Genomic DNA, 57,671 nt, shown 5'->3' on the forward strand with positions numbered 1-57,671 from the left:
GGCGTGACTACCGAAGTGACAGATTTAGCTTTTACATGGGAAGAGGGTAATCTAGTGATCTCACAATTACTAATTATGTCTGATGAAAACCAATGGCAGTTAGGTCAGGGCGAGTTGTATCTTGAGTTGTTCTCAATAGCGCATTTGGATGGGTTAGCATCTTATCAGTTGTTGCCCGCACCAACATCGGTCGATCCGTATGATTATTCTGACCAATTCAAGTTACTCTATAAGCCAACAAGGATAGATGTAGACACTACCATGATCACCGTGTATAACAATAGTGCGGATGCGCCAGTGTATCAGTTTGTAGCGATCGGGAACGGGCGTGCATCAGCAGCTCAAATTTCGGTCAGTGTGACAGAGCTTGCGCAAGTTCTGGTCGTCAACGATAGTATCGATCAGACTTTTAGGGTGTCTAATACGGGGTCTGATTCTCTATCTCTCTCGTTTCAGTCCGCTAGTGTTTCTTTTGAGTCCAATCTGAATCCGATTCGCCTCAATAGCATAAACGAAATAGCCAGTGAAGGTGAATCAAAGGATAACCCATGGATAGCACCTTATAGAGAGCCTACAAGTAGTGATCAAGTGTCAAGTAGAATGATGGATGAATCATCAATCGGTACGACTTTTTATGGCTCGATTGTTACCTACACTGACTTCAACCTTCTAGGGTACAGTACAACTAGCCATCCTGAGGGTTTTAACGAAATTATTTCTGCTGGCTATAATACTACTTTGGCAGCTGAGTTTGTATATGGATCGAGCACTCAGATGTACGTATTGGATTATGTGGGTAGGCTTAGTTTGGTGGATGTCATCGAAGAAACCAGTTATACTATTTTCCAATTTCCATCGGTTGGTAGCTGGACGGGGCTGACTAAAGACCCAGTGACAGGTAGCTTGTATGCGAGTACGGAGACAGGATTGTACTTAGTAGACCCTGTTACTTTTTCGACAGAGCACGTTGGTTATTTTGGGACAAGTAATATGATAGGGATCGCGATGGGTGAATCGGGTCAGATGTATGGTTATACTTTAGAAGATAACCTATATGAGATTGATGTACGTACAGGTGCTGCTTCTCTGGTTGGTTACATCGGGTTTGACGCTGTGTTTGGTCAAGATTTGGCGTATGATTTTAAAACTAAGGCTTTTTACATGGCCGCCTATTCCAATGCCAACGGTGCAGAACTTAGAATGGTTGATACTAACACTGGGATGACCCAAAGTTTGGGAGCCTTGGCGACTAGTTATGCTGGAACTCAGATGACTGCTTTGGCATTTGAGTCAGGGGTTTCAAGTGGTGTGTTTTCTATCACGCAGCAGGATACTGTGTTAGCGCCAGGTCAAAATATCGAAGTAAGTATTGAGTTCAATTCTTCTAATCTTAACAATGGAGTCTACACCTCAGATTTATGGGTCAATAGTTCGGATCAGTCAAACCCATCGGTCCAGATACCACTGGCACTTACCGTCACGGGTAACAATGCGCAAGTGGGGGACTATATAGATAAGCTAAACTTCGGGTTGAGTACAATCTATGATACTACTTATGTCGAGCTACAGGTTCAAAACATAGGTAAGGATGTATTGATTCTGGATTTGGATGAGCGTGTGTCAGGATTTATGTTGGTAGATGATGCAAACGATTCGGTTCGCATCGGTATCGAGGAAACGAAGATTATTTCCATCCAGTTCGTCCCAACTGAGCCTACTACTTATACAGGTGAAATGACTTGGTCTACCAATGATCCTGATATGCCAGTGTTGACAGTCGGTCTATCAGGAGCTGGTCAGCGGTCTTCTGTCGAGCTGAACATGGATGTTTTTAGTTTTGCTTTTGAATCCCACCGAGGAGAGGAACTATCGGCTACCTATCAACTCTCTAGTGTCGGTAATGATACGGTCATGTATCAACTGATCCCTGAAGATGGCGTGACATGGATGCGTATGGTGAAAGATAGTTCATATTTACAGGCAGATTCTACGGCTAGTTATGACTTGGCTATCTCTACGATGGATATGGAAATAGGAGAGTATTCGTCCTATTTCACACTGTTGTCCAATGATCCCTACTACGATAGCTTGGTCGTGCCAGTAGCGTTGGTCGTGTATAACCAAGAGCCAGTACACGAAGAGGCTTTGGAGGCTAGATTGATCGCTATTGGAGAGGATACAGTGAGCGTAGACCTAGGGACTTATTTTAGCGATGCAGATGAGGATGTGTTGAGTTATGAAGTCGCTACTGTGGGCTATCTAAACAGAACACTAGAAGATGGTCTATTGACACTCTGGGGGACGCAGTTTGGTCAAGGACAGCTACAGATCACAGTGACCGATGGTCAAGGGGGGAAAGTACAAACGGCTATTGATCTAGTAGCGAATACTAGACCTATCATTACCAAAACCATTGGAGAAATTTATGTGAGCATGGATGGTGAGTTCAAAGAGTCTCTATCACTCGGTGATTATTTTACAGATGCCGATGGTCATGACCTGATGATGACAGTCGACTCATCAGCTGTAGCACAGTTTGTCCTCACGGATGACAATGATCTGCTTATCAAAGGAACTGCCGAAGGAGTGGATACTGTGGCGCTAGTGGCTCAGGATGGTTGGCATGAGGTCAGTCAGTCGTTTAGGTTGGTAGTCGAAAAGGAAGACATGAGACTGTACCCAAATCCTACGAAGGAGTTTTTTCAAGTCAACTTTCCTATCGAACTCAAAGATGAGTTAGCGCTGCGTTTGATTGACCTCAGTGGAAATATCGTTAAGGAGTGGACTGTCATGCCTGATGGAGACAATGTCTTCGAGCTAGATATAGCTGAGGTCAGAGCGGGAGTTTACCTTTTGGAGATGTACGACGGGGACAACCGAGTAAGCCATGAGCGTATTGTAAAAATCTAAACCTTAGATTTATTAAATAATACCACTACTGATAAATCTAACTTTCATGAACACTGATTGGTCAATTTTTTAAACGATCAGTGTTCATGAAGTTAGTAAGTAGCCTGATTAGATTATCTTTCTCAACAAATGGGTAGTAGGTATATTTGGGCTTGATGATTGATACGAAGTTTTTTTTGTTTGCTGTTACAGGTGCTTTGCATCGAATGCGAAGACATATTATTGCAGGATTAATAGCTGTACTTTTTTTAGTACAACCGTGTGTGTGCCAAGAAACACTAGTTTTAGAAGGGGAAGGGAGTTGGGATATTAATGCTGTTTCGAGTATCAGCCAAAAGGCTAGGTATACGACGATTGGCGATTTCGCTGCGGATAGTTTAGGGTTCGTTCCAGTCAAAAATTCCAAAATGAATTTCGGTCTTTCCACAGATCAGTTCTGTTTTCGATTTATGCTACAGCAGAAACAGAAAGACCCTATCAGGTATTCGTTACAGGTTAATTTTCCAGTACTAGACTCAATAAGTTTGTATGAAGAGGTAGATGGGGAATTGGTTTTGCTAGGAGTTGTCGGCGATCAAACGAGAGATGAAAATCAGGAAAAGGCCTATTATCATACACTGCCTGTTTTACTAACTGATTCGCTTCCGCATTCATACTTTCTAAATATACAACCCGTGTACAATGCAACTTTTCCAGTTCGCTTATATACACAAGATGCTAGGGACCGATATGTGCTACAGGATGTAGTTAAGTTCGGTTTCTTCTTAGGATTCATGTTAGTCATTACGCTCTTTACTTTGATCCTCTATGTCCGGCTCAAAGAAAGAATATATCTGTACTATGCAGTGTTCACTTGGTGTAGTTTTTTGTTTGCCTTTTTTCGTAATCGTCTAGACCTTGTTTTCTACCCTGAAGGAGAGTTGCTGCATGCCGTACCACATATTTCCATGTTGTTTTTGACACAGGTCTTTTTTGCCTTGTCTTCATTGGGTTTTTTGGAGGTGAAATCCTTTGCTCCTAGATTGATAACACCGATTAGGTTAATCATAGGCTTTTTAATCTCATTGTTTGCCATGTCATTATTGGTTAGAGAAGTTTGGGTGGTTCAACTGAGTGTCTTGGTATCTATATTTGACAATGGTCTGATGCTTTTGATGGGAATATACATCTGGAGACGAGGTAATCATATAGCCAGAAACTATCTCATAGGATTGTCTGCGCTGTGTGGCTCTATCATTTTGTATTCACTGAGTACATCTGGTTTGATCGGAAATGAATTTTTAGATTTCAATTACCTCAGAGCAGGAGTGATGTTGGAGATGCTATTTTTGACCTACATTATAGTAGAGCGATACAGTCACACGATAGCTACACTCCAGATTGAAAAAAATGAAAGAACACGACAGCAAGCCAGAGCTCAAAAGTTAGGAGACGAGTTGGAGCAGACTGGCAAGGAGTTGTTTTCCACGGCGATGGAGGTAGCCCAAAAAAGAGAAGTAATCGAGCAGATCAAAGCAGGGCTAGAATCTACTGATGGCTTAGCAGGTAGTGAAGAGCTGCTACGTAAGGTTCTCAGGAGTGACAACCAAAAGGAAAGAGATTGGAATCAGTTTAGAGAATACTTCGAAAAGGTACATACTGGTTTTTTATCCCTTTTGCTCAATAGATACCCTGCACTCACGACGCATGATTTGCGCATATGTGCTTATATCAAAATCAATTTATCCACCAAAGAAATAGCCAGTTTGCTCAATGTGAAGCCTACCAGCGTACAAGTGATGCGTCATCGTTTAAAAAAGAAACTACAGCTCGACAAGGATACGGATCTCATACGGTTTATCCAGAATTATTCTTAGCAAAGTAGTCCTTGTATAAGCTTTGTATAAGGTTATTTCTAATGAATGGGATACGATTTAGATAGTTTTATGCGTTATTTGAAATGTAAGTCTTGACCAGTCTTTGGTAGATACTTACATGGATTGGAAAACATAAAATCAAATAGAACCTATGACCAAATATTTACTTTCCCTTACTTTTTTTAGCCTCATGATTTCATGGTCTACCACGCGGGCGGATAGCTATCTATTCCCAGCTGCCGCCCCCTCACTTGTAGTGACTTCTACGGGAGATAATGGAGGTATAAACCCTGCTGTAGGAGCAGGGACTGGAACCTTGAGACAAGCTATTGTTAACGCAAATGCCAATAGCTCTGCTACCGTAGCTGTTCCACATATCATATCATTTGATTTGGACGCGACAGAGCAGATTACATTAGAGGCTACTCTTCCTGCCCTCAATCAGCCCATCATCATAGATGGGACGACAGCTACGGACTGGACTTCTACGAATTTAATAACAATCATAGCGACTGGATCAGCTAAAGTGAGTAATGGTAGTGGGTTTAACTTAGCAGCAAATGGTTGCCAGATTTATGGGTTAGAGATCACTGGATTTAACGCGTCTAATCAATCGGCTATTTTGATTACAGGGACACAAGCGCAAATCGGAGATGTCAATAAAGGCAATGTCATTAGTGGTAATGCGACGGCTATTCGAGTCAATGCCAATAACAATACAATCAAAGGCAACAAGATCGGGACGAATGCAGCAGGTACTGCCGCTAATGCCAATACGGGAACACTTATCGTATTTTCGAGTGGCACATCAGGCAATGTATTAGGAGGTACTACTACTGGGGAAGGAAACTTGATCTCTGGTAATTTGTCCAGTATGTTATTAGACGGCAATGCTACATTGCTCGGCAACTATATAGGGACAGATATTACAGGTATGTCATCCATCCCTAATCAAGGGACATCTGTGTTTGTGAGGAATGGAAATGGCTCAACCATCGGTGATGGTACTTTGGCGGGGCGCAACGTGATCTCGGGAAATACGAGCAGCGCTATTTTGGTAGATGCTAATAATGTGACTATTGATGGCAACTACATAGGAGTCAATGCTGATGCGACGGCCAAATTGGCTAATACTGGCGGAATCTATTTGCGAGGAGGTACTGGAGCTAGTATAGGTACTGAAGAGTCTGAAATAGGTAATGTCATATCCGGTAATAATTCGTATGGATTGCTCATACGAACATCTGGTGTGACTATCGTCGGCAATGCCATAGGGACTAACCCTAATGGAACACTGAATCTGGGAAACAACGGCAATGGTATTAGTGTGGAAGGGAGTAATGTCCACATTGGAGGAAGTGAAGTAGGAGCAGGTAATGTTATCGCTTATAACCCTACAGGTATATATATAATATCGGGTAGTGGTAATGCCGTGCGGTCCAATAGCATATTCTGTAATACCACTGGCCTAAGAATAGATACAGGTGCGAATGGAAATAAGGTTGTTCCGGTTTTTGCCAATATCACGGAAGGGGCAGGTACAGGTTCGATTAGTGGTACTTCTGAATCAGGAGATGTCGTGGAGGTCTATGTAGCAGATGATGATTGTAACAGTGATCAAGCCAATACTTTGCTGGGTAGCGCAATAGCTGATACTAACGGAGATTGGGTTCTCAGTGGACTAAATATCTCCGCTGGTGCTAAGATTAGTGCAACTGCTACTTCTACCAGTAACAATACCTCTCGTATTACTTTTGCTAAAACAGAGATCGATGTGTACGAAGGCACGGACAATACTGGCACAGCTATCGCAGATGCACAGTCTGCTACGGTAGATTTAGGATCTCAGGCACTGGGGACTGACTTGGTTACTACTTTTGCGATACACAACTCAGGAGCAATACAGCTGTCTGTTAGTAGTGTGACTGTATCTGGTACTGACTACAGCGTCAGTATTACTACTAATATCAATACTGGCAATACAGATATAGCAGGAGGAGGAACAGAAACTTTTACCCTGACGCTCAGTGGTGCGACCAGTGGTACTTTCGAAGAGATAGTGACCATTGTTAGCAATGATGCCAATGAGGGAACCTATACTTTTCCTGTTTCAGGTGTCATCACAGATCCAGAGATAGACATATTGTTTGATGAAGAGACACTAGAGGATGCGCAAACCAACCATGTGGATTTGGGAAGTGCTATAGTCGGCTCGGACTTGGTTTCAACTTTTACCATCGAGAATACAGGGAATATCGCGTTGAATGTTTCTTCGATTACCGTAGATAACAATTCCTACACTGTAGGTTCAGCCATTGCTGCAATAGCATCAGATGATGACGATACTTTTACTTTGACACTCTCGGGCGCTACTGTAGGGATTTATACGGCTACAGTGACAGTCGTGAGTGATGATGTGGATGAGTCCACATTCACCTTCCCGATCACGGGAGCCATTACCACTCCTGAGATTAGTGTATATGCAGGAGATGATGATACAGGTACAGCACTTAGTTTCGATCAAACAGAAGTACTCGATATGGGCACTGCTGTAGAGGGGACTGATTTGATACAGACGATTGCGATCGTAAACACTGGGTCAAGCGTATTGTCTATCAGTGATATCACAGTGACAGGTAGCGATTTCGGTATAGAGAATGCACCAGACGAAGTAGGAGCAGGAGAGACGGAGACTTTTGAGATCAATCTATCTGGTGTGATCGAGGGAAGTTATAGTGCAAGTGTAACGATCAACAGCGATGATGCAGACGAGGCTACTTTTATCTTTCCTGTATCGGCTGTGATTACTAAGCCAGAGATAGCAGTGTTCGAAGGAGATGATAGTTCTGGGACTGAAATATCGGATGGAAATACTAGTTATGCTTTAGATTTTGGGACGGTGATAGAGGGAACAGATCTATCCGAAAACATCACCATAGCCAACATAGGTTCTAGTGTGTTGAATGTGAGTAGTATTTCGGTGACAGGCGATTTTTCGGTGACTAGCATGATCAGCAGTGTAGCAGTAGATGGTTCAGCTACTTTTACAATTAGTTTAGCTGGAGCGGCTGCTGGGACTTACGAAGAGACGGTGACCATTAGCAGTGATGATGCGGACGAAGGGACTTTTACATTTCCAATCACCGCTGAGATAACAGCACCAGAGATCAATGTCTATGCAGGAGCTAGTACTAGTGGAACAGCATTGTTAGATGCTCAGAGCGCTGCTTTCGATGTGGGAACGGTTGTAGAAGGTAGTGATTTGACACAGACGTTTGCGATAGAAAATACAGGTACAAGTGCATTGACTGTTTCTAGTGTCAGTGTGTCGGGTAGTGACTATGTGGTGACGAGTGCTGTGTCGACAGTAGCAGTAGACGAAGTAGTCACCTTTACCGTGTCTTTGACTGGAGCGGCTGTTGGGACATATGAGGAGACGGTGACCATTAGCAGTGATGATACAGACGAAGGGACTTTTACATTTCCAATCACCGCTGAGATAACAGCACCAGAGATCAATGTCTATGCAGGAGCTAGTACTAGTGGAACAGCATTGTTAGATGCTCAGAGCTCCGCTTTCGATGTGGGAACGGTTGTAGAAGGTAGTGATTTGACACAGACGTTTGCGATAGAAAATACAGGCACAAGTGCATTGACTGTTTCTAGTGTCAGTGTGTCGGGTAGTGACTATGTGGTTACGAGTACTGTTTCGACAGTAGCAGTAGACGAAGTAGTCACCTTTACCGTGTCTTTGACTGGAGCGGCTGCTGGGACTTATGAGGAGACGGTGACCATTAGCAGTGATGATGCAGACGAAGGGACTTTTTCTTTCACGATCATAGCAGTAGTAGAAGAACTAGAATTGCCGAATTTAACTTTGGCTTTGACAGACAAAGTATACGGAGACCCTGTTTTCGAACTGGGAGCGAACAGTGATAGTGAGGGAGTCATCAACTATACGTCTTCTAATAGTGATATCCTATCGGTCATCGGAACTACTGCTACGATCAAAGCTTCGGGCTCTGTGACGATAACAGCAATGCAGGAGGCATTCCCTCCTTATACTGGAGCACAGGTTACAGCGGATTTGGTGATTGACAAAGCACCCTTGACGATCAGAGCAAATATTGTTGTAGTCAAAGTCAATTCAGAGATTCCTGAACTGACTATGTCATTGGAGGGATTGGTATATGATGACACAGCCTCGGATATAGAGTTGCCAACTATTAGTTCCACAGCGGTGGTCAGTGCCTCATCTGCAGTGTACCCGATTGTTTTGTCGGGAGGATCAGCGGACAATTATGAAATCACTCTGGTCAATAGTAGTGTGGTGATCAAATCAAATCTAGATGGTACAAATGTGTTGGGAGCAGAAGATTCGTTAAACGAGGAATTGGTGTTTTATCCTAATCCGACACATGATCAAATCAGTTTGCAGACAGAAAAGCCATTTACAGGTACAATACAGGTTATAGATATGTCAGGTAGATTATATGCCACCCATAGATGGGTTGAGACTACTGACGTCAACATATCCTTGCCCCACTCATCTAATCTCTATCTGCTTAAGGTAGAAGAGGATAACAATAGTGTGCGATTTTATAAGGTATTAAAGCAATAGTTTAAATGGTATCGATAAGGGCATGTTCTCTAGTTGTAAACACAACTAGAGAACATGCCCTTTTTGTTTAGATTAACGTGATTTATTGCTTTTCCCATCTAAGTTTCTACCCCAATCCAACGATTACTGCTATCAGTGAATCCATGACTTGTTTCTTATCTAGTGTCAGACTGTTGCCCATGATCGAATAACCTTCTACATAGGGCAGTAGCAATGCCGCTACTACTGCTGGTTGAGCGGAGTAGTTTGCTAAGGTACTGACCACCTGTTTGCAATACGCATTATAGTATTGATTGACAGCCGTATCTATTGCAGTACTGCGAGAGGAAAGAGCCCATATTTCTCTAAACATAATGCAACGGTCTGTCTTTCCACCTACCACCAAATGATCCGTTAGGATGTTGCGAAGGAAAGTTTCAAAACGAGCATCTTGGCTGTTGGAGATGTTGTCTTGCACTTCCTGCGCGCACCATTCAAAGTAGTTAGCCACTACCGCAATCAGCAAGGCTTCTATGTCCTTGAAGTAGTACTGAAGGTTGCTCAAACTCACTGAAGATTCGTTGGCCACACGGCGCATAGATAGCTTTCCCAGTCCTTCGTTTGCCAATAATTTCATGGTCGTTTGTAGTATCGTATCGATGGTTTGTTCTCGCTTTCCCATTTATTTCTTATCGCTTTGTTGCTAAAATAGGTCGAATGACCTACAATTGCTATAGGTCATTCGACCTAAAACGTAAAAACGAATAGATAACATATAGATTATGATTAATAAAGTTTTGATTATCAATGGGAATACTGATGTGAATGGATTGAGTACTGCACTAGTAAATGCTTACGAAAACGGAGTGCAAAACGCAGAAGTAAGAACCATCCATCTACATGAGTTGGCTTTTGATGTGCAGCTAAGACAGGGATATAAAAAGGTGCAGGAGCTAGAGCCTGATCTCGAGGACGCAATAACGCAAATCAAATGGTGCGATCACATGGTTTGGATCCACCCGATATGGTGGTATGGATTCCCTGCGTTGATGAAGGGCTTCATTGATAGAACTTTCTTACCTGGTGTGACTTTTAAGTTTGAAGAAGGGAAAGTGTTTCCCAATCAATTGCTAAAAGGAAAAACAGCTCGAATTATCACAACAGGAGACTCTCCGGAATGGTACTATCGTTGGGTTATGAAACAGCCTGCTACACACCAACTCAAAAAAGGGACTTTGGAGTTCTGTGGGGTTAAACCTGTCAAGACTACTTTTTTCGGCTCAGTCAATAAATCGACTCCTGAGATAAGAGCCAAATGGCTAGACAAAGTAACGGCACTGGCTGCACGTGAAACCAAAGGTTAACAACAGATGAAAACATAAATAGAACAACGGCTTCTTTTTGAATCGTCTCAACACTAAGTTTGTTTTTTAGCGAATAGCAAAAACGAACAATAATGTCAGAAGGAAAAGAGCAAAAAGTCATCAAGTGGGGAATCATAGGATGTGGAGATGTCACAGAGGTCAAAAGTGGTCCTGCCTATCAGCAGACTGATGGGTTCGAAATCGTAGCAGTCATGCGACGAGACCTAGACAAAGCCCGTGACTATGCCGAGCGTCATGGCGTGGCACGCTACTATGGTGATGCGGATGCGCTCATCGGCGACCCTGAAGTAGACGCGGTGTATATCGCGACTCCACCAGATGTGCATCTACACTACGCTAAAAAAGTAGCTGCTGCTGGCAAACCTTGTTGTATCGAAAAACCACTAGCACCTAGTTATGCTGAAAGCAAAGCCATCGTCGAAGCGTTCAAGGAGAAGGACTTGCCCTTATTCGTGGCATACTACAGACGGTCACTACCGAGATTTACACAAGTGAAATCTTGGATAGATGCGGGGAAAGTAGGAACAGTTCGACACATCAGTTGGCACTACAGCAAAGGGCCAAGTGACCAAGACCAAAGCAAGGAGTACAACTGGCGTACTGATCCTGTCGTAGCACCTGGAGGGTACTTCGACGACTTGGCGAGTCATGGATTAGATTTGTTTGCCTATTTGCTAGGGGAGATGAAGGACGTTTCTGGCATTAGTCTCAACCAACAGGGACTGTATGGAGCCAAGGATGCGTTTGCCGCCTCGTGGCTGCATACGAGTACAGTGACGGGTACAGGGAGCTGGAACTTTGGGACTTTCGGTTACGAGGATAGTGTAAAAATCTATGGTAGTCTAGGGACTATTTCCTTTTCGGTCTTTGATGAGCAGCCTGTGGTGTTAGAAACTGCTGAAGGCCGACAGGCTTTGGAGATTGCTCACCCTGGAGCAGTACAGCTACATCATGTCCAGGATATGAGAGATCATCTCGCAGGCCAAGGCACGCATCCTTCGTTAGGAGAGTCAGCTGCGCATACGAGTTGGGTGATGGATCGCATACTTGGTGTGCACTAAGTCCAGTTGGTTAGCCCATGTTGATTGTCACGTCTATGGCTCACCCTATAGATTATATGCCTAGCTTTGCCGAAACGCTAAAAAGCACATCTTATGAATAACTTTTCGTCCGAGAATATCCCTTCACCGATCATTAAAGCCTTACAAGAAAAGGGCATAGAAGTCCCTAGCGAGATACAGGCGCAGACGATACCTGTGTTGATGGCGCACGAGGGGGATTTTATTGGGCGATCAGCGACGGGGACAGGAAAGACTTTTGCCTATGGCATTCCTTTGCTTTCGCGTATCGATACGAGTATTGGCAAGGTTCAGGCAGTCGTATTGGTGCCTACTCGAGAGTTGTGTGAGCAGGTAGGCAAGGAGCTGACAGGACTAGCCAAGCATATAGAGGGTCTCAAAATAGAATCTATATATGGAGGAGTATCCCTCAAAGCACAAATCCATGACCTCAGCAACGGTTCGCATGTGATCGTAGCTACCCCAGGGCGACTCATGGATCTGGTGCAGCGACAGGTGGTTCATCTGGAGACGATCAATCAGGTCGTGTTTGACGAAGCGGACGAAATGCTGTTGAAGGGATTCAAAACCGATATCGATAAGATCTTGGCGACTGCCAATCGACAGTATGCGACTTGGTTGTTCTCTGCGACCATGCCAGATGATATTCAGCATATCGTTAAGAAATACCTTCACAAAGAGCTCAAGAAAGTACTCGTAGGAGAGGCGGAGCGTACCAATACAGATATCAAACACCAGGCGATCATCGTGCCTGCTGAGGAGAAGATGAATGTCCTACTGCATTTCCTCAAAAAATACACGGGCAAAAAGGTCATTATCTTTTGTCGTACCAAATCAGGTGTACAAAAGCTCTATAAACAACTGTCCGCGCATAAGATGAGCAGTGGGGCGATACATGGGGATTTGCCTCAGGGATTGAGAAACAAAGTCATGGATCAGTATCGTGCGGGGTATATTGATTTCCTAATCGCGACGGATGTGGCAGCACGAGGAGTAGATGTAGATGATGTAGCGGTAGTACTACAATACCATCTGCCTGATACGAGCGAGTCCTACACGCACCGTAGTGGCCGTACATCCCGTGCGGGCAAGAAAGGCGTGAGTTTGACTTTTGTCTTCCCAGAGGAGATAGACAAAATGAAAGAGATAGAACGCACGCTCCAACTCCAACTCCACCAGCTTCCTATCCCGAGCGCCAAGGATCAATTGGTAGATAAGGCGATTATTTGGGGAGGGAAAATTGCTAAATCTAAACCCGTCGGAGACAAACTCGACGAAGCGACCAAACGAGAATTCAAAGATCAGTTGATGCACTTGTCTAAGGATGAACTACTTGAAAAGCTTCTTGCTACCTACCTGCGCGAGCAACAAAATTAGTCATTGGAGCCCCTTTGAATTTGCAAAGAGACAAGCGATCCCTTAGCTTTAAGTGATTCGCGTATCAAACGTACAATCGATGCGCTTTATATGCGAATCATTTTTGCTTTTGTAGGCATTCTTGTATGAGATAAACTAAATCTAACTTGGTTACTAAAGACTTTAATTCTCTCCTTGTCAAGCGACTATTGGACAAAGATCCCACGGCGCTAGACTATCTATACGATCACTATTCTAGTGCATTGTATGGAATCATATTCAAAACACTGAATCATCATGAAATGGCCGAAGAGACGTTGCATGATGTGTTTTTGAAGATTTGGAATCAAATCGAGAAATTCGATCGATCAAAAGGAACGTTATTTACCTGGATGTATCGAATAGCACGTAACCGTGCCATCGATGTGAGACGTTCTACTGATTTTAAAGTGCAGGATAAATCCGATGACATCACGGGGTTCGTAGATATGTTCGAAAGCGAAGGTAATCAAGAGGATTACATCGGCTTGTCGGGAGTTCTCAACGAGATAGGGGCGATGTGTAAAAAACTAATTCAACTCAATTTCTTTATGGGATACTCTCATGCGGAGATCAGCGAAAAGGAAGAAATGCCTTTGGGAACTGTTAAAACTCGATTGAGGAACTGTCTATTAAGTATCAAGGATAAACTGAAAAAGGACTTTGAATAAGCAAGAAATATTAAACGAGGGCTATCTGGTGGCCTACATCACAGGTGAGTTGACATCAGAGCAGACGCGAGAGATAGAGGAGTTCATCTCCAGTGACGAGGAAGTAAAGCACGAGTACGAGGATTTAGAGAGAATCTTGGAGATGCTTTCATTTGATCGTGCAGTTACGCCTGCAGCTACTGTCAAGAAACTCATCATGGAACATAGAGATGTACAGAAGAAATCTACCGATCACAGTATGCTTCGATACATGGTCGCTGCGAGTGTGTTCATTGCGATTGTCTCTGCAGTGGCGAGTTTGTACTATCGTGGAGAGTGGCAGTCTGCCGAAAGAGAGCTGTCTGATCTCAACCTACAGCACCAAGAACTGGCAGAGGGCTTTCAGTTCGTCAAGAACGAGCTAGCCAGCAACCAAGTGCAGTTCGATGTGGTGAACAGCCCAGATTTTAGACGGATCATTCTGGATGGGACACCTAATGCAGCGTCAGCTAAGACAGTCCTCTTCTGGAATCCAGAGCAGGAGGAGATCTACTTGAACTCATCTACACTCGCCGCACTGCCAGAGGGAAAACAATATCAACTCTGGGCACTTAAAGATGGTCAACCCATCGACGCAGGGGTATTCGACGCAGATGCCGCTTCGTTTCAGGTTATGAAAAATATCGCACAGGCAGATGCCTTTGCCGTCACTGTAGAGCAAGTAGGAGGGGCTGCCAGCCCGACACTATCGACCATGCAGGTCTACGGAGAGGCTTAGCCAGTAGGCAATCGTAAAACGAAAAGGCCTGATAGATAAACTGTCAGGCCTTTTTCATGTCCGTTTATAAGTCATTTTATAGATCAGACTCGACTACCTGCTCACAATCCGTCAATCCATATTGATACCGTATATATAACTATTGTAATACTGTATTGTGTCTTTTTATGTTTGATTGTTGTGGTATTGTTTTTTTGATACTATTCTTGCGGCACTTGATGACAGCAGCATCTTGAGAATCAACCATCATCATTTATATTTTATGAAAAACCAACAACCAACAACCAATACTATAAATCATTGGTTTGCACTTGTCCTCGGGCTAGTGTTTTTCACTTCCTGTAGTGACACTATGGATGTCGCACCTACCAAACGCTACCTGACTACAGACGAGATGAGCAACATGACCCAGCTGGGCAAAAAGCTAGAGAATCCCTACACGGTAGAGAACATGCAGGAAGCCTTGGGTAATCTCGGAGCATCTAACCCTCAGGCCAGATCACTGGCATCGTCCATCACTATAGCCCCCTCTCACCTCTATATCAAATTCCTCCCAGAGGATAGCGTAGATATGAATAAGCTATATCAGGACAGTACACTAATACTCTACGACTATCCGCTGGATTATGAGATAGACTCTGCGGGCAGTTTCTACCATGACCCTACTATCCCGGTAGATCAGCCGACTTACCAATACTGTGCGGTGACGGTAGATTATGATCTGCCTGATGTAGCCTACGAGGTACTAGCGGAGCTATTCATCCCCGAAGAACTCGAGGAGGACAGCACGGAAGAGACAGGAGCCAGACTACTTGCCAGTGGCCTCACCGACCAGCTTGTAGATGAGGCACTTCGCATCACAGGCAATCTCGAAGATGCACAAGAAGATGACGCTAACGCTCGAAAAAGCAAATGGCGAGGGAGTGGGAGGATAATGACTTGGGATGACCACTTTGGTACTGTTCCGCTTGAAGGTTTAGAAGTCAGACTTACAAGGTTCTTCCGAACGCGTACTGGTTTCACTAATAGCCAAGGGTACTTCTCCTGTAGTGGGTCTCGGTTCAGATACGAGGGCAGGTATAGTTATAAGTGGGAGCGTCATCAGTTCGGTGTACGAGACGGAGCACTGAGTATGGCAGGACATGAGGGGCCTAAAAAGAGAGGTTCATGGAACTATACCATTGCTAATGAAGGAAAACAAGAATATTACTCCACCATATTCAGAGCAGCATACCATTACTATTATCAAAATATTAAAGGTTTGAGGAGACCTCCTAAAAATAAAGGGTTAACTCCAAAAATGAGAATTAGAGCTTACTTCGAATCAAATGATGATAGCAATGGAAATCATGCTGCACTAAGGCGAGTACTTGGCGTGGGAAGCCAAATAAAAATGTATAACCCCTCTAGGCAAACCAGAGATGTGTATGCCACTGTGATCCATGAACTGGCTCATGCCTCACATTGGCATATGCATAATACATACTTCAATATAACCAACGATGTAGTCAAAGAGACTTGGGCTAGAGGAGTTCAATGGGATTTGACTAGAATGCGTTACTCAACATATCGCGGAGGTCAAACTATTAGACCAGAATACCTTCAACTTGTTATTGATTTAATTGACAGTCCAAGCGATGCAAATAATGGTTATGAATCCATATCTATTGACAATGTCGAAGGTTACACAATTAGACAAATAGAAGATGCGTTGCTAGGAAATTTTAGTCTATCGGCGTGGATGAAAGGAATTAAAATTAGATACAACCATGAAACAGAAAATAACATCGATGTATTATTGGATACTTGGCAGTAGTCTGCTAATAGCCATTTCGCTAACAGGGTGCAATCAACAGACAGAATACAGGCACCAGGCTGATCTGGTCTATATCAATCATACTGATGAGACGATAGACTATTCGGGACTTGCTATTTTAGAACCTGGTGAAAGTTATACAATAGAAAATGACAGAGAAGGTGGATCTAAAAAACCAAGCGTTGAGAACTGTTGTAATGAAATCTTACATGACTTACTGCTGGATGATACCAATGTGTATTTAAAAACAGAAAATCATTGTGTAAAACTTGAAAAAGGTGAAGGAGCTTATGGTATTGATAATTACCAATCTGAGAAATTAGGCAGTCGTCATTTTCAGTTTACCTATACCTTTACAGACGAAGATTTGAGTGGTGCTACTCCCTGTGAATAGATCACTAAATGACACTAACCCTCCAAAAGTTCCAAACTTTTGGAGGGTTTACTATTTTTCCATTTCACCAAACCTGCCCCAATCCAACGATTACAGCTATAAGTGGCTCCATGACTTGCTCCTTGTCTAACGTCAGGTTGTTGTCTATGGTCGAATGTCTTCTACATAGGGCAGTAGTGTAGTCTTTCCAAAAAATTCTACTGTCCTCCATAGTGATCATCTCATTCTTTTTTTTACTCCTCGGCTATGGATAACCCCACCAGTGCGAGATCCGCATCGTTAGGGTAAGTGAACTTAGATTCATTGTATTCCATATAATCCCAAAAAAAGAAGCCGTCACGGAGAAACCATCAATTACCCTGATGCAACGGCATCCTTGTTTTGTAAGCTTCCCTATGAGGAGAATAAGGCCTAGTCACATGCCCCTCAAAACCTGCACAGACTTAGTCTCAAACCCGTGCAGACTTTGCTTAAGATCCGCACAGACTTTGTCCCAAACCCGTGCAGACTTTGTCTCAAACCTGCGCAGACTTTGCTTCAGATCTGCGCAGACTTTGTCCCAAACCCGTGCAGACTTTCTCTCGAACCTGCGCGGGTTTTCTCCTGAACCTAGGCAGACTTTCGCACAAACAACAGTAGGTTTTCTCACAAACTACACTACGCTTTGGCGTAAACCTGTGCGGGTTTTTGGCGGTAAGTCAAATGGTCTTTGAAAGGGGTGTGGGGTCGTTTCATAGGATTTACTCTCTACTATCAAAATGAACCCCATGACAATTGTCACGGGGTTCTAATTAGGGGACTCTACTTTGTATATTGTTATTGTTGAGACTGTAAACTAAACTTATGCTAAGTTCTACAGTGGTTTAGCCTTGCCTATTATTGTTTATCAAATTCGATCTCGATGGTAGCAGAACCATCATCTCCTTCGTCCGTGTATGAGGCTCTCATGTAGTCAGCATTGATATCTTCTACCTTCCATGAAGTAGGAGATCCGTTTTCTGGGTCAAGGGTAATCTTGTCTCCATCTACCGTGTAGCTACCATTTCCTTCTATGATGGCATCACCATCTACCGTGTAGGAGTCATCATTAAAGGTGATAGACCAGTCTGGATCTTGGTCCGTCCCAGATACGCCATCTCCATCATCATCACTGACTCCACCTGTCACAGAGGTAGCCTTCCAAGTGCCTTCTATAAATAGTTTGACTTCTAGCTCAGTTTCGTCATCACACGATGACATAGACACTGCCACTAAAATTGCAATAAGACCTAGTACTGTATATTTAACTTTTGAATTCAATTTTTTCATCTTTATAGATTTTAGGTGTTCTAATTATTTATGATTTAGTAGGTGATAAAAGTGTGCCAACGGAAGCTGTATGACCCAAATAGCCGCATAGCGGCTTAATAAGGCCTGTTGATAGGGGAAGCTACAATCATGGCTACTGTGGGGTGGCTTCTACAAAATGTGGATTAGTGTAGTGTCAGTGCGATAGGTGTGAGGCAATGTTTGATATCAATGTTTAATAGCATTGTTTGCGCAGTTCATGTGTATTAGTGCGTTTTATTTATTTTATATAACTAAAGCTGATATTTATAGCCATAAAAACGCATAAACACGCAAAAACACCTACATGTAAGCCATTTATTATTAACAATGATGCTGGTACTTGTAAAAAAGTGCAAAAGCGCATTGCATATTGGCAATTACTTCATAGTTTAGAATTACACTAGTTTAAACAATAAGCGTATGAAACACTTGTACTACCCTCAGCTTAATATTTACTACTTTCAGATACTTAGGGTATTATGATTATTTAAGATTGACTCATTTATTCTCTTAGGGAGATTCGGAAGTTAGTTTGAGTTTTGATTGACGTCTTTGTGGTTAGTAAACGTTGTATGTAATGAATAGATCGTACTAAACACCTAAGATACGTTCGATACTTACATGTTAGAACTACCTGTATCCCAAAAGAGCCATATGTACTCTATCCTCAAACGATCTATAGGTCGTATGGTATAGTGTTTATGGATGCTTTCTGAGCAGTTTAACTGTTGTTTACAACCTGGCTTTATTTAAGCGAGCCGGGATAGCTATGTACTAGCGATTACCATAACGTTATTCGCAAACAATAAATCCAACCCATCAAAAGAATCAAACTATCTCTCTATTTCAGTGAGATGCATTTTTTACATTTTTAACAAAAATCATTATGAACAAACAAATTAATCTAGGCATGATCGCAATCGTCATGTTACTATTGAGTCATGCCAAATTGTATGGGCAACACTTGAAAAACGTGAGGTCAGTTACCTCTAATGGAGAGTACCAAGCGCCGCTTTGGTCTCCTGATGGGCAGAAACTCTTATTTACAGGTCATCACAATGACGAGCTCTTTGTTCTTGACTTTAAGTCTAATCAAAAAGTCGAGCAAATTCGCTCTGGTGCAGGCATTGGATACATGGCAGATTGGTCTATGGATAGCAAACAAGTAATCTTCAGAGAGCAAATCAACCACAGCAATACTCAGCTTAGAGTCAAAAGTTTTGATCTCAAAACTAGAGAAGAAGTAGAACTAAAGAATGTAAATCCACTTAGTCTCAGACAGCGAAAAGTTAATCCTTATAAGTCAGAAGAATTGCTCGTCTACATCAATTTGAAAACGCTTAAGCTAGAAGCTAAAAGAGGAGAAGACGGTGAGCCTTGGGTTATCACCAAAGAAGAAGGTGATTTTTATCAGCCAGTACTTTCTCCAGATCAAAAGTCGGTGATTGTCCACGAAGGAGCATACATGTATGAGTATGCAGTAGATGGACGCGGTGAAAGAAAGAATCTGGGTATGGGGCTAGCTACGAGCTGGATGCCTGACAATGCAGCTATCTTGACATTTGAAGACATCAGTCTAGACGGACACAGTATCTCAGCTTCGGATTTATATTTCATCAAGACAGATGATAAATCAAAGACACGGTTGACACAATCTGACGACCTAATAGAGACGTGGGGAGACATCTCTCCCGACGGAAAGAAAATCGCTTTTTCGGATGAAAAAACGGGTAAAATATTTATCGCTGACTTAGAACTATAAATCCATATCATGAAATCAATTTTTACTATAAAAACAACAGTACTAACACTAATCATCTTAGCGGTGATTCATATGGCGCAGGCACAAGTGGTAGTCATAGATCCGGGTCATGGATACAGTGCTACAGGAACCAACCCCGATGGTCGTAGTGCCACCGAACATGCTACAGCTCTAGCAGTAGGACTGAAATTAAAGGATCAAATCGAAAACAGCTGTTCCAACTGGACGGTGCACATGACAAGATCGACGGCCAATGGATGGATTAGTCTTTCGCAACGAAAAACCATGTCTAATAGCTGGGGAGCGGATCGTTTCATCAGTATTCATTGCAACGCCGGCGGTGGGTCAGGTACCGAAACCTTCTGGTGCAATAGAAGTACTTCACTGGATGCGGACAACAGTGCCTTCTCTAGAGAAATACAAGACAGAATGGTAGACAAAGGATCATGGAGTGACCGTAGATCTGTAGAAGATGACTCTTACATTTTTCACCTTGCCGTACTCAATGGCAACAATGCGATCGGTGTACTCAACGAGATAGGCTTTGTGGATACCTCAGATGAAACTAAGTTGCTCAGTGATAGTTGGAGAGATTTGTTTGCTGAAGCGTACCTTCTGGGATTACAAAACAGCATAGGGGGGACTTGCACACCGTCTGGAGTGGATACGGTAGCACCTACGACCTCTATTTCGGCAACTGGAGGTACGACACAGTCTGGAGACTTTACTGCGAACTTCACGGATACGGACAATGTAGGCGTTACACGTCAATTTTACCAGACGCTAGAAAAATATGGTGCCATGTGGTATGCCAACCGAAACAATGGTTTCTTTAATGATCATTTTGAAGAAACCTATACTGGCTATACCTACGGGACGGGTACATGGACAGCTACTGGTGGTAAAATGATTCAATCAGATGTAGTAGCGGACAACACAAAGTTGAGTTCGTATCTGTCTCAGACGTCTGGGCTACCTTATCTATATGAGTTTTCGGCTAAAGTAGTATCGACATCAGGACCGAGGAAGTTCGGTATTCACATTATGGCTGATGATGCTACTTTGAGTCAAAGAGGTAATTCATATCTCATTTGGTTCAGTGGCAATGACGACAAGGTTCGAATTTATGAAACAGTGAGCAATGCCCTCTACACGAGAGCTACGGTGGATCTTCCGCAGGACAACAATTGGGCTAACTATAAGATCACCTATAGTCCAGCCTATGGCGTGATCGAGGTATTCAAAGACAATGTATCTGTTGCGACCTGGACGGATTCTACACCGCTCAGTACGGGTAATAGCATATCCTTGAGGACAAACGCTACCGAAGTGGAGTTTGACGATCTCACGGTATATAAGTTCAGATCGGGTTCTAGTCAACTGATCACCGCTGGGACTGCATCGACCGATGATATCAGAACGGCATCTGCCAAGGTGAGGAGTCTGGTTCGTGATGATGCGGGCAACTGGTCCACGACGGGTAGTCTAGATATGACCTTGACTTTTCCTGGAGCAAGAACGATGTTGGAACCAGAAGTCCCCTCACAGAATCCATCACTGAGTGCTATGATTTTGTATCCAAACCCTACAGATGGTCAGTCTCTGATGATGGAGTATCATGCATCATCAAAGGCTAAAACAAGTATTGAACTGGTTGACCAAGTGGGGAGAACACTAGGAACTATCTATGATTCTCCTACTGAGCTGGGAAATAGACGTGTAGATATATCTGAGGTAATGTCACAGAAAGTTTCAGGTATTTACTGGGTGCGCGTGACCCACGGATCGGAAAGTTACACCACCAAAATCATTATGAAATAATTACATTCAACGAATGCCTAGCTAAACGGTAGTCTTGGTCAAGATAGACTAGTTAAGTAGCCCGAGCACCATCGCTCGGGCTTTTATTGAAAACAAGTCACTTGGGAATAACAAAACCGTTACCTTATATACCTGAATTTAGGGATTACATTTTATGGAGCGAAAGCTGAAATTACAGGTAGTATTAAACTAATACCATCTGAAAACTTCAACCAAACTATGTATGAACTTACCTAGAATTAATTTACCTCAACTGTCTAGGCGGCTACTGACCGTAGCTGCATGTGCAGGCGCTATGACGAGCTGCGTCAATAGCAGTACAACAACATCTCCACTCGAACAAGAGGTCGAGATTCCCTCAGGGATCACAGTCTCCTCAGCGTTGCCCGCTGACTTACCGAGTGGGGCAGCTAACGCCAGCTTGTCAGAAGCCGCCGAGTTCGCGTGGAACGAATTCATAGCACTCAACTGGCCCGCAGTACCTCAGTCAGGACTCGCCAATACCCGAGATACACCTGATACGACTAAATTGTTCGGAGACCAAAGTGAGCCGCTTGTCTGGCATACTTACCGCTCCAAAGTAGAAATCTACCCATGGAACAGTCATTACCCCAACGGAAGCTTTATACAAGGAGACTCATTGGTGTTTGACTATGACGCATTACCAGCGTATTTCTACAAAGACTCTATACCTCCATGTGCGGAAGCGTCTAACCAGACAGCATTGGTCAATCTGGATGAGACCTCACAGATTTCACTCAACTTCATGTTTGCGGGTATCAACCCAGCAGAAGCTACAGCAACTAATTCCTCTCCTCAACTGATTCGTTTTTTAGCCAAAGGCAATCGGTCACACTTTGATTATGTGACGAGCAAAGGCTATTTCAATCACGGAGGGAGTTATTATGATGATGTACAACGATACTCCAATGCCATTGCCAATGACAAAGTAGTCCCAGAGGACAGCATCGTGAGTTTCCCTTCTGGAACTCTCATGGTCAAGGCAGCATGGAGACTCTTGACTACCAAGGATACCCTCAGTCAGTACCATACGACTAAGGTGCGCTACTATGAAAAAAAGGGAGAGGATGCATGCTACTATGAAGATACACAGTGGGGACTGGTAGCGTTACACATTATTCACAAAACACCTACAGCGCCGTATTTTACATTTGCTACATTCGAGCAAAAAGACAACCTACTGACTACAGATGGCAAACCCATCGAAGATGCAGAAGGAAAGGTAATCAATCCTTCTGGCTTTGATACACCTACCACGCCAGAGGTGAAACATACTGACTCGCCTAGTACGGGTACCACCACTACTGTCAACGGGCCTTTCTGTGATGACAATGATGATAGACTGTTCTATCTCAATACAGCCGATGGGCTGCCTTCGTCTGGCAACAGCCAACAAGGTATATGTGTCAACAGTCGCTATCATGATATCCCAGAGACAATCATAGCCGCCAACACAAGTGCCCATCAGGCCATCGCGTCGTATGATGCTGCCAATGGCATCTCTAATTCCCCTTGGCGTCATTACAAGTTGGTCAATATTCAGTATCAGCCTTTTGATACGACTGCCATCGATACCGCAAATAAACCAGCAGCTACTTACTATCAGGCCAATATCGTCGTAGAGACCAACTATACCTTGCAGAAGTTTGGTGGACGCCAAATTGCCAATGGCAATGAGGCAGGGCAAACTTCCAACTATGGACCAGATGGGCAGCCGTTTTACAATGTACACTTGCCAGCGGGTACGCAGTACACGCAGTTCAACATGGGCGGATGTATGGGATGTCATGGCAATGCCCAAGTGGCAGGTGCTGACTTTAGTTTTATCCTCAGAGGCGGGCCTGTACTAGAACCAGATGTCCCAGAGATAGATGCAGAGAACCTAGCCGCTCTCAAAGCGAAATACCGTTTTTAATCAACCTAAACATCATCATTCATGTCTACAAAATATAAAATACACCCTGCGATTGGTATTGCCAGAGTAGGGGATAGCGAATCTTATTATATAGCACCATCTACTGCTGGAGCACTACCTACTGAATACTCTACACCGCCTCCAGCAGGCGTACACTTTAGAGATGCCAGTGACAAGCTACTCAGACAGGCCGCTAAATTTCAAGTCTATGCTTACGAGTCTGGAAACGCTGAAGGTACTGTGGTCACAGCGGGAACCAATGGCATCAAAGCCATCAAATGGACTGCTTGGATTGCCAATAAGAAATCAAGTTGGTTTCAGTTCATGCAGCAGACTGGGTCTGGTATGGGACCTTATGTCCCGGGTACAGAAGTTCCATCACCCACTAGTGCACCTTATGTCTACAAAAATGATTTGGGCTATCAGGCCAACAATGCCAACAACCCCTACGTACCCAATGCCTCAATAGCTATTACCAACCCCGGTCAACCACCGGCCATTCCTACAGATAACACGAAACCTACCAATCCTTTGCGGTTCAACCTGAGCTTGAACACCTCTAATGATCCTAATACCATGGCAGACGCTAGTCGTCAACCCTTGATTTTGGATCCTGGACCTATTACGCTGACTGGTCCGAGCCAGTCAGGCAACTTTGATTTGAGTCCCTTCACTTACCCGTTCTTATCACAGTTGCAGCCATTTCCTATCAGTACTTTAGGATCTGCACAGACCAACGCTACAGGAGACCTCATCGTGCTAGGAGGATTTGGCAACTCAGGCACGACCAATCCAGGAGGTCCCGTGATCTCAGCTTATGCCAACAACGAAGGATGGTTCGATGACATAGCAGATGGCCCTGTGACAGCAGTATTGGTTATGGACGATGGGAGTGAAGTCCCCGTTGATGCTTCGGCATGGGTCAGTGTAGGCCCACCAGCTTATGCACCCGAAATCCTCAATCAGGTCAACCTATACGATGATATGTATGACATCTTCGTCAGAGAGCTCAACTATGACCCAAGCCTGTTTGCCAATGGTGAATTCCAGACCTCTTATGTGCCGAACTACTTTTCGGAGATTCTGCCGATACTAGAGCGTCCAGAGTTCTATCAATACGTAGCGGCGATCCCTAGTCTCGGGACGACCAATCATAGAGCATTGTTAGAAGATGACCCACAGAAATTTGCCTCACTAGCGGTCAAATACCTCAGAGGGCGTGGCACACAAGGTAACCCAGAAGAGGGTCCTGCGGAGAACCAACCGCGACTCATGCCTTTGCTCGCTGGTGACAATCCGATCAGCAACTTCACGGCATCCAAGTTCCTAGGCTTGACTGCCACTCAGTTTTTCTTCCTAACTCAGTTTGCAGATGGCAAAGTGGACAAGACACCACCTACACCTTTGCCAGCAGGGGCTGCATTAGATCGTGCCAACCTAGACAACTGTGTAGGTGGTGCATTCTGTCCCGGAATAGAAATCACTTGGATTACAAGGAATACATCTATGTACAAGCCACTTCCTTTCGGCTATGATGCCTCTGATCTTTTTAGGATACAAACAAAAGATCTAGGACTGCTAGAGCAAGGCAAGCTATCGCTTACCAATGGAGCTGACAACAATTATTCTGCTGGACTAGAACCAGGAGACCTCAGCAAATACATGGCGCAACCTTGGCAGGCAGATTTTAACGAATGTTCTATCCAAAACATCAACCCTTCAGGGCCTAACAAACCTGTGATTAAAAATGCAGCGCTCTACTACTGGTGGTGGCCTGCACAGCGTCCCTATTCCGTCACACCGAAAGGCGCCAAAGAACAAGTGCAGTGGACGAGGGATTTTGTGGACGACTCCAACCAGACCGATGTACAAATGGTGACTTGCTGGAAGTACCTCGGCTTTGTGATGAAGGAAGGTTCATTTCCCGGGGCATTCGAAGTGGAACGTCTGACGAGTAAAATCAAGGCGTACGAGGTGCCGTCACTGTCTGTGGAGAAAGATGAAGTACTAAAGAAAAACCCAGACGAGTAGATGAAATTCCAGGTTATAATAATTGGTGGTGGCTGTGCAGGAGCAGCCACCGCTATTTCATTGCTACAGCAAGGTGTGGAGCATGTAGCGATATTGGAGCGAAGCAATTTTAGCCAAACTAGGGTAGGAGAAACAATCCAGCCACCTACTGCTCAGTTGATCATGGCACTAGAGGCTTGGGAGGATTTTACAGCAGTAGGGCATTTGGATGCGTTAGGTTCTGCATCAGTATGGGGTACGGACACGGTCTCTTACAAGGATTTTATGAACAGTACACACGGGCGCGGTTGGCATCTCGAAAGAAATGCCTTTGATAAAATGCTATTGGGTATCGCTGAACGCAAAGGAGTTACTGTATTTAGAACGACTGCCTTTCTTTCCTCTCAGAGAGAAAACAGCCAATGGCAGCTCTCCTGTCTGCGACATACTGGAGAGACGCTGACATTAGAGTCAGACTTTGTGGTAGATGCCACAGGTAGGGCGATCTCATTTGCCAAGCGGCAGGGGGCAGAGAAAGTTCTATTTGATGACCTGCACAGTGTGTACAGTTATTGGCAGCAGCCTGAGAATGACCGTGAGCGTTTTGATAGTACTTACACTTTGGTAGAAGCTGTCCCCGATGGTTGGTGGTATTCGGCACTATTACCCAATCATCAAATAGTAGTAGCCTTCATGACTGATAAAACGATCTTGAAAGACGAACAACTCAAAGACCGTGACAGTTTTATGACACAATTACAGTTAGCAACACATACGGCCAAGCGTATGCAGCACTGTCAAATGTCTCATGCTCCCAAGGTGGCAGTGGCCAACTCCTATGTGCTGGATGAGATAACGGGAGACGGGTGGTTGGCAGTAGGTGACAGTGCCTCGGCCTATGACCCTTTGTCATCCTATGGGATACACAAGGCCTTGGACGCTGGGTTGAAAGCAGGTACAACGATTGCCAGTCATTTGAAAGGAGATCCCGATAGCCTGACAGTGTATAGTCAGGAAGTGGTTAGCGAATTTGAAGACTTCATCCCGATGCGGTCGTCCTATTATCAGATGGAAAAACGGTGGGAAAATCTTCCATTCTGGAAGAGTAGACAGACCTGGGCAGGGATACATCCCATGGCCAAACTAAAAGCTGCCGACGAGCCTACCGGTACGAGACGGATCAACAGAATCTTACCCGACCGCAAGTTGAAAGAATTGTGTGAACTCTGTACGACCACCCAAAAAGCGCATGAGTTGGTACAGGCATTTCAAACACAAACGCAGGCGCAATATCCCGACTGGCGCGTGATCAAAGCAGTGTCCTATCTCCAGCAGCACAATATGCTTCAGCAGATCTCATAGATGTGATGAAGGGTAGTAAAGACGAATGTTCCACAGCAATAGTATACTTTACGCAACAGAATATATAGTACTAAACAACAGTGAGTTATACAACACCTTAAACCATCACTAGATGTTGGAGGTAGTGATGGTTTATAGAAGAAATCTATGAGCTTGAGTTCGATTCTAAAAAAGGCTCAATAGCAGTTTTTGTTCTTTTAGAATTTCATTCTCCACCAAACTCATGGTGCTTTCAGTTCATAGTGGTTTAGTTTTGAGGCAAGACAATTCCGCGTAGATGACAGAGCATATCCAGCAACAAATCCTAGAACATACCCAAAGCCAGTCCGTGGTTCACAGCGAACGGATCCAATCGCTATGGAGTGGTTATGGTCAGATCATTCGCTGTAGATTAGCAGGAGGGAAGCGCCCCAGTGTAGTGGTCAAGCACGTCCAACTGCCCGACCAAAACCATCATCCCAGAGGATGGAATACAGATACTTCGCATCAGCGAAAACTCAAATCCTACGAAGTAGAAATGAACTGGTATGCATCACGTGCGCAACACTGCGACGTACACAGTCGAGTCCCAGCGCATATCTACAGCTGGCAACAAGAAGGAGAGATACTCATAATCCTAGAAGATCTAAACACTGCTGGATATCCTAGTCGTAGGTCAAATCTTGCCTTACCTGAAATCAAAACTTGCCTCAGTTGGCTGGCACATTTTCATGCGCGACACATGGGAGAGCAGGCGCCCGAACTATGGCCTATAGGTACGTATTGGCACCTGGATACCAGACCTGACGAATGGTACGTCATGCAAAACCAAGCACTCAAATCTGCAGCGAAAGCCATCGATACACGACTAAACGAAGCGACGTACCAGACGCTAGTACATGGAGATGCCAAGCTGGCCAACTTCTGTTTTTCTGAAGATGGAACGCAAGTCGCAGCGGTGGATTTTCAATACATCGGTCGGGGGTGTGGCATGAAAGACGTAGCATATTTCCTCAGCAGTTGCCTGACCGAATCAGCGTGCGAAACGCTAGAGTCAGAACTATTGTCATACTACTTTGAGGTCTTGAGTACTGCTTGTAACGAGTATAAGTTAAAGCTTAACACACAGCTACTTACCAAGGAATGGACAGGTCTCTACAGATACGCATGGGCAGATTTCTACAGGTTCTTAGACGGATGGAGTCCTGGCCATTACAAGATGAACCACTACAGTCAGCGCATCACCGAACAAGTCCTCAGTGAGTTGAAAGAACAAGCCTAAAATCTAACATCTAAACCCTAGTCTACATCTATGAAAGCCGCTGACCTTAAAACGCTCGCACAACTCGCTGAACAAGCTGCCGCTATCGCAGCAGACTTTATCCGCCAGTACAGCCACGGTGACATCACTGTAGAACTTAAATCGGGCATGAGTAGCAAAGCTTCAGAAGTCGTCACATGGGTCGATCTACAATGCCAGGCACTGATCTTAAACCATCTACAGGAGAGCATCGCACACTATGATTTAGGGTTGCTCACCGAGGAGTTGCCAGACGATGGATCACGCTTAACCAAGGATTATTTCTGGTGTATCGACCCCTTAGATGGTACACTAGCCTTTACCGAACGCAGACCTGGCTATGCGGTCAGTATCGCACTTGTGAGTCGTACAGGTGTACCCATGATCGGTGTAGTACACGAGCCAATCACCGACCAGCGTATCGTCGCAGTTCGGGGACAGGGCGTACAGTCATCTTTAGAACGTACCCTCGATAGCCAAGCAACCCCTGATCAACTCGTATGCTGTCTGGATCATGTCATGGCAGAGCATCCGCGCTACGCTGCGCTGCGTACGATGCTAGACGAGCTCACACAGTCTCAGGCACTGACTGATACCAGATATATCTCCGGAGCTGGCGCAGTACTACAGGCATGCCAAGCGTCACTGCATGAGCATGCGGTATTCTTTAAGATTCCCAAAGTGGCACAAGGCGGTGGCTGTATCTGGGACTATGCCGCTACAGCTTGTATTTTTGAAGAGCTAGGCTATCACGTAACAGATCTATATGGAGCAGCACTGCAACTCAATAATCCTAAGTCGCTGTATATGAATCACTGTGGCGTACTGTACAGCAGCCGAAAAGAACTCGCACGGGACATCATAGATTGGTTTCAATCCATCGAGAGGTGAGTCCTTGGAATACTCTATTTAACATAATATTAATTATATAACACTTATAGCATTTTACGCCCAGGCCGTTAGGCATGGTTAATATAAGATCAGTTATCACATCTTTAGTGTGATAACTGATCTTATGTTAAAGTGAAATGCGGCCTCTATAACTGAATCTATTATGTTGGATATAATTCTATATTATGATAACCAGCAAAGCTGGACTTTGACGTGCACGTTTATGATTTCAAATACGCCATTCTCAGGCGTTAAGAATTTTGCCTGCGATACACTTGCTTGCCAACGCTCTGTTTGGCTCACAGCACAGCCCTTGAATAAACCTCGTCATTGCGAGGAACCTTTGCGAAGCATTGGTGACGTGGCAATCTCCTTGCTACTGGCAGAATAGCTCACAGGTCTTCTGTCTTTCATCTGTGTTCACGGTGACGCTTAAGCCGCTGGGCTTTTACTTTTTTCATTGATAAAAAAGTAAACAAAAAATCTAGGCAAAATAATCACTCCCAACACACAACCAACCGCGCCCTCGGTATTTTGCCTTGCCTGCCCGCCTGGACGGCATAGACTCTACTTAACATAAAGTTATGTCAACATAACTTTATCAGGTTCTATAAATTTAAATAGATGGCTATACTGCTTTCCTGATTTGGTATTTGGGTGAGTTCGTAATCTGATTTGTTCAGGTGGTGCAAATTCACCTGACTTCTTTCTGTAAAGATTTCTGTCAGCAATCTCTCGACTTATTTCTTCTAGACTGGCAGTCCTATCATCTTTAGAAAGTAAAATGATTGCAATTGCTTCATGAAGTTTCAACAAATTTTCCATTTATGACCATATTTTGTTAACCATTGCCTCAAATCCATACTTCTCTACAAACTCCTTCATAGAATGCTGTTTCAAATTGATTCCATATTCGGTATTCTTGACAGCTGAATCTGTAAATAATTGATTTGGCTCATTCCAAACTGTACTCGGAAACAAATACTTGGTAGGCTTCTCATCATCTACAAACAACACAAGACCAATCCAAAGATCATCTCTTAATCCTCTTTCCAAATCAGATTTTCTGATGAAAGCATAATTCGTTTTGTCAATATTAATCTGATGACATAGGATTTCAAACTCTTGCTCCCCTACTCGATTGATTACCTTAAAATGTGCTCCTGTAATCTTCCCCTAGTTTGAATTACATGATGACTTTCAGACAGCAAGAAACCAGTTTTCAAAATGGCCTCAGCTAGCTAAGCTAGCTGAGAAAGTGGGCGGAGTTGAGACCAATTGTTCATTTCTTATTACCAACAATTCCAATAATAGTCTTAACCCCTCTTTGACCTTATTGGTCTTAAGTAAGTAGCTCTAAATGCTGTTGGCGTTAATTTATGGGCGGCTAATAGATTTATCATTTCTTGATTTATTATTGATAATCCTCCAGAACTAACTATTCCATCCACAAATCCTTTGATATTTCCTTTTAATAAACTCAACGAGGTTTCATCGATTACAACCGTATTTTCACTTGGATTTACATTCCACCCTTTAAAATTGGGAGGTTGAAGAGTTACCAAATTAAACTTTGCTGAATTGCCATATAATTTTTTGAACCATTCTCCGGATTGCAGTAATTGACCAATATTCTCTCTGGTGATTTCTTCATGAATTGCTCTTGATTTTGCCTCTAAAATAAGAAAATGATTATCAGTCATTGCCCAAAGTACATCTGGACCATTCCCAAATTCCATTTCAGGTTCTTGTGCATGGTAACCTATAAACCTTCCAAGTTCCGCCAATGAATTTTCAAATTTTGTATGTGGTATGTCAGGGCTGAATTGTAAATCTCCGAGCAGTTTATCAATACCAATTTCCAAGTCTTGAGAGTTTTCAAACTTTTTTAAAAATGCAAGAACTTGGCCTGCTTGTTCTTCACCCCCAACTATTTTAGTATAATAATGACCGTTTTTTGGTTGCAGCATATGAGGTGCCATACCTGATGCTTTAATTTGCAAATCATTCGATTTAGGCACATTGAATTGATAAAGATATCCTGCCGCTTTTTCAAAATACCATGCCTTCTGCTTATGATTCAGATTTAGACTACCAGAATCGATTATATCTTTTAAAATTATATCAGATGCTCCTTGGTAATCTCTACTCCTGAACTTTAGAATAGCATTTAGTTCTATATTAGCAATTTCTAAGTTCTTCGCTATTCTGCTTTCACTTAAATCATCCTTGTCGATACTTGAAAGTATATCAGAATGATACTTTCTCCAACTCTCGTCTTGGTCTAAGCAAAGGCTTGCAGTCTCTTGTATTGTATTTAGTGAATTAGATTTTGATTCATCTTCCAACAATGAGAGCCCCAACGTTAGTTGCTTTTTAGTGACTGGTGTAAAATATTGTAAGTTAGAAGTATTGCCTACAAATTGGAGAAGATCTTGCCCCATTAGATAAACCACACAATAGTCGCTTCCAGACCTTACAGCTCTACCCAGTCCTTGCTCAATTATTTGAGCTTTCAAAGAAGACTTAATTGTTTCAAGCCTGATCTCTTTATACACTTGCTCATAGGATGAAAATGACGGATAACCATCTAGAATTAATACCCTACACATATCTCCGTTTAGGTCTACTCCATCATATCTGTTAACCAAGACGTAAAACAAGCCATGCTTTCCTCTTAAATCTTCAATTTTCTCATTAATAGTCTCGTTTTGAACTATTTGTGCACCTATCTCTTGCCAACGGGTGGCTCGTTCTGATGAAGGAACCATTACCATCACGTTAATTCCACCTTCAGAATATTTTTTGGCTAAATCCATTATTTGCTCATCCGCTATTCTTGAATCAAATCTTTGCGGAGCTAAAATCAATCTTTGTCCTACATCCTTTCTGTCTTTAGGAATCAGTGCATTTTCAATACTATCCTTATCAATACCTAAATCCTTTATCAAGTCAATTTGATCTTCAAATGTTGCTGAAAGTATATATCTATGCTTTGCTTCATTAAAAGCTCTCACATTATGATATGGTACATAACTTGGAGCTATTTCAATCCCTTGAGGGCCTATAAGACATTCATAGCTAGATAGATCATCAGCTATTAACCCCCATTTAAATTTAAGTTCATCGTATTCACTGAACTCCCCTATTAAATCAATTAATTCCTGAATTCTTGTTAACCATGCCCAGTAAGGTACTTTTAAGATTTTAGCATATGGGTCACCATCAATGAGCCTGTTATAGGTTCCCGGAGCTTGGTACTTTAATTCGTCCTGAAATAGCATTAGTAACCTATCACAGAGTGAATGACCAAAAGGAATATTAATTGTTGTAGCCGATCTCGCAATATCTAAACACACATGTGAGTCATCTAGAACAATAGATCCAACTTCGATATTATCCCTTTCAAAGATTGACCTGGAATTAAAAAGCCTCTGGAAGGTGCAAAGCAAAATACTTTTTGAATTAAGAAAATCACTAGGAAAAATATTTCCTGCCTGCTGAATTTCACAAACCGGTATTCCATACAACTCTGCTTGAGTTTTTGCCTGTTCTAGCAACTGCTTATCCGGACATAAGTATAGACTACTACCCACTCCTTCAACCATTTTTGAGTATAGCATCAATAAACTAACAAGCGTTTTGCCTGAGCCAGTATTCATTTTGCATAAAACATCTCTTTGATCCCGAACAGCATGCCATGATGTTAAAACTTCCTCTTGAATTCCTCTTAAATATGAGTATCCTTCTTTGTGAAAAAGTGATTGGTAAAGAGCGATAGGTTCAGTTTCTAGTAGGGACTGATTTGACTCTTCCAGTTTCTTTTTAAATATGTTCATTTGGTTAGTGGCTTGGGAATTAAATAAATGTGAAAATACGATTATTTAAAGCTATTAAATAGATCCTAATATGTAACTGATTGGATAATAATTTCCGCACACATTTGCCATTCCCTCAACCGTCCCTGCAGTCCAAAAATGTCAAAAGAGTGCTCGTGTCTGCCAAGAAATGAAGTGACTGCTTTTAAGGACGAAAAAAGGCCTTTACGCTAAACTATTAACCCCGCCCCTGAACCCAAGCTATATTAACATAACACGGGACATTATATAACAATCACCAGACATGGTTATCTATCTGATTCGATATCGCGCTAATGCGTCTTTATTTCTAGGCATGTCAATTTGTTCCTAAAAGTGCTCTCATTATTTCCTTATCATAGTATATGAAACTATGTATTAACTTTTGCTCTTTCTTGGTTTAGCCCAAATTAGATCAAAGATGAATTCTTGATACCGACTCCTAAACGCGTCATCATCAGCATACTTCTTGTAGATACTGGTATTGGTGAACATCATACCTTGCATAATGGCTTTTACGAGATTATTAGATTCTTCCCTGGCATTCGCTTTATCTGAGTTTAGAATTGAAAGCAAACCATGTTGATCATTTTCTAATCGATCTGGAATGTCTTTAGTAAGCACTTTTTCTGCTTCATTGGCATCAACACCATCACCCCAATCTATATCTCCAAATCTGCGATTGAAAGAATTAACGATTCTTTCCAGGGTATCAAATTCGGATTCTGGTCGTCCACCACCTATCTGGACAGGGATTGGATCAACCATACCGGCTTCATCTTCCATGACGATATTAGTCTTATCTATGATCCGGCTGGTTCGATAGCTATCCATATCGATCACTTCAAGAATATTTTCCTCATCTTTTTCTTCTTCGATCATTAGGTGCGGAATGAGATGCTTAAGTGTCAGCCACAACATCTCCCAGTAGAAATCTTTGAAATCGATGATTCTGGACAAGTAGCTATATGTTCTTACAAAGGACTTTGCATTGGCTTTGAACTCAATCTGTTGATCTTTGATCAATTCCTCGTTAAAGTTTCGCTCTATCTCTGAAATGATGCTATCCAAACGATCACGACCCGTAGCTTCATCATAGTAATCTTCAAAGAACTCCTGAATCAGCTCCAGATCATAAATTTGTACTTCATCCAGCTTTTCTTGAAGATCATTGAGCTTGTTTGGATCAGTTTCTCGGCTAAGGATTGTGGTGGTGTAATACGGTTGAAATGCCTTTTGAATGTCTTCTACATCATTGAAGAAATCCAGCACGAAGGTCTCACGCTTAGCTGGTTTTTTTGCTCGATTGAGTCTTGATAATGTCTGAACTGCCTGTACATCAGAAAGCTGCTTGTCCACGTACATGGTGTGAAGTAACGGTTGATCAAATCCGGTTTGGTACTTGTCCGCTACAATCAGAAAACGATATTCGTCTTTGTTGAATTGCTTAGGTATATCATTCAGATTATCAGGGAATTGATTCATCCTCTCTTCCGTTAGCTCCTCTCCTGTTTTCCAGTGCTTCTTTTTACCGGAGAATGCTACAATCGCTTTGTATGGAGCATTTATCTCTTTCAAATATTGATCAAACGCTTCCTTGTATTTCATGGTAGACTCGATGGACTTACACACAATCATGGCCTTAGCTTTGTTTTCAATTCTCGTGCGAACATGCTTCATGAAATGATCGATCATAATCCTTGATTTCTCAGCAATGGCTAGTTCATGACCCTCGACAAATGAACGGATTTTCTTATTGGCTTGCTTTGTTTCAAACTGCTCCTCTCCTGTGGCCTCATCGTCTTGTTTGACTTTGTAAAAGGATTTCCAAGTTGTATAGTTCTTTAGTACATCGAGTATAAACTCTTCCTCGATGGCCTGTTTCATGCTGTAGGTATGGAAAGGCATGTATTTGAAATGCTCTTCTCCGTGCTCATCCCTATAAGGTTGTTTGGTGCCGAAGGTTTCCAACGTTTTATTCTTAGGAGTAGCTGTAAACGCATAATAACTGGCATTGGGTAGCATTTTACGACCTTCAACTAAATGATTCAGTAAATCTTCGGTGCTTATTTTACCATCTTCATCTCTAGGTATTTCATCTGCATTAATGTCTGCAAATAACGCATTTAAGCTAGCAGCCGCTTCTCCACTTTGGCTGCTATGTGCTTCGTCAATCAAGATAGCCACCTTTTTACTTGACATATCTTGTACAGTCTTGAGTACAAACGGGAAAGTTTGAACCGTACAAGTAATGATTTTCTTGTTGTTGGCAAGCGCCAATCGCATGTGAGTGGTTTTGCTGAATGAATCCTCTTCAGGATCTAAGGCTTTGATGTCTCTTGCTTCTCCTGTGATGGCTTCTACTACTTTCTTAACTTGCGCAAAAGCTTTGATATTTTTTCTCAATTGCTCATCCAGTACTTTCCGATCAGTGACTACTACAATGCTGTCAAATAATGGTGTGGTGTTGGATTGATCGTATAGCGAAACCAGCTGCAAGGCTAACCATGTGATGGAGTTTGATTTGCCTGATCCTGCCGAGTGTTGAATGAGGTAGCGAACTCCTACTCCATTGTTTTTACTGTCTTGAAGCAACTGTTTCACGGAAGTCAGCTGATGATATCTTGGGAATATCTGAATGCGTTTGACCTTTCCAGTTTCCTGATCTTTTTCTTCAACAAGCGTAGCGAACTTCTCAATAATATTACTGAGACTGGATTTTGAAAGTACTTCCTCCCAAAGGTAAGCTGTTTTCAAGCCATTCGGGTTTACAGGATTCCCAGCTCCAAAAGGGGCAAATGGTTTTCCTTCATTCTGCCCTTTGTTGAAAGGGAAAAAAGCAGTGTTTTTATGAGCCAAAGAACCAGCCATATAAATCTGTGTGGTATCTGCCGCAAAATGCACCATACATCTACCTAAATTAAAGATCTTGTCTTTGGGATTTCGATCATACATGTATTGCTTGATCGCATTTTGGACAGCCTGATGTGTAAAAGCATTCTTTAGCTCCATCGTAATGATGGGTAGACCATTTAGGAAGATCGTTAGATCAAGTCTATTTTTGTTGTTATCTGTATAAACCAGTTCTTCAGTGGCAGAGAAGATATTCGCATCATATTTGGCTTTGTCTTTTACATTATAAGCCGAATTCGGTTCTGGGTAGAAAAGGTAGATGGTTTTGTCATTGTACTTCAATCCCTTGCGAAGCACTTCAATGATACCTTTTTCCTGAATGCGTTTATCAAGTCTGACCAAGAACGAACGTTCTCCTTTTTGCTGAATGTAATTGAAAGTAGCTAGTTGGGTCTTTTCTAGAAAGTCCATTAACTGATCCTTATTAATACAAAACTCTCTATCAAAGTCATTGGACATGGAAGTTTCATAGCATTGATCTTCGACAAGTGCTTTTACGATAAGTTTTTGAAATGCTTTTTCAGATGTATCCGTAGGTTGTTTCATGCGCTTCTTTGGTTTAGGATTGGTTTAAAACTTTACTTGCTATCATCAACGCCAATATGGGGGAACGCTCTCTCCCAACAGCTTTATCTAGCATTTCGGTTTTTATATCATCGCCATTTTTCACGGTCTCAAATACGTTGATCAAGGTTGAGGTGTCATAGACAGAAGGACTTTTCCGATCTACTCCTGACATACAAATTGTCTTACCATCCATCCAAGATGTATATTCCTTTTTGTCTCGTACACTGAAACATGATTGACCAGAACTGACAAAATCGACTAGTTTATGATAAAAAATATCGAAGCTTATAATCTCAGGGTTTAGCGTTCTACTCATAGTATTAGGAGTTAAAGGTTAGGTCTCATCATGCAGTAAAGTAAGCCTTCATATCAATCGATGATCATTTCATTTGATTCCATACAATCCTCAGATAAATTCTCGATGAGCTGCACTAAACTTTCTTTAGTTTGCTGAGGTGATTTTGAAAGTAGTCTCATCTGCTCGATAGATTCTTGACACTTTTTGTTTGCACCGGATGTACTAGTTGGTTTGACAAACAATTCAACCACACTAAACCCTCCTACGATCACCACAAAAATGATAGAGACATAAGTAAACTTATGTATTGATTTTAGAATGCTTTCCCTTGCTTCATCCTCCCTTTTCTGCTCTGCTTTGAGTAAAAAGTAACTCATCAACAAGACAAGAAACGCGAAACCTGAAAGGCCTACTTTCAGAATATTTACGATTTGATCATCTAAAAACCAGTTGTCCATGGTATCATAGTTTAGTTAGGTTGACAAGAAAAGGAATTTTCATCCCAGTAGTTGGTTTCCCATCCTACCGTGACTCCAGCTGGAAGAAGTTCTAACACTTCATCCGGCACATCACCATCAGATTTCTCATAGGCACTTGCATATATCTGAATCAGCTGAACGATGGCTCTTGAAGTGTTGCCACACATTTTTACCGCCCATTCATTTTCTCTTTCATTGCTTCTCAATACAGCAGTAATCATCATCATTCTGATCATCGGATATAAATATCCTGAGATATAACTTGTTTCCACTGGCTGATCATAACTTAACATCGTCAAGTCAAACCCTGACAATACTGGAAAAGCCAGCAGGTCTATGGTTGATTTTCTTATCGCTGTTTGCAATGAAGAGCTACTAACCTTTCTGCGCGTATTGCTATCGACTAATTGTAGAAATCTGAAGCCAGATTTGTCTGCATTGATTTCATTTTTATCAGAATTGACGATAAATGGATCTAGCAGTCTTTTGTATTGTTGTAGAGAGTAGAAAGTGTTGAAGAGACCAGACTCTTCCATTTCACTTGGTGTAGTGATCATCTGCGAATTATCATTGAAATGGAACAACTCATGTCCAATAACAAAACTCACCAAGTTGTCAATAGTTACTCTATAGATGGGGGCAGCCGTAGCGAACAAATCACTATGTGGCTTATCTCCCTCCCAAAAATCATTTTCTGTGTAATGTATTTCTTCAACCAATTTCACCAGTTGATCCATTTCGGAATTTGAAAAACCTAAATAGCTTTGGACTTTGTTTTGGAGGGTTTCCAATTGATCATAGTGAAAATATAGCTTTGCTTTCGCCAATCGGTAGGCGTCAATCCAATCCAGTTGACAACAACTTGACAGCAAGACTTCTGATCCTAAGGTTCGTTTAGATTGAATGGTCAATACCCCTGCAGACCAATAGGATGCTTCGACCATCATGGCCATCGCTTCTTCACGTCCATATACTGCATCAGGACTACCATAAAAAGTAGATGAAGGTATCTCCTGGCACTCAATAAATCGAATATCATTTCTAAAATTGGGGTCTAATGTCCCCATGAATCTATTGATGCTCTTTCTAATAGCTGTTTGATATTCGATGTTCACAAAATCAGAAGCATGACAAAAGCCTACCCTTAATTCTTGTCCCCAGGATAGGTTGAGGTTTGACATGATTAGTAGAGATGTACAGATTATTCTACCGAGCATCCCATACTTTCGGCTAGGTCGTCCCATAGTTGTGAAATTTTGTAGGTGGTATAATATTCTTCTATTGTTTCTATTTCTAATCGTTCGCCGGTCAGCGTGTAATAGTTCAACCAGGAACGAGCATAGGTACCATCAGGCTTACTGAGATACTTAATTTCAAAAAGGCCGTTGTAGTCTGGTAACCAAAATTTGAGTGTTAATTCATTCTCTTTGAGAACATCCTTGGCTGGAATCAAATCGTAATCTTTTTGCCATTTGATTCCTGTCGCTCGTATCTCTTTGGGACAAGGCCTGAGGTCAGGATAAACAAGCGTAGAAAATGACCGGACCAGTTCTAATCCCCCACCACTCCATGCCTCAGCCTCTGTGGAGTCAGAGTCCAAGCTATTGACAGTCGTTATGCCCAACATGATGGTAGGTGCTCCATCAGGTATTTTGGGGGGTGCTGTCAGTGTATCGCTCTGGGCATAACCAGACAGTGAATAAAATGAGACAAAAGTAAAAAAAAGGTAGGTGGCGTTTTTCATAATGCTTATTTGTAGGTTTCAGTAGGTTCAGCAGCCAGTGACAAGTTCTCAGGGGTAGATCCAAAAGCATTCCACCCCCTCACATCGATCTTACCCGCAACTGCATCACTGATGAGGCTCTGCTGGTATTCTCTGATCAAAGCAATTTCTTTTTCCGCTTGAGATATGGATCGATCAATTTCATGTGACTTTACGTTCACAAATTCCAGTATCAACTTTTGTTCTTTTTTCGGGGGCTGCGTGACTGGTAATATGGAATACTTATCAGCTCCAATATTTTGAATAGTTGCCTGATTGAATATACTATCCTTCCACTTTTCGTAAACTCCTGACTTTGTATATGTATATAGGTAGTCAGAAAATAATTTTTCATTTACCTCTGCTTTGATTAAATACCCCGCAAAGCAAGCTTGACCTCCATAATCCTTGAACTGGAAGGTTTTACCAACCGTACCACCACTTCGAGCAAAAAGAATATCCCCTTCCTTAAGAAGATATTCTGCGGCAACTTTGGGAAGCAGTGATTTGAAAGTGTCCTTTTTTAATTTTCCATCATTTCCAAAGTCTGTAATTCGTATATATCTAGGGTACTCTTTATTATCTAATTCTGCACTTTCATTAGCTCCATATTTCAATTTGCACTTAAGCAAATATTTCAACTTCTTCACATCCCAATGTTTCGGAATCTCTCCCAGCCACTCAATGCCTGAGTCCTTCATCTCCACATTGGGGTCTAATCCTTTAGTGACTGCCTGGTTGATGATGGCGGTTTTGAGCTCTTTGAGCAAGGCGATGGTTTTCTCCTTTAGCGCAATAAAGGCTTTGATCTCTGCTGTCTTGCGATCCAGAAATTGGGCAATGGCTGTTTGTTCTGGTTTGGGGGGAAGGGGTAAAAATATCTGCCCAAACTCATCGAAGTATAACCTGAGGCGCATATCCATGATACCCTTTGAATACCTTTTTAGTTCATTACGTATTGTGATATTTCTGAACAAATAGTTGTAGAATATTGGTTCAATATCTATTCTTTTTCTCAAAATGTCATATGCAGGGCTTGTAACGCCTTCGTAATCAGATATTCCAATTGCTCCCATCCAAGCAAGCAACTTATTTACAATAATGTCACCCTTTTTTACCTTCCAATAATTATCAGTTGTTGAAGCCTTATTTCCTCGTTCTTCAAGCTCCCTCCGTGGCTTGACACCAATATCCGTATACACTGAAAGTAACTCTTCATTATTATTCTTTGGAGCTGGCTCAGTAATTAGTTTAAAGATTGTCTTTGTTCTCTGTGCTTTCCAATTTTCGGGTATATCTCCCAACCAATCAGCACCAGAATCCTTATATGCAGGGTAGGATTTATAGTTGCTCATAGTACTGCTTTATTTTCTTAGCCATGAGTTGTCTTCTTTCCTTTAGAAAGTCCTCATACTGGCTATAATCGGCTTGCATAATTGAGACAGGAATATCATTAATTACCAGGTTCTCTTTCAAAGTTTCCTCTGAATCAATACTACTGATGTCACGAACGCCCTGTGTTATTTGCTCTTTTACCCTAGCCATGTAATCCTGGGGTGGCATCATACCTACCTTGATATTGGTCGCTTGTTCGGTATACACGAAGTTGGCCACCTGATTGTACAACCGTGGCGCATAGTTGTGCTTATTCAGGTACTTTTTCGGGAATATATGGTGAACATCTCCCCGCTGCTCAATCAAACTACTGATCTTCATGTCTTTGGCAAGAAAAGCGGTGGCATTTCCATTGCATTGCGCTGCGAGGTACACATTGTAGGCATTGTTGTTGATGCTGGACGTTTCCAAATCACTTACTAACCCAAAGTCCCAGAACCCCTGCCCAAGATGTGCCTGTTCCATCTGCTGCAAGTAGGCTTCTATTCCTTTCTCGTTGATTTGCTTGATGTCTTCATCTATGGCTGATTCAGAAGACCCAGAGTAGCGACCAATGAGCAAAGACATCACCAGCCATCGCTTGACAAAGTGCTGAATATCCGTTTCGCTCTTACCATCCTTTCTTAGTTTCAAATACAGTACATAGGCAAAATTGAGGCTGTTCCTAGAGGATATGAGCTTTTGATGAATAAGCCCGCTGGATTTTACCAGCATGATGAACCGCTGATAATTTGTCTGGTTGGTAAAATCATTAAGTCCTTCTGAGAGTGTTTGATAGCTTCGTTCGGCTATTTCATCCTCATAGCTTCGTGTTTCAAAATTTCTACCAGAGAGCAAGGCCACTAAATCACTAAATTTACCCCGGCTAAACTTATAGGTGAAAGATACCCGTAAGACATCAATATAATCTGGCACATAGAGATCATCCGATCCGTTGGCCATCCACTTTAGACCTTTGTAGTATTCATGAGCAGCGAATTCTTTGTCGTTATCGATAATGTGCTTATTGAATTCTTTGTCTACAATCAAACGGCAGAAATAGTCTACCAGCTTGCGCATTTTATTGCCACCATGCTGTTCGTCAGCGGCGATTTTGGACATGACAAAGTCTGCATTACTGAGCACCACTCCCTTTTGGTTGATGCGAATGAATATCTCCGTTACCGTATCAATATCCAGAGAATGATCCAATTCGATTATCCCTACTTGCTTGTTTTTGATACGCTTCAAGTTCTCGATCCGCTCTTCTATCAAATCTTCATCTGCCTCTGGGTTTTCAGTTAGATACTGCTTAATAGCTTTGGTGATGGATATTTCGTCATTGATGATCGGATTGATATTATTGATCCATTCGGGACTGTTCTCATACGCCTTATTGAGTACGTCAAAGGTTTCTGTGAGTGGATTGAATGAAATTCGAATATTGATTTCCTTGTAATTCTTGTTTAGCACACGCTGACCTACTATGGCAGCTGTTAACGCAGTTATGCGTTGCTGTCCGTCGATCAGAACTTTCTTACCTGCCGACAGTTCGCCGTTCTTGAGCTTTACATCTGGATTTCTCCAGGTAATGATATACCCCACCGGAAAGCCTTGATACAAGGAATCAATAAGGTCTCTGACTTTGGCTGATTTCCAAACAAACGGACGCTGTATTTCGGGAATGGCAATTTCACCGGATTTGATCCAGCTAAGTAGGGTTTCTACAGGTTGTTGGTGTACAGAGTATTTTGCCATTATTGTAAGATTTTTTTAAGAAGCCCTTCACTTTCCTTTTCGACCTTTATCAGATCTTTGGTAATCTCCTCCAGGCTTCTAAGTGGTTGGTATTTGTAGAAGTATTTGGTGAATGATATCTCGTATCCAATGGTAGTTTTGGTATAATCAATCCAAGCATCCGGCACATGCGGAGCAACTTCCCTCTCAAAGTATTCATCGATATCTTCAAGTAATGGGACATTTTCAGCGTCTCTCAGATCAGCGTCTGATTCATAGATAATTGTACCGTCCTTTTCGGTTTTTTTAATGACACGCTCAGCCTCTTCATTTTTCCAGCTGACGGCATTGATGATCTGCTTCTTTTCGCTGTTACCTAATTTGAGATCAAGGGATTTCAGTGCCTTATCAATGTCAGGTTTGTATGAATTGAAGTCATGTGATATTGCATCACCAAAATGCGTGAATAGTTTTTGAGCAGCCTCCATAATTGCGCGCTGACCCAACCAGAACTTGGAGTCGAAGAGCTTATTCTTATTGGCTGGGCTTACCTTGATCTCGTTGTTTTCCCAATATTTCAAGATAGCTTCTTTGTGTGGATTGAGATTGGAATAAACCTCTTCTCCCAATCGATCGTAGATGTATTCCATTTCATCTCTCAGTGTCTCCAGGAATCGTAATGAATCAACTTTCTCCTTCGAAAATTGGCAGGACAATCGCAGTGGACGCTCCACTATGATCTTTTGGTAACCAAAACCTGAGTTGTCGAATATTTTGGATTGTTCGGTTTCCTTGAAGTCCAAATAGATATCGGTGATTTGTCGAATATGATATTTGGTTAGTTCATAGGATTTGTTGCCGAGGCTCTTTCGCATCTTCTGGTAGATATCAGAGGCATCTATGAGTTGTACTTTGCCTTTTCTCTGGTCCGGTTTACGATTGTTTAGAATGAAGATGTAAGTGCTGATTCCTGTATTGTAGAACATATTTTTGGGCAAGCCAATAATGCATTCCAGCCAGTCGTTTTCAATCAACCATCTTCGGATATTACTCTCCCCACTACCTGCATCCCCAGTAAACAAAGCAGAGCCATTGTGCACAGAAGCCACACGCGACCCAAGCCCGGTGTTCTTTTTCATCTTATATGCCATATTGCTCAGAAAGAGCAATTGACCATCACTACTTCTAGGCGTACCGACCTGAAATCTCGAATCAAGGATTTTGTTCTTATCCTGTATCGCATCTATATCTATCTTCCAGCTCTTACCATAGGGAGGATTAGAAAGCATAAAGTCAAATTCCTGCCCCATGAAGCCATCATTACCCAAGGTAGAACCGTAGGCAATGTTTTCCGGATCTTCATCCTTAATCAACATGTCTGATGTACAAATGGCATAGGTCTCAGGGTTCACTTCCTGCCCATACAGCACAAACTTCGATTTGTGGTCTGTAATTTTTTCTGCAAAGTGTTCAGCTTCAGTCAGCATACCTCCAGAACCACAGGCAGGATCATAAATTGAATAACGTGCGTGCTCTTTGAGCTTACCCTTAAGCGGCTCAAACATGATGTGTGTCATCAGACGAATAATCTCGCGAGGTGTAAAGTGCTCTCCTGCTTCTTCGTTATTCTCTTCATTGAATTTCCGAATGAGTTCTTCAAAAACATAGCCCATGCCCAAGTTGGTAAGGCCTGGCAGCTTCTCTCCTCTTGAGTTAATGACATCATGTGGACTCAGGTTGATTTCATTGGAAACCAATTTTTCAATCAAAGCAAAAGTGATTCCTGCTTCCCGCATCGTTTCCAACTGATTTCGAATCTTAAACTTGGATATAATCTCCTGCACATTCGGGCTAAAACCATCCAGGTATTCTTCCAAATTGGAATCAATACGATCTGGATCGGACATCAAAGAAACAAATTTGAACTTGGCGTCCGTCAGACTATTCTTCCCCATCGTATATCGAGAGGTATTGTAAAATGGGTAGCCAGAAAACTTTATCAGTGCCGATTTATCATCGATCTTGTTTCCAATCAAAAACTGATCGTTTTCTAAGACTTTTTCTTTCGTTTCTTCGAGCAATACATCTAGCCTTCTTAATACAGTAAAAGGTAAAATGATATCCCTGTACTTACCCCTCACGAATACATCGCGTAGTACGTCATCTGCAATACCCCAGATGTAGCTGATTACCTTATTATGTGATTTGTTGTTCATTCTACTTTTGCTCTTTGCTGCTTACTATTAAGTCTTTCACATCTACATCAAGAATATTAGCTATTCTATTCAGGTCCTCCAGACTAGGTTGCCGTCTATTCTGCACATATCCGTTTACCATATTGTAACTCTTACACATTTGTTTTGCCAACCAAGTTTGTTTTATATCCTTCTCAATTAGCACTTCTTTAATTCTATTCATCATGCTGCTATTTGATGAACAGCCAAATTAGTGACACCAATGGATATATCATAACATGAGATATGATTAATATCAGTAATTACGAATAATATTTGCTGCTATTTATGATAAGCATCTCATATAGCCCATCTATTGATAGTTCTACACAAGCAAACTATCTATCGTTATATTATCTTGCGAAAGTTTTCAAAACAAGATCATTGAATATGAGGCGAAAAATTCCAGAATCAACATTACCTAAACTCAATCGCTCACAAATGATTACTTCCGAAGGCTTACAAAAACTGAGGGAAGAGCACGATCACTTGTGGCGAGTGGAACGTCCAGACGTCACTGCTAAGGTGACATGGGCCGCAAGTTTGGGAGATCGTTCAGAAAATGCCGATTACCATTACAACAAAAAGCGTCTTCGAGAAATTGATAGTCGCCTTCTTTATTTGCGTAAGTGCATTGATGACTTTAAAATCATCAACTACCACCCCAGCCAAGAAGGGAAAGTGAACTTTGGTGCTTGGGTAGAAATTAAAAACGAAGAGAAAGGTCTTCAAAAACGTTTTCGTCTTGTTGGTTATGAAGAGTTAAAAAGTAACAAAGATTATATCTCTATGGACTCCCCAATGGCCAAAGCGCTTCTTGATAAAACTGTTGGAGATAAAGCGATAGTTGAAACCAAAATGGGTGATTTTGTATGGGAGATTCTTAAGATTGAGTATGACAAGTAGTGTACTTGGTCCGTTTTGAGCGTGATTTTCAGAAGTTGAAAAGTGTATTTCTTCAAAGCGTTAAAATGCTGTACTAGGCTCATAACGGCTTATGTTTAAAGATGAATAGATCAATTTCAAACAGACAAATCTCCGACGTTAGCTTTTGACTCTAAAACACATGCTTGTCAACGCTTTGCTTGACTCACTACAGGCGCCATCATTACCATAGTCGTTCTGAGAAATCGTTCAGCTGATAAGCTGGATGATGACGTAAGAATCCCCCAATTCTAGCAGACAATGCATGAGGCTTTCGCTGACTATCCTTTCAGGGAAGGCTACATTACATTTCAAGTCTGTGCAGACTTGAAGCTAAACCCGCCCAGACTTTGATCCAAGTCTGCGCAGGCTTGGTAATAAGTCCGCGCAGATCTGGGGTCAGGTCCGCGCAGACTTGTGATGACCAAAGACATGATCTTTAAGATGGTTAGAAGGGGGATTTTCATGAGTAAAGCCATTGTTGCAGAGCGTCTGCTGTAGCATCAACAATTCAAGGGCGACTTTTCGCTAAAAGAAGCATATCTTTTTGCCTAGCCTATTTGACTACCCAGACCGTAGTTACCCATCCTATGGTAGGCTTGAATGGTTCGAGACCATACTTCTAAGCAAGCCATAGACCAGCTCCTATGGCTCTCTCTTCTATCTATTTGTGTCAAATGGGGCATTTGTCAAGGTGCTGGCAGTCCTTTGGCATCATTTTTACTTATCATCGCTTAGGAAAAAATCTATGCACTATGAAAATCTCAAACACACTGATATTGTTGTCTATCCTATCTTTTTCGTTGTTGTGGGCCTGTGAGGGGCCTGCTGGTATACCTGGTCAAGATGGAGCAAACGGAGAAAATGGCGAAGAAGGCTATGCATTCGAGTACACGCTGACCTTTTCTGCGCCTGATTATGGCGCGGTGTTAGAGTTGCCTAGCGATTTTACGATGCTGGATTCGGATGTGATGATGGTCTACCTCCTATGGGAAATCACCGATGATGGTACCGAGATATGGAGAGCACTGCCTCAGAGTCTGTATTTTACGGACGGTATCTTGAGCTACAACTTTGACTTTACCAAGTACGATGCGCGTGTCTTTCTAGATGGTACAGTAGACCTAGATGGATTAGGGGCTGACCTGACCGACAACTGGATCGCACGAATAGTCGTCCTGCCTGCCCAGTTTGTCAATGCACGTACGAAACTAGACTACACCGATTACAATCAAGTCAAAGCATATCTAAACCTCCCTGATACTGACCATACTACTGGCTCGTACCCTACCCGCCCAGCAGTATCAGAATAAACCCCACGAATCGAATAAGCTACCGCATAGCTGACCCATTTTTTACACACGCTACAAAACAAAGAAGGCTACCGTCACTGGTAGCCTTCTTTGTTTTGGTCTGGTCGGGATGTTTATCCCTTGTTGATTCTTGTAGTCACTTCATTTTCTAGCTCTGTACTCCTCTCGATTAGCTTCGTCGACTGCTCGTTCAACTTCTCTAGTAGTCTGATCATCTCGTCCATTTGGTTCAACTGCTGTACTCTTTTCATAGCTGTAAGTGTTTTTGTTTTTTGATTACAGGACAAACATAAAACAAAAACTTTATAAATAAGTACTTATATATAAAGTTTAATCATTTTTGAATGAAAATAACTTAATGGATTAGTTCCAAAACATATAGTATGTTTGTCCATTCACTATAGTTTTGAGGTCAAATACCGCGATCAGAATCAGTATAGCGTGATAATGCAGCACGATCAAAGAGCACTAACGATACCCCGAGACGGACTATAAATAGTATGAGAAAAATGAAAATAACTAGAAAGCTATGAGTGCACCCAAGCACATATTTACCGTGATCAAGGAGGGAGATATCAAAACAGCCTCGACGCTCAAGGGCGCTGCGGAGTATGCTGGAGTGTCCTATCAGCACCTACTCCAGACCAAAGCGAAAGGCTTCAAAGTAGGAGATTCTTTCGAGATAAAGGGCTGGACCTTCTACAAAACGGAGTTGATGCGCGCCGAACGTTCAAAAACGTAACGCGCTATATCACTGATGTTTACCCCCTCTCCTTGCCTCCCCTAGCGGGGATTTAGCAGGCTATACTGGTAGCCATTTGTATTTCTAGGAAAAGGTCCAAGATTCTTTGTTCGAAATCTATCTACCGAACCAAATAAGAATTGTTTTTTGCTACGCCCACTATACAGACTACTCCCCATACTGTACTGCTGAATGTCGCTGGTGTCTTAGCTTATTGTCTCCTCAGAGATTGCCTAAAGACCATTACACACGAATAGAACAGTCACCTGTTCGATGACAATACCATTACAAATAGAATGAGGAGATTGTAAATCCAGCTTATACAATAGGGTTCGTTAGGAGAATCAAAAGAACAAAGAATCAGTGTATCGCTATGGTTAAAGGACATCATTCAAGCAAAGCGACTGATTCACAGTTGTTTTGAATCAGAATAGATTTCCGATTACATATCTGGGGTAAACCTGACATAATAGTCTATGGGGTATATTTTTTATCAAAAAAGTACAATAGCACATATAGTAGGCTACAGTGTGTAAACACCTTTGTTCTGGCTATTTTAATTGTATTAATCCATGTTTATTGAGGAGTATTCGTAAATATTATTTCAATAATTGCATCATTCTAATATATAGTTTGATTATTTGAATTTTATTTCTATCTTTGGATCATAAGTTAGACCAAAACACTAAAGTCATGTTCAAAGCACTTTTTTCAAGAAACACCGATCCAACTGATAAGAAATTGAAATTGAAGTTCAGTAAAGAGGATAATTCATGGCTCGTCCTGAAAGGTCATAGCATCATGTTCATAGGCCAACAGGATCAGTGCAAAACATACATTAGCAACTTTAGCTAAAAAAAAAGGAGAACCTTTCGATTCTCCTTTCCCTTCCTATTTGGATTGACCTCTAGATCAACCTGTATTTCTCATCGCGCTTGCTATTGCATTGATAGTAAGCATCAACTCTAATTGCGTCGCTGTAGCGGCCTCTGTCTTTTCTTCACCTTTCTGCTTTCTCCAAAGTTTCAACAACTGAATCTGCTTTTCGTGTAGGTGTTTCATCAAAGGAGCTCTTAAGAAATTAGAATAGTAGTGATTCTTTCTTCTGTCGTGCATCTCTTCGCCTAACAGGTCAAACAGTACATCTCTCGTCAACTTCAGTTCTGACAGGAATAGGTTTAAGAATTTATCTCTTAGAGACTTATCCTCTACCAGTTCACTGTATTCTTTCATGATTTCCTCATCAGTAGCAGCCAATGAAGTATCGACGTTGGTCAATACGTATCTGATAAAGGTGTCGTCCTTGATCGCTTCCTTAAATGCCTTGTAATCTTCGGGAGCATTCTTCTTCAGATTCGTAAACGATGTACCTACACCATACCAACTGGTCATGTGATATCTAGACTGACTCCACGAAAACACCCATGGAATTGCTCTCAGATCATCCAAAGTATTAGCACCAGTACGTTTAGCAGGTCTCGAACCGATTTTACTTGTTTCGATCGCATCGATAGGTGTTGCCTGACGAAAATACTGCACAAAGCCCTCTTCGTGTGTCAGTTCTTCATAATGCGCTTTGCTACCAGCAGCCAATTGATCCAGTACAGTAGCCAATGGGTGGTATGCACGATCTTGCTGATTATCATTGATACTCTTAGAGAGTGAGTTCGCTACGAGTAACTCTAGGTTGTACTCTGCATTGACTTTGTTCTCATATTTCTGAGCGATCGTTTCTCCCTGCTCTGTCAAACGGATGTTGTTTTTGATAGAACCGTATGGAAGCGCCTTGATGAAATAATGCGTCGGTCCAGATCCTCTACTAATAGAGCCTCCTTTGCCATGGAAGAATAGCAGATCAACTGTATGCTTCTCAGCGAGTTCTACCAGCATAAATTGCGCCTTGTAGAGGTTCCACTGACTAGCAATGATACCACCGTCTTTGTTACTGTCACTATAGCCGACCATTATTTGCTGGCTGGCAGTTTCTAGTCCTTTTTCTATTCTGAGATGCTCTAAGCTTCGTTTGGTAAATGGGTGATCTAGGAATCCTTCGAGGATTTCAGGTCCATTCTGCAAATCTTCTATGGTTTCTAGTAGCGGTACGACTGGCAACTTAGAGACTAGCCCTTTGTCCGTATTCAGCAACAAACCCGCTTCACGAGCCAGCAAATACACTGCTAGTAGATCCGACAGAGATCGAGTCATACTGACAATCAGCGACCCCATACCTTCTGTCCCATATTTGCTCACATGGTTTTCTACCACACGATAGCACGAGATCACTGCACTAGCATTTGGTCCCAAATCAGCATTTTGATGCGTGAAAGGACGACTTGATTCTAACTCTTTGGTCAAGAAAGCCACTCGTTTCTCTTCGGTCCATTCAGAGAATTTGTTATCTGAAATCTGTGCGGCCTCTAACAACTGCTCGATGGCTTTGTCATGGAAATCACTGTTTTGTCTAATGTCCAGTTTGGCCAAGTGAAAACCAAAGGTCTCTAAGCTACGAATGGCCAAATTGACATCATCGTAAGCGATAGACTCAGCACCAAAAGCCAACAATTCCTTTTTGAGAAGGTTTAAATCCTCAAGCATATCCTTGGCCAGGCTATAACGTCCCTCTTCTTCGATCAGCTCAGTAGCATGTCCACGCTCTAGCGCAATCGGCATCTTGGTCATGATCAAGTTGAGAAACTGACGAAAACACTCGCCGTGGTTGCGCTCATACGACTCTAGGCCATGACCACCCAACTCCGTTTTCATTTGCTCCATTCGATCTTGAAACGCCTGACTGCACGCCTTGGTGTGATGTGAAAAGCTAAGGTGCTTGACCAGTGTCGTGAGTTTTCTATTGATCACGACGAAAGCATTAAGACGCAATGACTGCAGGGTCTCGGCAGTCACCGAATCAGTGACGAGTGGATGCCCATCTCTATCACCGCCTACCCAGTTGCCAAAGCTGATCTTTGGAAAGCTGTGGTTTTCTAATAGCGATTTTTTGTCCAGCCCACATGAAGACCATGCCTGAATTAGTCTTCTGTCCAAAACAGGAATAACCTCTGGGAAGACATTGACCATGTAGTGTAGGATATTGCGTAGCTCGGATGTCACATCTGGCTTCTCTAGATAGATCTCGCCAGTTTTCCAGATGCGATAGAGAGCCAGTTTAATATTGTGACGGATATTGAGCAGCTCATTATTCGAGAACATTCTATTTTCACGATTGACCAACAATAGATACAAGTCTCTATGGTGATCTAGTACAGTAGCTCTTTTGGCCTCCGTAGGGTGTGCCGTCAATACTGGTTCCACCACAGTCTCAGGCAACTGCTTGAGTATATCCGCTTCGCTCACCTTGTTTTCCAATAGCTCATGGATATTATTGGCAAACAAACCGTGCACAGCATGGTACTCTCTTTCGTTTTCGATTCTGCGTCGATTCTGCACCGCACCGTTTACTTCTACCATATTCACCAGCTGGAACACCAACGAATACAACTGAACATGCTTTGAGGTCATTTCTTCGCCAGACTTGAAAGGAAAATCGTTGATAAACGGAATATCCTTAGCTATCGTAGCTTCTCCGTTTTGCTCTAATATATCCTTCAAACATTCGAGTAAAAACTCAAAATCATGATATGGTTTGCCTAATCGTTCCTTTACTTCTGCTAGAATTTTGTTCATTTGACCTCTTTTAGAAATTTTTTATTAAAAATGGTATTTCATTATGAAATACAGCTGCAATTTAACGATTTATTAAGACCTACCACACAACAGGACGCATATATTGAGGAGCGAGAGTACAAGTAGTCTATATTTTTCCCATTAGTTTTTTGATAGTTTTTGAATGCCCCGTTTCATTACTAGTGTTTTTTTGGTTAGAATTGGAACTACTTTAGAACTATTACAGAGATCAATTAATTATAATGGAGAAATACAAGTGTATTGCGATAGATGACGACTTGGTATATTTAGAAATATTCAAGAAACTCGCCGAGCGAGTAGATTGCATGGATCTAGTGGGTACCTATAGTAGTGCAATCGACGGTGCTGTAGGTGTATCAAAGCTCAAACCAGATATTCTGTTTTTGGATATTGAGATGCCTTATTTAGATGGATATGAGACGATTTCTACTTTAGAGAGTAAGCCAAAAATCATCATTGTTTCTTCCCACCTTGAGTATGAAACAGATGAATTGAAAATTGATGTAAAGAAATATGTAAGAAAACCTCTGGAAGGACCAGAACAATTGGCACAGATTGTCAAAGAAGTTATGGCTTCATAATACACTTACACAAAACGATATGATTAGCCTCATGCTTTGCGTGAGGCTTTTTTTTGTGCAAAATCATGAAGAAATGCCACGCTTATTTCCAATTAGACCTCTCCTATTTTTTAGCGTAGAGAGCAATCCTGGATCAGTCGGTATTTCTGGGGATAAAAATCAATATTCGACATTGAGCATTCGATATTCATTATTCCTATCATTTAAATATTACCTCAAAGACTCATAATAGGTGATTATTTTATAAAAAACAATAACGAATTTCGAACAATGAATCTTGAACAACGAAATGATCTACTCCCTCTCCCCCAGAAATACGGAGTGATCCGTAATCCTCCTATAACATCACATTTGGCTGGGGGACGTTTAAATGCTTTTGCCTGAGTTTAACTCATTGGGTTAAACTCAGGCAATTCTAACTTACTTTTGCTGTAACTTTTGTGCATCACTAACGATATGGGTTCATCTCCTTTTACTAAACTGAAAAAACGAATTATTACGTGGGTATCTATATTCATTGTATTGATTTTAGCTTTTTTTGGCGTCCTAAAATTAGGAATGCATTACTCCAGCGATATTCTTTATGAATTGGTAAAAAGGGAGTCGAATGGTTATTATCAACTCTCTTTTGAAGAGATCAATATCGATGTATGGAACAGGGCAATCAAACTTGAAAAAGTATTCTTAAAGCCTGATTTAAACAAAGACTTTTATGCCAAAGGGCTGACCAACCTTTATGATTTAGAATTGGCCGGCCTGCATATTGACCTTGAGTCCATCAGTAGTATATATATCGATCGCAAGTTGATGATTGAGAATATTCGAATCATCGATCCTAGGATACATATCATCAGAGAAAAGAATGCACCAGTCGAAAGCTTCAGTTTACAAACAGGCAACTTATACAAAGAGGTCTCTGATTACCTCAAAGTACTTCGAGTTGATCTTTTCAGTATTGAAAATGCAGAATTAGCACACTCTTCTAGCCAGTTAGGCATGGGCAATATTGACTTGTCAGTTAGAAATTTCCTGCTTGATTCAACATCTAATTTCAACCAGAAATTTTACTCTGAAAGTTTAGAACTAGAAATTCGCAATCAGCATTTCCTACTAAGTGACAGCATTCACCAATTAAGCTTTGACCGGTTTCTGTTGTCAACTTCTGATTCTGTACTGACTTTTGAAAACCTCGTATTGAAGCCTATTCATGAAGAGAGAGTCTACTTGGATACACTAGATGACAAAATCATCTATAATATTATGATTCCTAGACTACAGTTAAGGGGAGTTGATTATTTCTCCGCTTACCGCCAAAACCATCTGAAAATGGAGGAGCTTTCACTCACGGATTCTCATATATACATTAAGGATCAAACAGACACTAAAAGTGATGATACGGCGAAAAAAAACAACTCTCTGCTCAAAGAGCTGATCAACATTTTTGATGAAGTGAAGGTTGGAAAAATGAGACTGATCAATACGGGATTGAATGTTAAAACCAACGATGATTACAACCACAATTTTCAACATGTGAAGTCCGAAAGGGTAGATATTGTGCTCTATGATATTCAAATAGATAGCAGTAATTATCATTTTGACTATGGTAAAAAGTACTTTGAAGACGTTGATATTAACATTAAAGACTACAGTGCATACCTACCTGATAGTATCCATACAATGCATTTTGACCAGTTCAGATTGAGTTCATTCGATTCTTCATTGGTTTTTAAAAATTTCAAGATTTCGAACAATGGAAAAGACAGCCCGTCAGACATGTTCCTTTCTATTGACCTCCCCTTGCTTAGTCTCAAAGGGTTGAACTTTTTGGATATTTTGACTCATCAGAAGTTGCTCATCACCGAAATGCAACTCCAACAGCCAAATGTGGTTTTTGAAAAGAAGCTTAGACAGTCCGAAAAGATGTCTCTCTCCCCAGACAGCATTTATGCGATGATAGATAGTTATCTCAAAGTAGTGGGTATACAAAAACTAACCCTCAGCCAAGGCGTGTTTTCTATCAACAATCAGTTCAATTTTAAAAAAGCCAATTTATGGGTGTCGAACTTCAATATGCATAGCAATTCTCACTCTTGGTATGATGTATTGGAAGACATAGAATTAGAAATGCAGCAAATACAGATAGGTAATAAATCTATCGGAATCAATGCTGGACAGGTGAAGCTAGACCGGAGGGCTAGTCGTTTGATCCTAGACGGGTTGCAGGTTAATTACGCTGATCAGAATACATCGCTATCAGGAGACCTTTCTAAGCTAACGATCGCAGGCATCAACCTAGATAGCCTATCTAGAGGGTATTATCTAGGTTTTGATTCCATTCGTTTGAATAATCCACAGTTTAAAGTAGATATACTGAAACCCAAAAGGGACAGCGTGAAAAAGAGAGCTTTTGGTAATAAATATATAGAGATCGTCGATGGTCAGGTTAATGGGTTCAGGTACGATTCTACAACCTTTAGCCTAAAGCATCTCTATACAGACCTAACACTGGGATCGCACAACCGCGTCCATTTCGGTCAAGCTGAACATATCAGTTTTGCCTCGCCCAAATCAGCACATCAATTGAAAATCAGTAAATTAAAGCTGACACGAGCACAAGATTTGATCATCGAGAATCTCGAACTACACAGCATAGAGACTAAAACGCCCAATAAGGTTGAAGCAAATGGTCACACTCCTGCTATCACCCTCTATCGTTTGAACCAAAAGATGGTTTGGGAAGAAAATAAGTTGGTGGGAGATAGTTTATTGATCCAGCATCCAGATTTTAATGTAAATCTAAACGCTATCAATACAGGTCTAGCGTCCACAGATACAGAGGTAGCGTTTCAAAAAATCATTGTAAAAAAAGCTAGTATGGCGTTTTCTGACCATGGTCAGAAGGCCATTGAAAAGATAAAGACACCAGAGTTGTCTCTAACACTAACTAACTTCCAATATCCTCAAAAATCAGTGTTGGATGCTCAGCATTTGCTTTATGCAGATGATGTGACATTGAATGTTAAAAATCTACAGCCCATCATGACCAATGGCGATGAACTCGTGATCGGACAGCTGAATTTCAACAAAAAGAATGCACTAATACGCGTAGACTCCTTACACTTTGATCAAGAAAATAGTGCTAGCTCCGCCTTTTTGCCACAGGTTAAAATAGTCGGGCTTGATCTCGATGCGTACGTGAATAAGCAGCAGCTCGTACTAGACAGTGTACAAATGACTCAGTCACACATCTTTATAGATCATCAAAAGACCAATAAAACTCAGCGTGATTGGGCCAGTAGCATTCCTGAGCTAGTGGATATTAAGTACTTTTCTTCGACAGCTACGGAAATAGAACTCAGAGACAGTTCGAAACTATATGAAGTTCATAAGGGAGAATTTAAAGTCCAAAAATTCTATGCTCAAGGAGAGATTACTTGGGATCGTTTTTTTGATTATAGCCAATATGCCTCTGCTAGTGGCGAAAACCTATCGCTCTCGCTGGGTGATGGATATCATCTGACTATCAATCAATACGGCATGGAGCACCCAGAAAACACACTCACATTGAATCAGATCAACCTCAGCTCGGATTTTACTGCCTCGGAGTACAGTGCCAACTTGACGATACAAAAAAATTGGTATGACGTCAGTGTGGATGCTATTACTGCCAGTGGTTTGGATTGGGACAGGTCTCTGCGCCTACGTCAGTATTTTACGGAGAAAGTACTGATCGATGGAGTTAATGCCTTGGTATACCGCGACAAAACTGCTCCGCTGCAAATAACTAAAACCAAAGCACTCCCACAAAGCATACTCCGTAATATTGACACCTGGTTCTATTTGGATACTCTGCAGGTCAAAGGCGATATTACCTATCAACAGCGGCCTGCTGAAAAAGAAAAATTGGGAGAAATCAGTTTCAATAGTTTGGACGCCTCATTGCTTCATGTCACTACTGTAGATAGCATGTCCAATGCCTCCATGCAACTGATTGCTACAGGACAACTGATGAATACGGCACCTTTTGAGGTTAATGTCATGTTTGACATGCAGGACCCTAACGACAAATTTATTTTCGCTGGGCAGATCGATCAAATGCAATTGGGCGCATTGAACAAGATGCTCCGACCTGTAGCCAATATCAACATCAAAGACGGATATGCTAAGCAAATACTGTTCAATATTACCGCTGACAATGAACTGGCTAGAGGTCAAATGTTCCTGCGCTATGACAACTTGAAAATTCAAATTCTGAACCCTGAGACCAATGATCTACAAGGTATCAACCATGGCATCAAGACCTTCTTCGCCAACACCTTTGTCATCAAACATAAAAACCCAACATTCATCCTCGTGAGACCTGGGGCTATATTCCAGCAAAGAGACCCTTATCGAGCGATCTTTCATTACTGGGGACAGGCACTTCTCAGTGGAGCTGTGAGTAGTATCGGGATCAATAAAAGTGAAAAAGAGGAAAAAAAATACAGCAAAGAATCGATAGAATCTAGTATTGAATAAAACGGTAATACCAGATTCATGGCATGCGTGTTTTTTATATGACAAAACCATCACAAGCAACGTTACGCTTTCTCTACAAGGCCTCTCCTACTTTTTAGCATAGAAGAATAGGCCGACGGAACAGACTACAATCCCTACGATTTCAGAAAGGCTCAAATGTTCATGTAGAATTGGCCAAGCCAAGATAGCCGTCACAAACGGCACAAATGAAAAGTAGATAGACAAATTCATGGCGCCAATGTGCTTCAGCGCATAAAATGTAATGAGCAACGTTACGATACTAACCAGTATTCCCTGATAGCCAGCTTGCAAAACAATAGTACTTATAGGCGTGCTAGATATACCACTATCAGACATCCACCAGATTGGTAGGAATAATACGGCATTGATAATCGGCAAAAATGCTAACGCGTCTTTGGAGGTAAAACCATATCGCTTTCCAAGAAACATATAACTTGAGAACACGAGAGACGCACCGATCAGCATCAACCAACCAAACCAATTGTCCCGAACAGCCTGAGGGTGCCCCATCATAATGAGGTTAGCAATTAGTATCAAGCCAATAGCGAACAACCTACGCTTAGTCGTACGTTCACCCAAAACTAAAAAGGCCAGAATAACGCCAAACACAGGGAGCAAACCATTGACAATCACACCAGCATTGGCTGCTTTGATGCTCATCAAGCCGTAAAACGAGAACATCGTATAAGGAAATCCACACCCTAGCGAGACGACTACTGCTTTCCACAGTGTGACTTTCTTCCAATCATAGCGCAGCGAAAACGGCAAAGCAAACAAAGTAGCCGTACCATAGCGAATCATCGTGATGTCTGAGGGGGTTAGACTCGACTGAACCCCCGCTCGGGACAAAATAATCCATCCCGACCAAGCAAATACCATAAATACTGCCCCCAAAGATGCCCATAATACAGGGTTCGCTTGGGTCTTATCTAACATAGAGAGGTGTTTCATTGCGGGCGCAATATTATAGAAAACTCATGGGCTAGGACTAAAATCAAACAAAGTAAAAGCAGATTTAGGATATTAACTAGACCACTATTGGCTGAAAGCACTATAGGTTTAGAGGAGAATGAAATTCTCTACATTCCGAATCAAGACTAAAGTCCATAGTTTTAACACCAACTCTGACCAATAAATCGCTTTCAGGACTAGCTCACAAGCTATTATCTTTCTAATCGCTCAATCCACTTCGATCCAAAATTCAAAAAGCTCGTCCGCCGTAGCGGAACACGAAGGCAGACTAAACCCCAAAAGCTATCGGGCAGCAATTAAAAAACATAGCGCACGCCATTGCTGATCCCGTATACGGTTTTATTGATATCTATGACTGGTTTATCTTCGTAGTGAACCATCCCTTCAGCTACAAACGAAAAATGCTCCGTTATCTCAAAGG

General features: G+C 42.0%; 42 protein-coding genes (2 of these 42 only partly in view). 22 read left to right on the forward strand and 20 right to left on the reverse strand.

Annotated elements, in window-relative coordinates; genetic code table 11:
- The 3 genes from BGP76_RS06070 to BGP76_RS06080 form a co-directional block, all read left to right on the forward strand.
- A protein-coding gene (locus BGP76_RS06070; RefSeq protein ID WP_158584091.1) for a S8 family serine peptidase crosses the window boundary here: on the forward strand, positions 1–2,910 show its 3' end. It extends 7,542 nt beyond the left edge of the window; the window shows 2,910 of its 10,452 coding nt (coding positions 7,543–10,452); its start codon lies off the left edge, out of view; the stop codon is at positions 2,908–2,910.
- Positions 2,911–3,173: 263 nt separating this feature from the next.
- Positions 3,174–4,766, forward strand: coding sequence for a 7TM diverse intracellular signaling domain-containing protein (locus BGP76_RS06075; protein ID WP_158584093.1), 1,593 nt, complete (start codon positions 3,174–3,176; stop codon positions 4,764–4,766).
- 151 nt (positions 4,767–4,917) lie between these two features.
- A complete protein-coding gene (locus BGP76_RS06080) occupies positions 4,918–9,387 on the forward strand; it encodes a choice-of-anchor D domain-containing protein (RefSeq protein WP_119843971.1) in 4,470 nt (1,489 codons plus the stop codon).
- 106 nt (positions 9,388–9,493) lie between these two features.
- On the opposite strand, the gene BGP76_RS06085 is transcribed toward BGP76_RS06080, so the two are convergent.
- Positions 9,494–10,048, reverse strand: coding sequence for a TetR/AcrR family transcriptional regulator (locus BGP76_RS06085; protein WP_119843972.1), 555 nt, complete (start codon positions 10,046–10,048; stop codon positions 9,494–9,496).
- A 100-nt stretch (positions 10,049–10,148) separates the two neighbouring features.
- Here BGP76_RS06085 and BGP76_RS06090 point away from each other — a divergent pair, with 100 nt between their 5' ends.
- The 7 genes from BGP76_RS06090 to BGP76_RS06120 all read left to right on the forward strand — a co-directional run bounded on the left by BGP76_RS06090 (position 10,149) and on the right by BGP76_RS06120 (position 16,863).
- Positions 10,149–10,730: an NAD(P)H-dependent oxidoreductase gene (locus BGP76_RS06090; protein WP_245816763.1), complete on the forward strand. Its 582-nt coding sequence runs from the start codon at positions 10,149–10,151 to the stop codon at positions 10,728–10,730.
- 92 nt (positions 10,731–10,822) lie between these two features.
- Positions 10,823–11,812: a Gfo/Idh/MocA family protein gene (locus BGP76_RS06095; RefSeq protein ID WP_119843973.1), complete on the forward strand. Its 990-nt coding sequence runs from the start codon at positions 10,823–10,825 to the stop codon at positions 11,810–11,812.
- A gap of 93 nt (positions 11,813–11,905) precedes the next feature.
- On the forward strand, positions 11,906–13,207 hold the full coding sequence (locus BGP76_RS06100; RefSeq protein WP_073118332.1) for a DEAD/DEAH box helicase: 1,302 nt from the start codon (positions 11,906–11,908) through the stop codon (positions 13,205–13,207).
- A 146-nt stretch (positions 13,208–13,353) separates the two neighbouring features.
- A complete protein-coding gene (locus tag BGP76_RS06105; protein WP_084190249.1) occupies positions 13,354–13,896 on the forward strand; it encodes an RNA polymerase sigma factor in 543 nt (180 codons plus the stop codon).
- Positions 13,889–14,653, forward strand: a complete 765-nt coding sequence (locus tag BGP76_RS06110; RefSeq protein WP_119843974.1) for an anti-sigma factor domain-containing protein — start codon at positions 13,889–13,891, stop codon at positions 14,651–14,653. Before BGP76_RS06105 ends, BGP76_RS06110 begins: the two co-directional genes overlap by 8 nt.
- 262 nt (positions 14,654–14,915) lie before the next feature.
- Positions 14,916–16,469 carry a hypothetical protein gene (locus BGP76_RS06115; protein WP_147407386.1) on the forward strand — a complete coding sequence of 518 codons (1,554 nt, stop codon included), beginning with the start codon at positions 14,916–14,918 and terminating at the stop codon, positions 16,467–16,469.
- Positions 16,423–16,863 (forward strand): hypothetical protein, encoded by a 441-nt coding sequence (locus tag BGP76_RS06120; RefSeq protein ID WP_147407387.1) that lies wholly within the window; start codon positions 16,423–16,425, stop codon positions 16,861–16,863. Before BGP76_RS06115 ends, BGP76_RS06120 begins: the two co-directional genes overlap by 47 nt.
- A gap of 64 nt (positions 16,864–16,927) precedes the next feature.
- On the opposite strand, the gene BGP76_RS20235 is transcribed toward BGP76_RS06120, so the two are convergent.
- Both BGP76_RS20235 and BGP76_RS06125 read right to left on the reverse strand, forming a co-directional pair.
- Positions 16,928–17,083: a hypothetical protein gene (locus BGP76_RS20235; protein WP_158584095.1), complete on the reverse strand. Its 156-nt coding sequence runs from the start codon at positions 17,081–17,083 to the stop codon at positions 16,928–16,930.
- A 656-nt stretch (positions 17,084–17,739) separates the two neighbouring features.
- On the reverse strand, positions 17,740–18,171 hold the full coding sequence (locus BGP76_RS06125) for a lipocalin family protein (RefSeq protein ID WP_119843977.1): 432 nt from the start codon (positions 18,169–18,171) through the stop codon (positions 17,740–17,742).
- Positions 18,172–19,078: 907 nt separating this feature from the next.
- Between BGP76_RS06125 and BGP76_RS06130 the strand changes: the two genes are divergently transcribed.
- The 7 genes from BGP76_RS06130 to BGP76_RS06160 all read left to right on the forward strand — a co-directional run bounded on the left by BGP76_RS06130 (position 19,079) and on the right by BGP76_RS06160 (position 29,253).
- Positions 19,079–19,954: a PD40 domain-containing protein gene (locus BGP76_RS06130; protein WP_073118325.1), complete on the forward strand. Its 876-nt coding sequence runs from the start codon at positions 19,079–19,081 to the stop codon at positions 19,952–19,954.
- 9 nt (positions 19,955–19,963) lie between these two features.
- Complete coding sequence (locus BGP76_RS06135; protein WP_119843978.1) at positions 19,964–21,775, forward strand: N-acetylmuramoyl-L-alanine amidase; 1,812 nt, start codon at positions 19,964–19,966, stop codon at positions 21,773–21,775.
- A 223-nt stretch (positions 21,776–21,998) separates the two neighbouring features.
- Positions 21,999–23,711, forward strand: coding sequence for a hypothetical protein (locus BGP76_RS06140; protein ID WP_147407388.1), 1,713 nt, complete (start codon positions 21,999–22,001; stop codon positions 23,709–23,711).
- A gap of 21 nt (positions 23,712–23,732) precedes the next feature.
- Entirely contained in the window at positions 23,733–25,742 is a 2,010-nt protein-coding gene (locus BGP76_RS06145; protein WP_119843980.1) for a LodA/GoxA family CTQ-dependent oxidase, read from the forward strand.
- The gene (locus BGP76_RS06150; protein ID WP_119843981.1) at positions 25,743–27,083 is read left to right on the forward strand and encodes an FAD-dependent monooxygenase; all 1,341 of its coding nucleotides are present in this window, start codon (positions 25,743–25,745) and stop codon (positions 27,081–27,083) included. It abuts the gene before it with no gap.
- A 277-nt stretch (positions 27,084–27,360) separates the two neighbouring features.
- Positions 27,361–28,344: a phosphotransferase gene (locus BGP76_RS06155; protein WP_119843982.1), complete on the forward strand. Its 984-nt coding sequence runs from the start codon at positions 27,361–27,363 to the stop codon at positions 28,342–28,344.
- A 30-nt stretch (positions 28,345–28,374) separates the two neighbouring features.
- Positions 28,375–29,253 carry a 3'(2'),5'-bisphosphate nucleotidase CysQ gene (locus BGP76_RS06160; protein ID WP_119843983.1) on the forward strand — a complete coding sequence of 293 codons (879 nt, stop codon included), beginning with the start codon at positions 28,375–28,377 and terminating at the stop codon, positions 29,251–29,253.
- A 582-nt stretch (positions 29,254–29,835) separates the two neighbouring features.
- Here the strand turns inward: BGP76_RS06160 and BGP76_RS06165 are convergent.
- The 12 genes from BGP76_RS06165 to BGP76_RS06220 all read right to left on the reverse strand — a co-directional run bounded on the left by BGP76_RS06165 (position 29,836) and on the right by BGP76_RS06220 (position 44,661).
- Positions 29,836–30,078, reverse strand: coding sequence for a hypothetical protein (locus BGP76_RS06165; RefSeq protein WP_119843984.1), 243 nt, complete (start codon positions 30,076–30,078; stop codon positions 29,836–29,838).
- The gene (locus tag BGP76_RS06170) at positions 30,079–30,309 is read right to left on the reverse strand and encodes a hypothetical protein (RefSeq protein ID WP_119843985.1); all 231 of its coding nucleotides are present in this window, start codon (positions 30,307–30,309) and stop codon (positions 30,079–30,081) included.
- Positions 30,310–30,569: 260 nt separating this feature from the next.
- Entirely contained in the window at positions 30,570–33,092 is a 2,523-nt protein-coding gene (locus BGP76_RS06175; protein ID WP_119843986.1) for a DEAD/DEAH box helicase, read from the reverse strand.
- Between the two features lie 396 nt (positions 33,093–33,488).
- On the reverse strand, positions 33,489–36,569 hold the full coding sequence (locus BGP76_RS06180; RefSeq protein ID WP_119843987.1) for a type I restriction endonuclease subunit R: 3,081 nt from the start codon (positions 36,567–36,569) through the stop codon (positions 33,489–33,491).
- Positions 36,570–36,582: 13 nt separating this feature from the next.
- Positions 36,583–36,906, reverse strand: a complete 324-nt coding sequence (locus BGP76_RS06185) for a hypothetical protein (RefSeq protein ID WP_119843988.1) — start codon at positions 36,904–36,906, stop codon at positions 36,583–36,585.
- A 53-nt stretch (positions 36,907–36,959) separates the two neighbouring features.
- Positions 36,960–37,346 carry a hypothetical protein gene (locus BGP76_RS06190; protein ID WP_119843989.1) on the reverse strand — a complete coding sequence of 129 codons (387 nt, stop codon included), beginning with the start codon at positions 37,344–37,346 and terminating at the stop codon, positions 36,960–36,962.
- An 11-nt stretch (positions 37,347–37,357) separates the two neighbouring features.
- A complete protein-coding gene (locus BGP76_RS06195; RefSeq protein ID WP_147407389.1) occupies positions 37,358–38,611 on the reverse strand; it encodes a hypothetical protein in 1,254 nt (417 codons plus the stop codon).
- The gene (locus BGP76_RS06200) at positions 38,569–39,111 is read right to left on the reverse strand and encodes a hypothetical protein (protein ID WP_119843991.1); all 543 of its coding nucleotides are present in this window, start codon (positions 39,109–39,111) and stop codon (positions 38,569–38,571) included. Before BGP76_RS06200 ends, BGP76_RS06195 begins: the two co-directional genes overlap by 43 nt.
- 5 nt (positions 39,112–39,116) lie before the next feature.
- Complete coding sequence (locus BGP76_RS06205; protein WP_119843992.1) at positions 39,117–40,484, reverse strand: restriction endonuclease subunit S; 1,368 nt, start codon at positions 40,482–40,484, stop codon at positions 39,117–39,119.
- Positions 40,471–42,261, reverse strand: coding sequence for a DUF262 domain-containing protein (locus BGP76_RS06210; protein WP_119843993.1), 1,791 nt, complete (start codon positions 42,259–42,261; stop codon positions 40,471–40,473). The genes BGP76_RS06205 and BGP76_RS06210 overlap by 14 nt, the downstream gene beginning before the upstream one ends.
- Positions 42,261–44,456 carry a class I SAM-dependent DNA methyltransferase gene (locus BGP76_RS06215; protein WP_119843994.1) on the reverse strand — a complete coding sequence of 732 codons (2,196 nt, stop codon included), beginning with the start codon at positions 44,454–44,456 and terminating at the stop codon, positions 42,261–42,263. The genes BGP76_RS06210 and BGP76_RS06215 overlap by 1 nt, the downstream gene beginning before the upstream one ends.
- Before the next feature lies 1 nt (position 44,457).
- Entirely contained in the window at positions 44,458–44,661 is a 204-nt protein-coding gene (locus BGP76_RS06220) for a helix-turn-helix transcriptional regulator (protein WP_370453775.1), read from the reverse strand.
- Between the two features lie 203 nt (positions 44,662–44,864).
- On the opposite strand from BGP76_RS06220, the gene greB reads away from it, so the two are divergent.
- Positions 44,865–45,380 carry a transcription elongation factor GreB gene (greB, locus tag BGP76_RS06225; protein WP_119843995.1) on the forward strand — a complete coding sequence of 172 codons (516 nt, stop codon included), beginning with the start codon at positions 44,865–44,867 and terminating at the stop codon, positions 45,378–45,380.
- 329 nt (positions 45,381–45,709) lie between these two features.
- Here greB and BGP76_RS20240 read toward each other — a convergent pair whose 3' ends face one another.
- The gene (locus BGP76_RS20240; protein ID WP_158584097.1) at positions 45,710–45,865 is read right to left on the reverse strand and encodes a hypothetical protein; all 156 of its coding nucleotides are present in this window, start codon (positions 45,863–45,865) and stop codon (positions 45,710–45,712) included.
- A gap of 288 nt (positions 45,866–46,153) precedes the next feature.
- On the opposite strand from BGP76_RS20240, the gene BGP76_RS06230 reads away from it, so the two are divergent.
- A complete protein-coding gene (locus tag BGP76_RS06230; RefSeq protein ID WP_073118301.1) occupies positions 46,154–46,711 on the forward strand; it encodes a hypothetical protein in 558 nt (185 codons plus the stop codon).
- A gap of 113 nt (positions 46,712–46,824) precedes the next feature.
- Here BGP76_RS06230 and BGP76_RS20245 read toward each other — a convergent pair whose 3' ends face one another.
- Positions 46,825–46,962 carry a hypothetical protein gene (locus BGP76_RS20245; RefSeq protein WP_158584100.1) on the reverse strand — a complete coding sequence of 46 codons (138 nt, stop codon included), beginning with the start codon at positions 46,960–46,962 and terminating at the stop codon, positions 46,825–46,827.
- A gap of 278 nt (positions 46,963–47,240) precedes the next feature.
- Here BGP76_RS20245 and BGP76_RS06235 point away from each other — a divergent pair, with 278 nt between their 5' ends.
- On the forward strand, positions 47,241–47,453 hold the full coding sequence (locus tag BGP76_RS06235) for a hypothetical protein (RefSeq protein WP_073118299.1): 213 nt from the start codon (positions 47,241–47,243) through the stop codon (positions 47,451–47,453).
- A gap of 912 nt (positions 47,454–48,365) precedes the next feature.
- On the opposite strand, the gene BGP76_RS06245 is transcribed toward BGP76_RS06235, so the two are convergent.
- On the reverse strand, positions 48,366–51,137 hold the full coding sequence (locus BGP76_RS06245) for a phosphoenolpyruvate carboxylase (protein ID WP_119843997.1): 2,772 nt from the start codon (positions 51,135–51,137) through the stop codon (positions 48,366–48,368).
- A gap of 242 nt (positions 51,138–51,379) precedes the next feature.
- Here BGP76_RS06245 and BGP76_RS06250 point away from each other — a divergent pair, with 242 nt between their 5' ends.
- Positions 51,380–51,739: a LytTR family DNA-binding domain-containing protein gene (locus tag BGP76_RS06250; RefSeq protein WP_073118295.1), complete on the forward strand. Its 360-nt coding sequence runs from the start codon at positions 51,380–51,382 to the stop codon at positions 51,737–51,739.
- 558 nt (positions 51,740–52,297) lie between these two features.
- Positions 52,298–56,257 carry a hypothetical protein gene (locus tag BGP76_RS06255; protein ID WP_147407390.1) on the forward strand — a complete coding sequence of 1,320 codons (3,960 nt, stop codon included), beginning with the start codon at positions 52,298–52,300 and terminating at the stop codon, positions 56,255–56,257.
- Between the two features lie 87 nt (positions 56,258–56,344).
- On the opposite strand, the gene BGP76_RS06260 is transcribed toward BGP76_RS06255, so the two are convergent.
- Complete coding sequence (locus BGP76_RS06260; RefSeq protein WP_073118291.1) at positions 56,345–57,214, reverse strand: DMT family transporter; 870 nt, start codon at positions 57,212–57,214, stop codon at positions 56,345–56,347.
- A gap of 332 nt (positions 57,215–57,546) precedes the next feature.
- On the reverse strand, positions 57,547–57,671 hold the final stretch of the coding sequence (locus BGP76_RS06265; protein WP_158584102.1) for a DUF481 domain-containing protein. It continues 592 nt past the right edge of the window; the window shows 125 of its 717 coding nt (coding positions 593–717); its start codon lies beyond the right edge, outside the window; its stop codon occupies positions 57,547–57,549.

Source organism: Reichenbachiella sp. MSK19-1 (genome assembly GCF_003590315.1).
Classification (GTDB): domain Bacteria; phylum Bacteroidota; class Bacteroidia; order Cytophagales; family Cyclobacteriaceae; genus Reichenbachiella; species Reichenbachiella agariperforans.

Bases quoted from the DNA above. Each gene is read 5' to 3' on its own strand.
- BGP76_RS06195 (WP_147407389.1), bottom strand. From the start codon at position 38,611: ATGGGACGACCTAGCCGAAAGTATGGGATGCTCGGTAGAATAATCTGT.
- BGP76_RS06095 (WP_119843973.1), top strand. From the start codon at position 10,823: ATGTCAGAAGGAAAAGAGCAAAAAGTCATCAAGTGGGGAATCATAGGA.
- BGP76_RS06145 (WP_119843980.1), top strand. From the start codon at position 23,733: ATGTCTACAAAATATAAAATACACCCTGCGATTGGTATTGCCAGAGTA.
- BGP76_RS06155 (WP_119843982.1), top strand. From the start codon at position 27,361: ATGACAGAGCATATCCAGCAACAAATCCTAGAACATACCCAAAGCCAG.
- greB (WP_119843995.1), top strand. From the start codon at position 44,865: ATGAGGCGAAAAATTCCAGAATCAACATTACCTAAACTCAATCGCTCA.
- BGP76_RS06140 (WP_147407388.1), top strand. From the start codon at position 21,999: ATGAACTTACCTAGAATTAATTTACCTCAACTGTCTAGGCGGCTACTG.
- BGP76_RS06245 (WP_119843997.1), bottom strand. From the start codon at position 51,137: ATGAACAAAATTCTAGCAGAAGTAAAGGAACGATTAGGCAAACCATAT.
- BGP76_RS06135 (WP_119843978.1), top strand. From the start codon at position 19,964: ATGAAATCAATTTTTACTATAAAAACAACAGTACTAACACTAATCATC.
- BGP76_RS06230 (WP_073118301.1), top strand. From the start codon at position 46,154: ATGAAAATCTCAAACACACTGATATTGTTGTCTATCCTATCTTTTTCG.
- BGP76_RS06080 (WP_119843971.1), top strand. From the start codon at position 4,918: ATGACCAAATATTTACTTTCCCTTACTTTTTTTAGCCTCATGATTTCA.
- BGP76_RS06165 (WP_119843984.1), bottom strand. From the start codon at position 30,078: ATGGAAAATTTGTTGAAACTTCATGAAGCAATTGCAATCATTTTACTT.
- BGP76_RS06085 (WP_119843972.1), bottom strand. From the start codon at position 10,048: ATGGGAAAGCGAGAACAAACCATCGATACGATACTACAAACGACCATG.
- BGP76_RS06255 (WP_147407390.1), top strand. From the start codon at position 52,298: ATGCATTACTCCAGCGATATTCTTTATGAATTGGTAAAAAGGGAGTCG.
- BGP76_RS06200 (WP_119843991.1), bottom strand. From the start codon at position 39,111: ATGAAAAACGCCACCTACCTTTTTTTTACTTTTGTCTCATTTTATTCA.
- BGP76_RS06210 (WP_119843993.1), bottom strand. From the start codon at position 42,261: ATGGCAAAATACTCTGTACACCAACAACCTGTAGAAACCCTACTTAGC.
- BGP76_RS20240 (WP_158584097.1), bottom strand. From the start codon at position 45,865: ATGAAAATCCCCCTTCTAACCATCTTAAAGATCATGTCTTTGGTCATC.
- BGP76_RS06185 (WP_119843988.1), bottom strand. From the start codon at position 36,906: ATGAGTAGAACGCTAAACCCTGAGATTATAAGCTTCGATATTTTTTAT.
- BGP76_RS06260 (WP_073118291.1), bottom strand. From the start codon at position 57,214: ATGTTAGATAAGACCCAAGCGAACCCTGTATTATGGGCATCTTTGGGG.
- BGP76_RS06175 (WP_119843986.1), bottom strand. From the start codon at position 33,092: ATGAACATATTTAAAAAGAAACTGGAAGAGTCAAATCAGTCCCTACTA.
- BGP76_RS06115 (WP_147407386.1), top strand. From the start codon at position 14,916: ATGAAAAACCAACAACCAACAACCAATACTATAAATCATTGGTTTGCA.
- BGP76_RS06160 (WP_119843983.1), top strand. From the start codon at position 28,375: ATGAAAGCCGCTGACCTTAAAACGCTCGCACAACTCGCTGAACAAGCT.
- BGP76_RS20245 (WP_158584100.1), bottom strand. From the start codon at position 46,962: ATGAAAAGAGTACAGCAGTTGAACCAAATGGACGAGATGATCAGACTA.
- BGP76_RS06215 (WP_119843994.1), bottom strand. From the start codon at position 44,456: ATGAACAACAAATCACATAATAAGGTAATCAGCTACATCTGGGGTATT.
- BGP76_RS06205 (WP_119843992.1), bottom strand. From the start codon at position 40,484: ATGAGCAACTATAAATCCTACCCTGCATATAAGGATTCTGGTGCTGAT.
- BGP76_RS06100 (WP_073118332.1), top strand. From the start codon at position 11,906: ATGAATAACTTTTCGTCCGAGAATATCCCTTCACCGATCATTAAAGCC.
- BGP76_RS06120 (WP_147407387.1), top strand. From the start codon at position 16,423: ATGAAACAGAAAATAACATCGATGTATTATTGGATACTTGGCAGTAGT.
- BGP76_RS06130 (WP_073118325.1), top strand. From the start codon at position 19,079: ATGAACAAACAAATTAATCTAGGCATGATCGCAATCGTCATGTTACTA.
- BGP76_RS06190 (WP_119843989.1), bottom strand. From the start codon at position 37,346: ATGGACAACTGGTTTTTAGATGATCAAATCGTAAATATTCTGAAAGTA.
- BGP76_RS20235 (WP_158584095.1), bottom strand. From the start codon at position 17,083: ATGATCACTATGGAGGACAGTAGAATTTTTTGGAAAGACTACACTACT.
- BGP76_RS06180 (WP_119843987.1), bottom strand. From the start codon at position 36,569: ATGAAACAACCTACGGATACATCTGAAAAAGCATTTCAAAAACTTATC.
- BGP76_RS06150 (WP_119843981.1), top strand. From the start codon at position 25,743: ATGAAATTCCAGGTTATAATAATTGGTGGTGGCTGTGCAGGAGCAGCC.
- BGP76_RS06250 (WP_073118295.1), top strand. From the start codon at position 51,380: ATGGAGAAATACAAGTGTATTGCGATAGATGACGACTTGGTATATTTA.
- BGP76_RS06125 (WP_119843977.1), bottom strand. From the start codon at position 18,171: ATGAAAAAATTGAATTCAAAAGTTAAATATACAGTACTAGGTCTTATT.
- BGP76_RS06090 (WP_245816763.1), top strand. From the start codon at position 10,149: ATGATTAATAAAGTTTTGATTATCAATGGGAATACTGATGTGAATGGA.
- BGP76_RS06220 (WP_370453775.1), bottom strand. From the start codon at position 44,661: ATGATGAATAGAATTAAAGAAGTGCTAATTGAGAAGGATATAAAACAA.
- BGP76_RS06235 (WP_073118299.1), top strand. From the start codon at position 47,241: ATGAGTGCACCCAAGCACATATTTACCGTGATCAAGGAGGGAGATATC.